The following is a 55,831-nucleotide window of genomic DNA, read 5'->3' as shown; positions in this document are numbered from 1 at the left end:
CAAGGTGTTGGCCGGCGCCAACTTTCCCTTCGTCTGCGCGAACCTGATCCGCGGCACCACGCTTGCCACGAACCCGCGCGACGACAAGCTCTACCTCAAGCCCTATGTCATCCTCGACAGGAAGATCAAGGATGGATCAGGGGCCGAGCAACCGATCAGGATCGGCGTCATCGGCTTCGTGCCGCCGCAGATCATGGTCTGGGACCTGAAGAACCTCGAAGGCAACGTCCAGACGCGCGACATCGTCGAGGCGGCCAAGGCCTGGGTACCGCAGATCAGGGAGGAAGGCGCCGATATCGTCATCGCGCTTTCGCATTCCGGCATCGATATCAAGCAGGGCGACAAGATGGAGAACGCCTCGTTCTTCGTCGCCGGCGTCGAGGGCATCGACGCGGTCTTCACCGGCCACCAGCATCTGGTCTTCCCCGGCAAGAAGGATTTCCAGGCGCTCGCAGGCGTCGACACCAAGAAGGGCACGCTGCAGGGCAAGCCGGCCGTCATGGGCGGCTTCTGGGGCTCGCATATGGGTCTGATCGACCTGCTTCTGGAGCGCGACGGCTCGAAATGGCGGGTCGTCTCGGCCACCTCCGAGGCGCGGCCGATCTATGAGCGCGTCGACAACAAGAACAAGGCGACCGTTGGCGACGACAGGCGCATCATCGCGGCGCTCGAGCAGGACCATCAGGCAACCCTTGCCTATGTCCGCCGCCCCGTCGGCAAGACGTCGGCGCCGCTCTATTCCTATTTCGCTCTGGTGGCCGACGATCCGTCCGTGCAGATCGTCAACCAGGCGCAGACCTGGTATCTCAAGGACATATTGAAGAGCACTGAGTGGAAGGACGTGCCGCTCCTGTCGGCGGCGGCGCCCTTCAAGGCCGGCGGCCGCAACGGCGCCGACTACTATACCGACGTTCCCGCGGGCGATATCGCCATCAAGAATGTAGCCGACCTCTATCTTTACCCGAACACGGTGCGCGCCGTCGAAATCACCGGCGCAGAGGTGAAGGAATGGCTGGAGATGTCCGCCGGCATCTTCAACCATATCGAGAAGGGTAAAGCGGATCAGCCGCTGGTCAACACGGACTTCCCATCCTATAATTTCGACGTCATCGACGGCGTCACCTACCGGATCGACCTGTCGCAGCCGCCGAAATACGATGCCAAGGGCGGCGTCGCGAACGCCGGTTCCAATCGCATCGCCGACCTGAAATTCAACGGGAAACCGATTGATCCGGCAGCGAAATTCATCGTTGCCACCAACAATTACCGCGCTGGCGGCGGCGGCAATTTCCCCGACATCAACGCCTCGAAGATCATCTACGAAGCGCCGGACACCAACCGCGACGTGATCGTGCGCTACGTCGTCAGCGAGGGCACGATCAACCCTTCGGCGGACGACAACTGGTCCTTCGCGCCGCTGCCCGGCGCCAGCGTCGTCTTCGAGACCGGACCGGGCGCCAAGGATTTCATCGCCGAGGTGAAATCCTTGAAGATAGAGCCGGCCGGCGAGGGCGAGGCAGGCTTCGCCAAATACCGCATCACGCTTTGAAGCCGTGCCGCGTCGACGCGGCTGCCTGCGCGGCAGCCCGCGGCAAAAAGCAGTGCACTGCCAAAATCGCTGCCCCGGCTGCTCTGGTTCCAGCCGTCCACATGCGGTAGCTTTAGCCATGCGTTATGTGATCGTCATCGCTGCCATCGCCTTTTTCCTGATCTGGGACGGCGTTTACAATCATGGCCACTATCTCGACGTGACCGTAAAGGAGGCGTCGCGCATCGTGCGCTACGTCACCGGGTAAGGTCTCGCCGCTTTCGCATCGCGGCGCGACATCGTTGCCGATTGACGCCTGGGCGTTGCTCCCACAAAACACCGCTGAACCGAAGACCAGGGAGGCTGGCTTGATCCGGCACATCGTTTTCTTCAGCGTGCGACGCAGGGAAGATGTCGAGGCCGTGCGCTCAGGCCTGCTGGCGCTCGGCACGATTCCGCACTCGAAGCATTTCGAGGTAACGCTCAACACCAAGGTCGATCTGTTCTCCAACGCGATCGATGTCGTCGTCTATGCCGAGTTCGAGGACGAGGCGGCGCTTGCCGCTTACAAGGCGCATCCGATTTATGCGGATACGACCAGCAAGGTGAAGCCGCTGCGCGAGCTGCGCTATTCGGCGGATGTCGTGGCCGCCGCCTGAACCGGCAGAGCGCGCCCCATCGGGCCGGCGCTCTTGAACAGCCGGCCGGAATGGGGCACACCGCGCCGGCATGACCAGAAACTCCGCCCATCCGCTCGACCATCTCGTGCTGCCAACCGGAAGCCTCGATGCCGCGCGGTCGCGCCTGGCCTCGCTCGGCTTCGTCGTCGCCCCCACGGGCATTCACCCGTTCGGCACGGAGAATGCCTGCATCTTTTTCTCCGACGGCACCTATCTGGAGCCGCTGGCTGTGGGAAATGAACAGGCGGCAGGACAAGTGATCACGGCCGGCAATGTCTTCGTAGCGCGCGACCGCCTCTATCGCCAGCGGCTGGGCGAGGAGGGTTTTTCGGCCGTCGTGCTTGGAACCGGCAATGCCGACGCCGACCATGCGCGCTTTGTCGAAGCCGGCCTGTCGGCCGGCGACATGCTTAGTTTCTCACGCGCGTTCACCGACGCGAACGGAAAGAGCGATACGGCGTCTTTCAAGCTGGCCTTCGCGGCCGCCAAGGAGGCGTCGGACGCCTTCCTCTTCGCCTGCGAGCGCGTCAACCCGCCGAAGATCGATCGCACGGCGCTTCAGGCGCATGCCAATGGCGTGACCGGCATCGTCGAGGTGGTTGCGGTCAGCGACGCGCCTTCCGCGCAGATCGGGCTGATCTCTATCGCCGCCGGCGCGAGTGCCGACGACCTTGGGGCGGACGGCGACATGGTGCGGCTGCCGAACGCAATCCTGAGCGTCGTCACGCCTGAAACCTACGCGCGGCGCTTCGGCCTGGCGGCCAAGCCGTCGTCGCATTTCCGGTTTGAGGCGATTGTTTTCGAGGTCCGCGACAAAGCTGTCGTCATGCGCCTGCTTGCGGCCGGCGCGATCGATCACAACATGAGCGGCAATGATGTCGTCGTTCCGCCGGCGCCCGGGCAGGGCGCCACCTTTATCTTCCGGGAGATCCCATGAGCAAGCCCCTGGCGCCCAATTCATCGGTAACCGTCGGCAAGGTCGTCTTTGCCAACAATGCGCCGCTGTCGCTGATTGCCGGCCCGTGCCAGCTTGAATCGCGCCAGCACGCTTTCGACATGGCCGGCGCGCTGAAGGAACTGACGGAGCGTCTGGGCATCGGCCTCGTCTACAAGACCAGCTACGACAAGGCCAACCGCACCTCGCTGTCGGCGACACGCGGCGCCGGGCTCGATGCGGCGATGCCGATCTTCGATGATCTGCGCAAGGAGTTCGGGCTTCCGGTGCTGACCGACGTCCATAACGAGGAGCAGTGCGCGATCGTAGCCCCCCATGTCGATGTCCTTCAGATACCGGCTTTCCTGTCGCGACAGACCGACATGCTGGTCGCCGCCGCCAGGACCGGCAAGGTCATCAACGTGAAGAAGGGCCAGTTCCTCGCGCCTTGGGACATGAAGAACGTCGTCGCCAAGATCACCGGTTCCGGCAATCCGAACGTGCTGACCACCGAGCGCGGCGTCTCGTTCGGCTACAACACGCTGGTCTCGGACATGCGCGCGCTGCCGGTCATGGCCGAGATCGGCGCCCCGGTGATCTTCGACGCGACCCATTCGGTGCAGCAGCCGGGCGGGCAGGGCGGCTCCTCGGGCGGTGAACGGCGCTTCGTCGCAACGCTCGCGCGCGCGGCCGTTGCCGTCGGCGTCGCCGGCGTCTTCATCGAAACCCATCAAGACCCGGACAACTCGACGTCTTCGGACGGCCCCAACATGGTGCCGCTCAAGGACATGCCGGCGCTGCTGGAAAAGCTGATGGCCTTCGACCGGATCGCCAAGTGGCACTGATCCGGGCCATTCCTGCGCCGGCTTGTGGTTGCATTGGGCCGGGACTACGCTCATTTTCGTAACTGAGCGTCTTGGCAGGAGGAAGCCATGTCCGTTGCCCGCGTCACCGAAATCACGTCGTCGTCCAAGAAGAGCTTTCAGGATGCCATCGAGAAGGGCATCGCGCGCGCCGCAAAGACCCTGAAGAACGTCGAGGGCGCCTGGATCCAGGACCAGAAGATCGTCGTCGAGGACGGCAAGATCGCGGCCTACCGCGTCAACATGAAGGTCACCTTCATTCTCACCGACAGCTAAGCAAGTCGTCGGGAACCTTAGCGCGCTCCTCTCATTGTCAAAGCAGGCATTCAACCGAGAGGAGCATCACCATGACCACCCCGTCCGGGCATACCGAAGCCATTGCGGCCTCGCGCGTCATCGGCACGTCCGTCTACAACACCGAAGGCAAAAGCATCGGCAGCATCGAGGACGTCATGCTGGACAAGATGTCGAACGGCATCATGTTCGCCGTCATCGGTTTCGGCGGCTTCCTCGGCATGGGCGAGAAGTACCACGCCGTTCCGTGGGCGACGCTCGATTATGACGAGGATCAAGGCGGCTATGTCGTGCCGTTCACCAAGGAGCAGCTCCAGGCCGCACCGGCCTATTCGATCGAGGAATTGACCGGCGCCGACGGCGAAGCCGCGCGCGATGCCTCATTCCAGTATTACCATGTGAAGCCCTATTGGCATTGACCGCTTGATCGGCGCACCGAAAGCCAAAGGCCCCCGGGCAAAACCCGAGGGCCTTTGGCGTTTTGAACTACTGCGCCGCTTGGAGGGTCGATAGCTCTACCGAGTTCTGCTGGGACTTCCGGTCGTCGCATGACGTCAGGAACGCCGCCGCGATCAGGAACAAACTCACGATACCGCTCAACTGGGACATGGCGAAACTCCTCCTGTTTCGCCCCGCGCGGATGCGACCATAGATGAGAAGGCCGTGCAGCCCGCATGACTTATGATGACAGAAATTTGCGCTTCGTGAATCCTGCCTCCGGCAATAATTGCGGCCCCGCCGATTGCCTTTTGCTCCGCTTTGGCTAAGAGGGGCGCGACGCTTCAATCGATCAATCGGGGACATCGCAAATGACCGCCATCATCGACATTGTCGGGCGTGAAATCCTGGACAGCCGTGGCAATCCGACCGTCGAGGTCGACGTGGTGCTGGAGGACGGCTCGATGGGCCGCGCCGCGGTGCCGTCGGGCGCATCGACCGGCGCGCATGAGGCGGTTGAGGTGCGGGACGGCGGGCCGCGCTATCTCGGCAAGGGCGTTCAGCGCGCCGTCGAAGCGGTGAACGGCGAGCTGTTCGAGGCGATCGGCGGCATGGAAGCCGAGAACCAGATCCATATCGACCAGACGATGATCGAGCTCGACGGCACGCCGAACAAGAGCCGCCTCGGCGCCAACGCCATCCTTGGCGTATCGCTCGCGGTCGCCAAGGCCGCTGCGGAAGCCGCCGGCCTGCCGCTTTATCGCTATGTCGGCGGTACCAAGGCGCACATCCTGCCGGTGCCGATGATGAACATCATCAACGGCGGCGCGCATGCCGACAACCCGATCGATTTCCAGGAATTCATGATCCTGCCGATCGGCGCGCCGACGCTGCGCGACGGCGTGCGCTGGGGCTCGGAGATTTTCCACACGCTGCGCAAGAAGCTCAAGGATGCCGGCCACAACACCAATGTCGGCGACGAGGGCGGCTTCGCTCCCAACCTGAAGAGCGCGCCTTCGGCGCTCGATTTCATCATGGAATCGATCGAGAAGGCCGGCTTCAAGCCAGGCGAGGACGTGGCCCTCGGTCTCGACTGCGCGGCGACCGAGTTCTTCAAGGACGGCAATTACGTTTATGAAGGCGAGAAGAAGACCCGCGATCCGAAGGCGCAGGCCAAGTACCTTGCCAAGCTCGCCGCCGACTATCCGATCATCACCATCGAGGACGGCCTTGCCGAGGACGATTGGGAAGGCTGGAAGATACTGACCGACCTGATTGGCAAGAAGACCCAGCTCGTCGGCGACGATCTCTTCGTCACCAACACGGCGCGGCTGCGCGACGGTATCCGCATGGGCGTCGCCAACTCGATCCTGGTCAAGGTCAACCAGATCGGCTCGCTGACCGAGACGCTCGACGCGGTCGAGACCGCGCACAAGGCCGGCTACACCGCCGTCATGTCGCATCGCTCAGGCGAGACCGAGGATTCGACCATCGCCGACCTCGCGGTCGCCACTAATTGCGGGCAGATCAAGACCGGCTCCCTGTCGCGCTCGGACCGTATGGCCAAATACAACCAGCTCATCCGCATCGAGGAAGAGCTTGGCAAGCAGGCGCGCTACGCCGGCAAGTCCGTGGTCAAGGGCTGATCCGGTCTGTTCGAACAATCTGACAAGGGCGGGTCATTCCCGCCCTTTTTTGTTCCGGCGATCCTCGATAAGGCCGCCCGTAACCGTCCATTAAGCACAATCGGGCGAAATACGATTCATGGTCGCTTGCGTTCGCGGCCGCGAGGGTTCGGGTCATGTGGACACGTCAGCACAAGCAGAGAAACACCGGCAGGCTGATCATCCCCTCGCTTTGCGTGCTCTTCCTGGCCTATTTCGGCTTCCATGCCTATCACGGCGAATTCGGCATCTATTCCAAATATCGGCTCGAGGCCCGCAAGGTCGAATTGCAGGCTCAACTCGATGCCGTCAAAGCACGCCGTGTCGACTTCGAGCGCCGCGTCCAGCTGCTGCATGAAGGCACGCTGGAGAAGGATATGCTTGACGAGCAGGCCCGAAAGGCGCTCAATCTGTCCCATCCCGACGAAATCACCATCATGCTGCCTGCTCCGGCGAAATAACCGAATTACGGTTAATCGTCTTTATTTTCAATGATTCTAATCGCTTAGATGCATGCCAGCCATGCATTTTTCAGCATGGCGCAATGCATCCTTGCATGTTAGCTTTCCGCAAATCGGTGGGGAGACGATCGCTCTCCCTGAATGTCCGCGAAGAGACGCCAACAGGGAGTGACGCATGGCCACCGCCGCCAAAAAAGCGCCCGCAAAATCCAGATCCGACAAACAGCCCAATCTGTCAGCGCCCAAGCCGGCCGATTTCACCAAAAAAGAAGAGCTTTCCGCCTACCGGCACATGCTTTTGATCCGCCGCTTCGAGGAGAAGGCCGGCCAGCTCTACGGCATGGGCTTCATCGGCGGCTTCTGCCACCTCTATATCGGCCAGGAGGCCGTCGTCACCGGCATGAAGATGGCGCTGGTCGAAGGCGACCAGATGATCACCGCCTATCGCGACCATGGCCACATGCTGGCGATGGAGCTGTCGCCGCGCGGCGTCATGGCCGAGCTCACCGGGCGCCGCGGCGGCCTGTCGAAGGGCAAGGGCGGCTCCATGCATATGTTCTCCAAGGAGAAGCATTTCTATGGCGGCCATGGCATCGTCGGCGCGCAGGTGTCGCTCGGCACCGGTCTCGCCTTCGCCAACCGCTACCGCGAAAACAAGAACGTCTCGCTGACCTATTTCGGCGACGGCGCCGCCAACCAGGGCCAGGTCTATGAAAGCTTCAACATGGCCTCGCTATGGAAGCTGCCGGTGATCTACATCATCGAGAACAACCGCTACGCCATGGGCACGTCCGTGTCGCGCTCGTCGGCCGAGACCGACTTCTCGCATCGCGGCGCTTCCTTCAAGATCCCGGGCATCCAGGTCGACGGCATGGACGTCCGCGCCGTGAAGTCGGCGGCCGATCTCGCCACCGAATGGTGCCGTGCCGGCAACGGTCCACTCATCCTCGAGATGCAGACCTACCGCTATCGCGGCCATTCGATGTCGGACCCGGCGAAATACCGCTCCAAGGAGGAAGTGCAGAAGATGCGCTCCGAGCATGACCCGATCGAGCAGGTCAAGGCGCGGCTGCTCGACAAGAAGTGGGCGAGCGAGGACGAGCTCAAGACCGTCGACAAGGAGGTTCGTGACGTCGTCGCCGATGCCGCCGAATTCGCCCAGCACGACGCCGAGCCGGATCCGTCCGAGCTCTGGACCGACATCGTACACTAGGGAGGCAAGGACATGCCGATCGAAATTCTCATGCCCGCGCTCTCCCCGACGATGGAAGAGGGCAATCTTTCCAAATGGCTGAAGAACGAAGGCGACAAGATCGTCGCCGGTGACGTGATCGCCGAGATCGAGACCGACAAGGCGACGATGGAAGTCGAAGCCGTCGACGAAGGCACGCTGGCCAAGATCGTGGTTCCCGCCGGCAGTGAAGGCGTCAAGGTCAATGCGGTCATCGCCGTGCTTGCCGTCGACGGCGAAGACGTCGACAAGGCTGGCGAAGGCATCGGCGAAGAAGAGACCGCCAAGGCTGAAAAAGCCGCACCGGCGCCGGCCCCCGCCGCGGCCAAGAGCGACGCTGCCACGCCGGTCGCCGCCGCGCCGAAGGCGGAGATCGCCGCCGATCCGGATATTCCCGCCGGCACCGAGATGGTTTCCACCACGGTGCGCGAAGCGCTCCGTGACGCCATGGCCGAGGAAATGCGCCGCGACGGCGATGTCTTCGTCATGGGCGAGGAGGTCGCCGAGTACCAGGGCGCCTACAAGATCACGCAGGGCCTGCTGCAGGAATTCGGGCCGCGACGGGTCGTCGACACGCCGATCACCGAGCATGGCTTTGCCGGCGTCGGCGTCGGCGCCGCGATGGCCGGGTTGAAACCGATCGTCGAGTTCATGACCTTCAACTTCGCCATGCAGGCGATCGACCAGATCATCAACTCGGCCGCCAAGACGCTCTATATGTCCGGCGGCCAGATGGGCGCGCCGATCGTGTTCCGTGGTCCCAACGGTGCGGCTGCCCGCGTCGCCGCGCAGCACTCGCAATGCTATGCCGCCTGGTACAGCCATATTCCCGGCCTAAAGGTGGTGATGCCCTATACGGCTGCCGACGCCAAGGGCTTGCTCAAGGCGGCCATTCGCGATCCGAACCCGGTCATCTTCCTGGAGAACGAGATCCTCTACGGCCATTCCTTCGACGTGCCGAAGCTCGACGACTTCGTGCTGCCGATCGGCAAGGCGCGTGTCCACAAGCAGGGCAAGGACGTCACACTCGTCTCCTTCGGCATCGGCATGACCTATGCGGTCAAGGCGGAAGCCGAGCTGCGCGGCATGGGCATCGATGCCGAGATCATCGATCTCAGGACCATTCGGCCGCTCGACTTCGACACGATCATCGCTTCGGTGAAGAAGACCAACCGTCTGGTGGTGGTGGAAGAAGGTTATCCGCAGAACTCGGTCGGCGACCACATCGCCAGCCAGGTCTCGCAGCGCGCCTTCGACTTCCTCGATGCGCCGGTGATCACCATCGCCGGCAAGGACGTGCCGATGCCTTACGCGGCGAACCTCGAGAAGCTGGCATTGCCAAACGTCGGCGAAGTCGTCGAGGCCGTCAAAGCCGTCACTTATCGCTGAGCCGGTCGGGAGGACATCATGCCAATCAACATCACCATGCCGGCGCTCTCGCCCACGATGGAAGAGGGCAATCTTTCCAAGTGGCTGGTCAAGGAAGGCGATAAGGTCTCGCCCGGCGACGTGATCGCCGAGATCGAGACCGACAAGGCGACGATGGAAGTCGAGGCCGTCGATGAAGGCACGGTCGCCAAGCTGGTGGTTCCGGCTGGCACCGAGGGCGTCAAGGTCAACGCGCTGATTGCCATCCTGGCTGGTGAAGGCGAGGATGCCGCTGCCGCTGCCAAGAGCGGCGGCGCCGCCGCGCCCAAGGCCGAAGCGCCGAAAGCGGATGCCCCGAAGGCCGAAACGCCCAAGGAAGCCCCCAAGCCGGCAGCAGCCGCGGCGGCGAAGGCCGAGCCTGCACCCGCCGCCAACGGGCACGCTGCCGGCGATCGCGTCTTCGCATCGCCGCTGGCTCGCCGCATCGCCAAGGATGCCGGCGTCGACGTGACCGCGCTGACCGGTTCCGGCCCTCATGGCCGCGTGGTGAAGGTCGATGTCGAGGCGGCGATCGCTTCCGGCGGCGCTCCGGCTGCGAAGGCGCCTGCCGGTGCTCCATCCGCTCCGGCGGCCGCGCCAAGGCCGATGTCGGACGATCAGGTGCTGAAGCTGTTCGCCGAAGGCTCCTATGAGCTGGTGCCGCATGACAATATGCGCAAGACCATCGCGCGCCGCCTGGTCGAGGCGAAGTCGACCATTCCGCATTTCTATTTGACGCTGGATTGCGAACTCGATGCGCTCTTGGCGCTGCGCACGCAATTGAATGCCGCAGCACCCATGAGGAAGACCGACAAGGGCGAAGCCCCGGCCTACAAGCTCTCGGTCAACGACATGGTGATCAAGGCGATGGCCATGGCGCTGATGGCGGTGCCGGACGCCAATGCCTCCTGGACCGAGAGCGCCATGGTCAAGCACAAGCACGCCGATGTCGGCGTCGCCGTGTCGATCCCCGGCGGCCTGATCACCCCGATCATCCGCCATGCGGACGAAAAGACGCTGTCGGTCATCTCCAACGAGATGAAGGACCTGGCGAGCCGCGCCAGAAGCCGCAAGTTGAAGCCGGAAGAGTATCAGGGCGGCACGACGGCGGTGTCGAATCTGGGCATGTTCGGCATCAAGGACTTTGCCGCGGTCATCAACCCGCCGCATGCGACGATTTTGGCGGTCGGCGCCGGCGAGGAGCGGGCGGTGGTAAAGAAGGGCGAGATTAGAATAGCCACCGTGATGTCGGTGACCTTGTCGACCGATCACCGTGCCGTCGACGGCGCGCTCGGCGCCGAACTGCTCGGCGCCTTCAAGCGCTTGATCGAAAACCCGATGGGCATGCTGGTGTAAAAGGGAAAAGGCGGTGCGGAAATTCTTCACCAGCCTTTTCGCCTTGGTCATTTTCGATCCCGCTGGCGAGCTCTTCGCACGCCGGCGTGTCAGGCGCTCACAGTCAGATTTCGGCAAGGGTGGGGCAACCGCATGAAGACAATTCTCTGCTATGGCGACTCGCTGACCTGGGGCTATGACGCCGGCAGCCTCGGCCGCCACGCGCTGGAAGATCGCTGGCCGAGTGTGCTGAAGGCGGCACTGGGCGACGACGTCGAGGTCATCGCCGAAGGCCTCAACGGCCGCACCACCGCCTTCGACGACCATCTGGCCGGCGCCGATCGCAATGGCGCCCGCGTCCTGCCGACGATCCTGACCAGCCATGCGCCGCTCGATCTCGTCATCGTCATGCTGGGCTCCAACGACATGAAGCCCTGGATTCACGGCAATCCGGTCGCGGCCAAGCAAGGCGTGCAGCGGCTGATCGATATCGTGCGCGGCCATGACTTCCCATTCGAATGGCCGGCGCCGCAGATGCTCATCGTCGCGCCGCCGGCGGTGACGCGCACCGACAACGCCGAATTCAAGGAAATGTTCGCCGGCGGCGACGACGCGTCCAAGCGGCTGGCGCCGCAATATTCGGCACTTGCCGACGAGGCTGGCTGCGGCTTCTTCGACGCCGGCAACGTCGCCACCACCACGCCGCTCGACGGCGTCCATCTCGATGCCGAGAACACGCGAAACATCGGCAAGGCTCTGGCGCCGCTCGTGCGCATCATGCTCTCGCTCTAACCCTCAGAAAGATCAGGGAGAAAACCCGTGGCTGAATCCTACGACGTCATCATCATCGGCTCAGGCCCCGGCGGCTATGTCACGGCGGTGCGTTCCGCCCAGCTCGGCTTCAAGACGGCAATCGTCGAGCGCGAGCATCTTGGCGGCATCTGCCTCAACTGGGGCTGCATCCCCACCAAGGCGCTGCTGCGCTCGGCCGAGATTATGCATTATTCGGATCATCTGAAGGATTACGGGCTGAAGCTTGAAGGCGGTAAAATTATCCCCGACACCGCCGCCGTGGTCGACCGCTCGCGAAAAGTGTCGCTCAGGCTCAACACCGGCGTCGGCTTCCTGATGAAGAAGAACAAGGTCGACGTCATCTGGGGCGAGGCGAAGCTCTCGAAGCCCGGTGAGGTCGTCGTTTCGAAGACCGCGAAGAAGGCGATGGAGCCGCAGCCGCCGGTGCCGAAAGGCGTCAAGGGCGAGGGCACCTACACTGCCAAGCACATCATCCTGGCGACCGGCGCAAGGCCGCGCGCGTTGCCCGGCATCGAGCCGGACGGCAAGCTGATCTGGACCTATTTCGAGGCCATGGTACCGAAGGAAATGCCGAAGTCGCTGCTTGTGATGGGCTCGGGCGCCATCGGCATCGAGTTCGCTTCCTTCTACCGCACCATGGGCGCCGATGTGACGGTGGTCGAGCTGCTGCCGGCGGTGATGCCGGTCGAGGACGCCGAGGTCTCGAAATTCGCGCAGAAGCAGTTCGAGAAGCAGGGGATGAAGATCCTCCTCGAGGCCAAGGTGACCAAGGTTGAAAAGGGCGCCAATTCGGTCACCGCGCATGTCGAGATGAAGAACGGCAAGGTCGAGAAGATCACCGCCGACCGCATGATCTCGGCCGTCGGCGTGCAGGGCAACATCGAAAATCTTGGCCTGGAAGCGCTTGGCGTGAAGACGGATCGCGGCTGCGTGGTCGTCGACGGCTACGGCAAGACCAATGTGCCCGGCGTCTACGCCATCGGCGACGTCGCCGGCCCACCGATGCTCGCCCACAAGGCCGAGCATGAAGGCGTCGTCTGCATCGAGAAGATAGCCAATTTCCCGGGCGTGCATGCCATCGACAAGTTGAAGATCCCCGGCTGCACCTATTGCAGCCCGCAGGTTGCGTCCGTTGGCTTGACGGAAGCGAAGGCCAAGGCTGAAGGCAAGGACATCCGCGTCGGCCGCTTCCCCTTCAGCGCCAACGGCAAGGCCATCGCGCTCGGCGAGGACCAGGGCTTCGTCAAGACCATCTTCGACAAGAAGACCGGACAGCTTCTCGGCGCGCACATGGTCGGCGCCGAGGTGACCGAGCTCATCCAAGGGTTTGTCGTGGCGATGAACCTGGAGACGACCGAGGAAGAGCTGATGCACACGATCTTCCCGCATCCGACGCTCTCGGAGATGATGAAGGAGAGCGTGCTCGACGCCTATGGCCGCGCTTTGAACGCATGATAAGTCACCGATCGGTGATAAATCGCCAACCCGTGCTAACTTGGTTGGGCGAGACTCACGCGCGGCAGCCGGAGAAATCTGACGGCAAGGCAGTTCGTATCCGGATGCATCTTCACCTGATCGAGGAGGAATTGGCACATGCATATGAATGGCGTCGGCTGGATCGCAGCCATCATCGTCGGCGGCTTGGCGGGCTGGCTGGCCGAGATGGTCATGAAGAGCAACACCGGCATCTTCATGAACATCATCATGGGGGTCGTCGGCGCGGTGGTGCTCAACGCGATCCTGCAGGCTCTCAACATCCAGTCGTTCGGCGTCGGCTGGGTCGCCTATCTGATCACCGGCTTCATCGGCGCCTGTCTGCTGATCTTCGTGGGACGGCTTGTTCGCCGCTGAATGAAGACGCTATGCGAAAATGGCCGTGGCGGCATGCGCCGCCGCGACCTTTTTCTTTGTCTCGAAAAGTCCTAGATGTCGAAGGACAGGCGGCTAGCGAAATCGCGGCCGCGAAGGGTTTGAGATGGTCACAGTCGTAGACACGATCGCCAACCGGCCGCGCCCGCGGCATCCCGAGAAGGCGCACCGGCCCGACCAGGAGGTGCTGCGCAAGCCCGACTGGATCCGCGTCAAGGCGCCGGTTTCCAAGGGCTATGCCGAAACGCGCGAGATCGTGAAGTCGCACAAGCTGGTGACGGTGTGCGAGGAGGCCGGCTGCCCGAATATCGGCGAGTGCTGGGACAAGAAGCACGCCACCTTCATGATCATGGGCGAGATTTGCACGCGCGCCTGCGCCTTCTGCAATGTCACGACCGGTATCCCGACCGCCCTCGATGCGGATGAGCCGGCGCGCGTGGCGCACGCCGTCAAGCAGATGGGGCTGAGCCACGTCGTCATCACCTCCGTCGACCGCGACGACCTGGCCGACGGCGGCGCGCAGCATTTCGCCGAAGTCATCCGCGCCATCCGCGCGGCAACGCCTTCGACGACGATCGAGATCCTGACGCCCGACTTCCTGCGCAAGGACGGCGCGCTGGAGATCGTCGTCGCCGCCAAGCCCGATGTCTTCAACCACAATCTCGAAACCGTGCCGTCGAACTACCTGACGGTCCGTCCCGGCGCGCGTTATTTCCACTCGATCCGGCTTTTGCAGCGGGTCAAGGAACTCGACCCGTCGATCTTCACCAAATCCGGCATCATGGTCGGCCTCGGCGAAGAGCGGAACGAGGTGCTGCAATTGATGGACGATCTGCGTTCGGCCAATGTCGACTTCATGACCATCGGCCAGTACCTGCAGCCCTCGAAGAAGCACCATCCGGTGATCCGCTTCATCCCGCCGGACGAGTTCAAGTCCTATGAGACGATAGGCAAGACCAAGGGTTTCCTGTTGATGGCGTCGAGCCCGCTGACCCGCTCCTCGCATCACGCCGGCGAGGATTTCGCCAGGTTGCGCGCGGCGCGCGAGGCGCAGCTCGCGAAGGCCAGCTGACCTTCAATGCCGAAATTCGAGGCGACACGCCGCGTCGCGCATACACCGCAAGAGATGTTCGCGCTGGTTGCGAACATCGAGGCTTACCCGCAATTCCTGCCGCTCTGTGAATCGCTCACCGTGCGCTCGCGCAAGGAGCGCGACGGCCGCACCATCCTGGTTGCCGACATGAGCATCGGCTACAAAGCGATCCGCGAGACCTTCACGACCCAGGTGTTGCTGAAGCCCGACGAGAAAGCGATCGACGTCAAATACATCGACGGTCCGTTCAAATATCTCAGCAATATCTGGCGTTTCGATCCCGCCGGAGGCGGCTGCGAGGTGCATTTCTTCATCGATTACGAATTCAAAAGCCGCATCCTGGGCGCGGTGATGGGCACGATGTTCGATCGAGCCTTCCGCATGTTCTCGGAAGCTTTCGAGAAACGCGCCGACGTTATCTACGGTGTAAAGCCCGCCTGATTTTCACCCGGCTCGATCCTGCCCAGCGCGCGCAAGCCGAGTTGCAGCGCGTGCCTTACCGTCTCGTGCCGGATGAATTCGCGGCCCTTGTGGCCGAACAACTGCCGCTCGGCGATAACGGGTTGTCCGGCAAGCGCTATCCCGAACCAGACAAGGCCGATCGGCTTGTCCGTCGAGCCGCCGCCCGGACCGGCAATGCCGGTGACGGCGAGCGCGATCTTCGCCTGCGAATGCGTCAGCGCACCGGCGGCCATCTCCAGCACCGTCTGGCGCGAGACCGCGCCATGGGCCTCGATCGTGGCGGCGGAAACGCCGAGCATCTCCATCTTGGCTTCGTTGGAATAGGTGACGAAGCCACGATCGACCACGGCGGAGGACCCGGCGATGTCGGTCAGCGCCGCGATGATCAGGCCGCCGGTGCAGCTTTCGGCCGTCGCCAGCATGATGCCGCGCTGCTGACAGGCCTGGAGCAAAGCTATAGCGAGTTCGGCGTTGCTCATGCCGGCACCTCTCCCGGATAGACGACGCTGGCGGTAGCGATCGCGGCGATGCCTTCGCCACGCCCGACAAAGCCGAGCTTCTCGTTGGTCGTCGCCTTGATCGAAATACGCTCGCGCGCGATGCCGAGCATGGCCGAAAGCGCCTCCGTCATCGCGGCGCGATGCGGCCCGACGCGCGGCGCCTCGCAGATCAGCGTGATGTCGGCATTGGCGATGCGGCCGCCGCGCTCGCGCACCAGCCTTGCCGCATGCTCGACGAAGATCTTCGAAACGGCACCCTTCCATTGCGGGTCCGATGGCGGGAAGTGCGTGCCGATATCGCCGGCGCCGCAGGTGGCGAGCAACGCATCGGTCAGCGCATGCAGCCCGACGTCGGCGTCGGAGTGACCGGAAAGTTTGCGATCATACGGGATGGCGACGCCGCAGAGCGTGACATGGTCGCCGGGCTCGAACGCGTGCACGTCGTAGCCGTTGCCGGTGCGAATATCCGGGAAGCGCTGCGCGCTCAAGAGCCGCTGGTCGGCCAATGCAATGTCCCTTGCCCAGGTGAGTTTGACGTTGTCCGGCGATCCGGGAACGATCTTGACCGGTATCTGCGCCCATTCGGCGATCGCCGCGTCGTCGGTGAATTCCGTCTTGCCCAGATGATGCGCCTTTTCGTGCGCAGCGAGCAACGGCCAGAACGGAAAACCTTGCGGCGTCTGCGCGGCATGAAGGCCGGCTCTCGACACCGTCTCGTCGATCATGCCGGCGGCCGATTCCCGCTTCAGCGTGTCGGCGACGGGCAGTGCCGGCAGCGCGCCCTGGCGCTCGCCGATCGCTTCGATGGTGCGGTCGATCAGCCCGGCATCGACAAACGGGCGTACGGCATCGTGCACCAGAACTTTTGCGGGTGCCTGGTTCCTCAATGCCAGAAGCCCGAGCCGGACGGACGCCTGGCGCGAAGGGCCGCCGATCACGGCGACAAGGCGATCGCCATGCGCCTCGGCCGCGCGTTGGAAGAGTTCGGCATCGTCGGCGTGGATGGCCACGACCACGCGGCCGATCATCGGATGGGAGAGAAAGATATCCAGCGTATGCGCGATGACGGCGCGGCCGCCGATGCGCTGATATTGCTTCGGACCGTCGACCTGTCCGGCGCGCGCGCCACGGCCGGCGGCAACGATCACCACCCCGATCCCGCCACTCAGGCCCGCCGCTTGCTTTTCGCTTGCCTCGCTCATTCCGATCGGTCCTAGAGCCGGATGATTTCAGGTCGATTCGACCTGAAATCTGAATCCGTCTCTAAATCAAAGAAGTAGAGCATGATGTCGGCCGAAAACCGCTCACACTTTTCGGCATCATGCTCTAGTCGCGCTCTCGGCCGAAGGCCAGCATTTTCCAAAATGCGCCTTAATGTGACGTCATTGCGCGTTGCACAATGCCACACTTCTGGCTAGAGAATGTGCAACGACCGAACATGCTTGGTTTTTGTGCATGACTGAATTGACCACATTGGCATCGCCGCTCGATGTCGGCGGCGTGAAAATCCGTAATCGCGTTTTCTTGGCGCCGATGTCGGGCATCACCGACGAGCCGTTCCGGCAGCGCGCCCACGCGCATGGCGCGGGATTGGTCGTTTCGGAAATGGTTGCGAGCGGTGAACTGGCCAAGGGCAGGGCAGGCTGCGATCTTCGCATCCGTCATTCCGGCCTGCCTGTGCATATGGTGCAGCTTGCCGGCCGCGAGGCAGTGCACATGGCCGAAGGCGCGCGCATAGCGGCGGGCGAGGGCGCCGATATCATCGACATCAACATGGGCTGCCCGGCGAAGAAAGTGACCGGCGGCTATGCCGGTTCGGCGCTGATGCGCGACCTCGACCATGCGCTGTCGCTGATCGAGGCGGTGGTCGGCGCAGTCTCGGTACCGGTGACGGTCAAGATGCGGCTCGGCTGGGACGAAAGCGCGCTCAACGCGCCGATGCTGGCGCGCCGCGCCGAACAGGCCGGCGTCAGGATGGTCACCGTGCATGGCCGCACCCGCTGCCAGTTCTACCAGGGCAAGGCCGATTGGCGCGCCATCGCGCGCGTCAAGGAAGCTGTATCGATACCCGTGGTGGCCAATGGCGATGTCGGGTCGCCGGAAGAGGCGGCGACCATCCTCGAACAGTCCGGCGCCGACGCGGTGATGATCGGCCGCGCGCATTACGGCGCACCATGGATCGCCGGCGACATTGCCACAGCCGCCGCCGGTGCAAGCGCGCAAGCAATTCCGCGCATGCCGCGGGCACTCGCCGACTACGTCGTGTCCCACTACGAGGATATGCTCTCGCTCTACGGTATCGAAAGTGGCCTGCGCCAGGCGCGCAAGCATGTCGGCTGGTATCTTGACCGCCATACGGCCGATGTTTCAGCCGAGCTGCGCAAACGCATTCTGACTTCCTTCGACCCGCGGGAAGTCGTCGCCGAGCTGCGCCGCGCGTTCACTGACAGCTTGTGCTCGATCAGCCTGCGGAGCGCGGCATGAAGGCCAACGTTCCCCAGCAGGCCGACATGGCGGACGCCGCCAACATCGTGCTCAACACCATCCGCCGCCCGGTGATCATGGTCGATCCCGACGGCTTCATCATTTTTGCCAACGCCGATGCCGAGGACTTCTTCCGCTCCAGCGCGACCATGCTGGCCCGCAACACGCTGTCCAAGCTGGTGCCCTTCGGCAGCCCGTTGCTGACGCTGGTCGATCAAGTGCGCGAACGCCGCGCGCCGGTCAACGAATACCGCGTCGACGTCTCGTCGCCGCGCCTCGGCATCGAGAAGATGGTCGATCTCTATGTCGCGCCGGTGCCGGAGTTTCCCGGCTCGGTCGTCGTCATGTTTCAGGAACGGTCGATGGCCGACAAGATCGACCGCCAGATGACGCATCGCGGTGCGGCGCGCTCCGTCACCGGTCTTGCCGCGATGCTCGCGCATGAGATCAAGAACCCGCTCTCCGGCATCCGCGGCGCCGCCCAGTTGCTCGAGCTTTCCGCCTCCGATGAAGACCGCGCGCTGACCCGCCTGATCACCGACGAGACCGACCGCATCGTCTCGCTGGTCGACCGCATGGAAGTGTTCTCCGACGAGCGGCCGATTGAGCGCTATCCGGTCAATATCCATGTCGTGCTCGACCATGTGAAGGCGATTGCCAAGAATGGTTTTGCAAGACGGATCAAGATCTTGGAGGAATATGATCCATCATTGCCTCCGGTCTTCGCCAACCGCGACCAACTGATCCAGGTCTTCCTCAATCTGGTGAAGAACGCCGCCGAGGCTATCGGCGCCGACCCGCAGGGCGAGATCATGCTTTCGACGGCTTTTCGCCCTGGCATCCGTGTTTCCGTGCCGGGGACGCAGGACCGGGTCTCGTTGCCGCTGGAGTTCTGCGTGCATGACAACGGGCCCGGCGTCTCCGAGGACATCCTGCCGATCCTGTTCGATCCGTTCATCACCACCAAACCCAATGGCTCAGGACTTGGGCTGGCGCTGGTAGCCAAGATCGTCGGCGAGCATGGCGGCATCATCGAATGCGATTCGACGCCGCGCGGGACGACGTTCCGCATCCTGCTTCCGGCCTGGAAGGAGACCGCGCCCGGCGCCGGCGAGGAAGCTGAAGGAGACCGCACATGACCGCTCGCGGCAATATTCTCGTCGCCGACGACGATGCGGCCATCCGCACCGTGCTCAACCAGGCGCTGTCGCGGGTCGGCCACGAGGTGCGCGTCACCTCGAATGCCTCGACGCTGTGGCGCTGGGTGGCGGCGGGCGAGGGCGATCTCGTCATCACCGACGTGGTGATGCCGGACGAAAACGCCTTCGACATGCTGCCGCGCATCAAGAAGGCGCGGCCCGAGCTGCCGGTCATCGTCATGAGCGCGCAGAACACCTTCATGACCGCTATCCGCGCCTCCGAGACCGGCGCCTACGAATATCTGCCGAAGCCGTTCGACCTGACGGAGCTGCTCAACATCGTCAACCGGGCGCTGGCCGAGCCGAAGCGGCCGAAGCTCGATGCCCGCGCGGAAGATCAGCCGGAGACGATGCCGCTGGTCGGCCGCTCCGCCGCCATGCAGGATATCTACCGCATGCTGGCGCGCATGATGCAGACCGACCTCACGGTCATGATCAGCGGCGAGTCCGGCACCGGCAAGGAGCTGGTGGCGCGCGCGCTGCACGAGTACGGCCGCCGCCGCGGCGGCCCGTTCGTGGCCATCAACATGGCGGCGATTCCGCGCGACCTGATCGAATCGGAACTGTTCGGCCACGAGAAGGGCGCCTTCACCGGCGCCCAGAACCGCTCCAGCGGCCGCTTTGAGCAGGCCGAGGGCGGCACGCTGTTCCTCGATGAGATCGGCGACATGCCGATGGAAGCGCAGACCCGGCTGCTGCGCGTGCTGCAGCAGGGCGAATACACCACGGTCGGCGGCCGCACGCCGATCAAGACCGACGTGCGCATCGTCGCGGCCACAAACAAGGACCTGCGCACGCTCATCAACCAGGGCCTGTTCCGCGAGGACCTGTTCTATCGCCTCAATGTCGTGCCGCTGAGGCTGCCGGCGCTGCGCGAGCGTTCCGAGGACATTCCCGATCTGGTGCGGCATTTCTTCAAGCAGGGCGCCAGCGAGGGCTTGCAGACCAAGCGCATATCGTCCGGCGGCATCGAGCTCATGAAACGCTATCCCTGGCCGGGTAATGTGCGCGAGCTTGAAAACCTGGTGCGCCGGCTGGCCGCCCTCTACTCGCAGGACGAGATTTCGTCGGAAATCATCGAGTCCGAACTCAAGACCGGCGAAAGGCCGGTCGTGCCCGACGGCGGCGCGCTCATCCCCGACGATCTGTCGATCGGCCAGGCGGTCGAGCATTTCCTGCAGCGCTATTTCGCCTCCTTCGCCGGCGAATTGCCGCCGGCCGGGCTTTACCAGCGCATTCTTGCCGAGGTCGAGTATCCGCTGGTGCTGGCTTCGATGACGGCGACGCGCGGCAATCAGATCAAGGCGGCGGAACTTTTGGGGCTCAACCGCAACACGCTGCGCAAGAAGATCCGCGAGCTCGGCGTCAACGTCTACAAATCGGCCAGGCAGCCGTAGCGTCACCTCGTCCCCTCGGTGAATTTTGTCTGGGAAAGATTATCTTCCCGGCCACACTTGTTGCATAATCGCCACAATGCGTTGCATACATCCGACGCGATGACCGACTCTGTACCGCGACATGGCAGCTGAGGCTCCGACCCTGAACCAACGGCTTTTCAACCAGACCGGCACGCGTGACGGGCGACGGTTGCTGGCGTTGCCCGGCGTCGTCGCCATAGCCGGCGCGATGATCACGGCCGCCATCTCGTTTGCGATCCTGGTCGGCGCAACGCCGATCGCGCCGACCGCCGACGCGACCTGGGCCCTGATCGCGGCCAATGCCGTCTTTGTCCTGTTCCTCATCGCCTTGATCGCCCGCGAGGTGCGACGCATCGTCCTGGCGCGGCGCCACGGCAGGGCTGCCTCGCGGCTGCATGTGCGCATCGTCGCCATGTTCGCGCTGGTTGCCGCCATTCCGGCCATCATGGTGGCGATCATCGCTTCGATCACGCTCGACATCGGCCTCGACCGCTGGTTCGAAATCCGCACCAAGACGATCGTCAACTCATCGCTGTCGATTGCCGACGCCTATGTGCAGGAGAACGCGCGCAACCTGCAGGGCACGACATTGTCCATGGCATACGATCTCGATGCCTCGCGCACGCTCTACGGCCTCGACCGGGGCGGTTTCCTCGACCTGTTGAACAAGGAAGCCGTCGGGCGCGGACTGGCGCATGCGGCCCTGATCAAGCCGGATGGCTCGTTCGTCATGAACGCCAAGACCGATGCCGATTTCCCCATGCCAGAGCCGCCTTCGGGCGCTGTCGACACCGCGTCCGACGGCAAGCCGGTGCTGATCGAGCCGCGCACCCGCAACATCATGGGCGCCATCATCAAGCTGCGGGAGATCGAAGGGCTTTACCTGTATACGATTCGGCTCGTCGATCCCGACGTGATCAAGGCGCGCCAGATCGTCAGGTCCAACACCGACGAATACCGCAATCTCGAGGACAACCGCCGGACCTCGCAGGTCGCCTTCGCGCTGCCCTATCTGTCGCTGACGCTGATCATCACGCTCTCGGCTATCTGGACCGGCATCGCGGTCGCCGACCGGATCGTGCGGCCGATCCGCCAGCTGATCGGCGCTGCCGACGAGGTGGCGACCGGCAATCTCGACGCTGCCGTTCCAGTACGCCAGTCCGATGGCGACGTCGCCTCGCTCGGCGAGACCTTCAACAACATGATCCTCGAGCTCAAATCGCAGCGCAACGAGCTGCTCTCGGCCAAGGATCTGATCGACGAGCGCCGGCGTTTCTCCGAGGCGGTGCTCGCCGGCGTCACCGCCGGCGTCATCGGTGTCGACCCTTACGGCATCATCACCATCGTCAACCGCTCGGCCGAGACCATGCTGACGATTTCGGCAAATGCGACGCTCGGCCAGAACCTGTCGACGGTCCTGCCGCTTGTCGGCCGCGTCTTCGAGATCGGGCGGCAGTCCGGCAAGCCGGTCTATCGCGAGCAGGTGACCTTCTTCCGCACCGGTCTGGAGCGCACCTTCAATGTCCAGGTGACGGTCGAATCCGGCGACGACGGCGAGGAAGAGAAATCCTATGTGGTCACGGTCGACGACATCACCGATCTCGTCCAGGCACAGCGCTCGTCGGCCTGGGCCGACGTCGCGCGGCGCATCGCGCATGAGATCAAGAACCCGCTGACACCGATCCAGCTTTCGGCCGAGCGCATAAAGCGCCGCTACGGCAAGGTCATCACCGAGGACCGCGAGGTCTTCGACCAGTGCACCGATACCATCATCCGCCAGGTCGAGGACATCGGCCGCATGGTCGACGAATTCTCGGCCTTTGCCCGCATGCCGAAGCCCGAGATGAAGGCTATCGACCTGCGTGAATCGCTGCGCGAGGCGTCCTTCCTGGTCGAGGTCAGCCGCTCCGACATCGCCTTCGAACGTGATTTCGGCAGCGAGCCCTTGAAAGGCACTTTCGACAGCCGCCTGATGGCGCAGGCCTTCGGCAACGTTATCAAGAACGCGGCCGAGGCGATCGACGGACTTGATGCGCAAGACCGTTCGGGCGGCACAATCCGGATTCAGGCCGGGCGCCAAGATGGCGCCATACGAATCGACGTTATCGATAACGGCAAGGGGCTACCGCGCGAGAATCGCCAAAGGCTTCTCGAGCCCTATATGACGACACGCGAGAAGGGCACCGGGCTTGGTCTCGCTATCGTCAAGAAGATCGTGGAAGACCATGGCGGCCGTCTCGAATTGCACGACGCGCCAGCGGATTTCCATGGCGGCCGGGGCGCGATGATCTCGATCATCCTGCCCCCGGCGACGATCGTAGCCGCGCCGCCACGCGGTGAAGGTCGAAGCGAACACGAAAGAGAAACTGAAAAGGTCGGTAATGGCGTCTGACATTCTCATCGTCGATGACGAGGAAGACATCCGCGAACTTGTCGCCGGTATCCTGAGCGACGAGGGTCATGAAACACGCACGGCGCATGATGCCGACAGCGCGCTCGCGGCGATCGCCGATCGCGCGCCGCGGCTGATTTTCCTCGACATCTGGCTGCAGGGTTCGCGCCTCGACGGCCTGGCGTTGCTCGACGAGATCAAGACCATGCACCCGAACATGCCGGTGGTGATGATTTCCGGCCACGGCAACATCGAGACGGCGGTGTCGGCCATCCGGCGCGGCGCGTACGACTTCATCGAGAAGCCGTTCAAGGCCGATCGCCTCATCCTGGTCGCAGAGCGCGCGCTGGAGACGTCCAAGCTGCGGCGCGAGGTTTCCGACCTCAAGCTGCGCAGCGGCGAGACCTTCGACCTGATCGGCATGTCGTCGGCGATGAGCCAGCTGCGGCAGACCATCGAGCGAGTCGCGCCCACCAACAGCCGCGTCATGATCGTCGGTCCCTCGGGCTCCGGCAAGGAACTGACGGCGCGCGCCATCCACACGCTTTCGTCGCGCAAGACCGGTCCGTTCGTGACGCTGAGCGCGGCCACCATCACGCCCGAACGCATGGAGATCGAGCTGTTCGGCACAGAATCGAACGGCACCGAGCGCAAGGTCGGCGCGCTGGAAGAGGCGCATCGCGGCATCCTCTACATCGATGAAGTCGCCGATATGCCGCGCGAAACGCAAAACAAGATCCTGCGCGTGCTGGTCGAGCAGCAATTCGAGCGGGTAGGCGGCACCAAGCGCGTCAAGGTCGATGTCCGCATCATCTCTTCGACCTCGCAGAATCTCGAAGCGATGATCGCCGACGGCCGCTTCCGCGAAGACCTTTACCATCGCCTGGCGGTGGTTCCGGTCATGGTGCCGGGGCTCGCCGAGCGGCGCGAGGACATTCCCTATCTCGTCGACAATTTCATGAAGCAGATCGCGCGCCAGGCCGGCATCAAGCCGCGCCGCATCGGCGACGATGCGCTGGCCGTGCTGCAGGCGCATAACTGGCCGGGCAACGTTCGCCAGCTGCGCAACAATGTCGAGCGATTGATGATTCTGGCGCGCGGCGAAGAGGCCGATGCGCCGATCACGGCTGATCTTCTGCCCTCCGAGATCGGCGACGTGATGCCACGCACGCCCAACCAGTCGGACCAGCACATCATGGCGCTGCCGTTGCGCGAGGCCCGCGAGCAATTCGAGAAGGACTATCTGATCGCCCAGATCAACCGCTTCGGCGGCAACATCTCGAAGACGGCCGAGTTCATCGGCATGGAACGCTCGGCGCTCCACCGCAAGCTGAAGTCGCTGGGTGTGTAGGACCGGCGTGGCTCAGCCGATTGTCTGGTACGGCAGCGGCGGAATCGCCTAAGAAAGCCGGACATTTCCCTGAGGATGCCGATGCCGCGCATTGCCTATGTCAACGGGCGCTATGTCGTCCATGCCCAAGCCAGTGTCCATATCGAGGACCGCGGCTACCAGTTCGCGGATGGCGTCTATGAGGTCTGCGAGGTGGCGCGCGGCCATATCGTCGACATGCCGCGCCATCTTGCCCGGCTCAAGCGCTCGCTGAAGGAACTGTCGATCGCCTGGCCGGTCTCCGAAAGCGTCCTGCCGGTGCTGCTGCGCGAGGTGGTCAATCGCAACGGCGTGGTCGACGGCCTCGTCTATCTCCAGGTGACGCGCGGCGTCGCCAGCCGCGAGTTCGTGTTTCCGCCCGCGGGCACAAGGCCTTCCCTGGTCATAACCGCCAGGAAAGCCGATCCGGCCGCGGGCGCGAAGCGGGTGGAGACCGGCATCAAGGTCATCACCGTGCCTGAGAATCGCTGGGACCGCGTCGACATCAAGAGCACGGGCCTCTTGCCCAATGTGCTCGCCAAGCAGAAGGCCAAGGAAGCCGGCGCCCAGGAAGCCTGGTTCGTCGACACCGACGGCAACGTCAAGGAAGGCGGCTCGTCCAACGCCTGGATCGTCACCCGCGACGGCGTGCTGGTGACCCGGCCGGCCGAGCACGGCATCCTGCGCGGCATCACCCGCACGACGCTTTTCGATGTCGCCGCAAAGCTCGGCCTCAAGATCGAGGAACGCGGGTTTTCGGTCGCCGAAGCCAAGGCGGCCAGGGAGGCTTTCATCAGTTCGGCGACGACGATCGCCATGCCGGTGGTGGAAATCGACGGCGCGCCGATCGCGAATGGCCATCCTGGTTCCGTGACACTTTCGTTGCGGCAGGCCTTTTTTGACGTTGCGGAAAAAAGTCCAGCCTGATAACCGCACAACTGGAAGTAACCTCAACTATCTCATTCTGCTTGCCATTGTGTCGGCAAGAGGGGGTTTGCGCGCTTGACAGGTGCCGCGTAATTTGGCGCATTGGCCCGTAAACCGAAGGGGATCGGCGAAAGACAAGAAAAATGGCGGAACGATCGCAAAACCTTCAGGACCTGTTCCTGAATTCAGTTCGCAAGAGCAAAAATCCACTTACCATCTTCCTCATCAACGGCGTGAAGCTGACCGGCGTCGTCACTTCGTTCGACAATTTTTGTGTGTTGTTGCGGCGCGACGGGCACTCCCAGCTCGTCTACAAGCACGCCATTTCCACGATCATGCCGAGCCAGCCGGTTCAGATGTTCGATGGCGAGGAAAGCCAGGGCGCCTGATTGGCACGTGATAAGGACGCGGACCGCAGCGTTCGCGGAAAACAAGGACATCAACTCGGGCCGGAATCCAAGGATCCGACCCGGGCCGTCGTCATTGTGCCGGTGCTTACCCGCCAGCCGCGCGGCGACGACGAGTCGAGCCGTCCGCGTCTGAGCCGTTCGGCGGATGCACGCCACGACGAAGCAGTCGGCCTTGCCAGCGCCATCGATCTCAACCCGGTTCACACCGCGGTGGTGACGGTTGCCGATCCGCGGCCGGCCACGCTGCTCGGCAGCGGCAAGGTGGCCGAGTTCGCGGATATCGTGAAGGAACGCAAGGCGGAGCTGGTCATTGTCGACCATCCGCTGACCCCGGTGCAGCAGCGCAATCTCGAAAAGGAACTGAACGCCAAGGTGCTCGATCGCACCGGGCTCATCCTCGAGATCTTCGGCGAGCGGGCGCGCACCAAGGAAGGCACGCTGCAGGTCGAGCTCGCCCATCTCAACTATCAGAAGGGCCGCCTGGTACGGAGCTGGACCCACCTCGAGCGGCAGCGTGGCGGCGCCGGGTTCCTCGGCGGCCCGGGCGAAACCCAGATCGAATCCGACCGCCGCATCCTGCAGGACAAGATCACCAAGCTGAAACACGAGCTGGAGACGGTGCGCCGTACCCGCGACCTGCACCGCGCCAAGCGCAAGAAGGTGCCTTTCCCGGTGGTGGCGATCGTCGGCTACACCAATGCTGGCAAGTCGACGCTGTTCAACCGGCTGACCGGGGCAGGGGTGCTGGCCGAGGACATGCTGTTCGCGACGCTCGATCCGACGTTGCGGCGCGTGCGGCTGCCGCACGGCACGCCGGTCATCCTATCGGACACGGTGGGCTTCATCTCCGATTTGCCGACGCATCTGGTCGCCGCCTTCCGGGCGACGCTGGAAGAGGTGGTCGAGGCGGACCTCGTGCTGCATCTGCGCGACATCTCCGACCCTGACACGGCCGCCCAGGCTGAGGACGTCGAACGCATCCTTGGCGATCTCGGCGTCGACGCCGCCGACGCGAGCCGCGTGATCGAGGTCTGGAACAAGATCGATCTGCTCGACGAAGGCAATCGCGAGCGGCTGCTTGACGAAGGGGCAAGCGGCAAGTCTCCGCCGATAGCCATTTCAGCGGTGACCGGCGAAGGACTGGACACGCTGAAAGCGCTCATCGAGACGCGGGTGTCGGGCGAGCTGGAAACGATGACGGTGACGTTGAGCCCTGCCCAGCTCGGGCAGGTCGACTGGCTCTACCGCAACGGCGACGTCGTTTCGCGCACCGACAATGAAGACGGAAGCGTCACCCTCTCGCTGACCGCCACGCACAACGCCAGGCAGGAAATCGAGAGCCGCCTGCATCGCAAGAACGGCAGCTAAACCGCTGTTTATTTGGCGCTTTTGGCCTGCTGCCAGAGCGCTTCCATCTCGTCGAGCGTCGCCTTCTCCAGAGAACCGCCGGAAGCGTCCAGAGCCTGCTCGACATAGTGGAATCGCGAACGGAACTTTTCGTTGGTGCCGCTGAGCGCCGCTTCCGAATCGAGCTTGAGGTGGCGGCCGAGATTGACGACGGCAAACAGCATGTCGCCGAACTCGTCCTTGATGGGTGCGGCGTCGCCCCCGGCGAGTGCCTCGCGCAGTTCGCCAATCTCTTCCTCGATCTTGTCCAGGATGGGAGCCGCCTCGCTCCAGTCGAAGCCGACGCGCGCGGCCTTCTCCTGCAGTTTCAGGGCACGCGTCAGGGCAGGGAGCGCGACCGGCACGCTGTCGAGAAAACCCTTGCCGTGATCTTCCGGGTCGAGCCCGCGCGCGATGCGGGCGTCGCGCTTCTCGGCCTTTTCGGCGGTCTTGATCTTCTCCCACATGCCCTTGGCCATGCCGGCACTGCGCGCCTCCTCGTCGCCGAAGACGTGCGGATGGCGGCGGATCATCTTGGTGGTGATGGCCTCGACGACATCCCCGAAAGCGAACTCGCCGATCTCCTCGGCCATCTGCGCATGGTAGACGACTTGCAGCAGCAGATCGCCCAGCTCCTCGCGCAGATCGTCGAGATCGCCGCGCGCGATCGCGTCGGCCACTTCATAGGCCTCCTCGATCGTGTAGGGCGCGATGGTCGAGAAATTCTGCTCGATATCCCAGGGGCAGCCGGTCTTCGGCGCCCTGAGCGCCGCCATGATCTCGATCAACCGGGAAATGTCCTTGGAGGGCTTCATGAATTAAGCCTATCCCGCGGCCGGCGTCCGACCAATCCTGGCCGGACGCTGAACCGAGTTGTCCACAGACCAGAGCATGATGCCGAAAAGTGTGAAGCGGCTTTCGGGCGACATAATGCTCTATCTCTTTGATTTAGAGCCGGATTCAGATTTCCGGTCGTTTCGACCTGAAATCATCCGGCCCTAGTCGAGCACCGAGACGATCGCCTTGGCGAGATCGTCCATGCCGTCCTCCGGCAGGCCAGCCACGTTGATGCGGCTGTCGCCGACCATATAGACGGCGTGTTCGGCGCGCAGGCGTTCGACTTGCGCCTCGGTCAGCCCGAGTCGCGAAAACATGCCGCGATGGCTGGCGACGAAATCGAAGCGGTCGGAGTTGGACTGCCGGCGCAACGCCTCGGCGAAAGCGACGCGCAGCCTGAGCATGCGCAGCCGCATCTCCTCAAGCTCGGTTTCCCAATCCTTCTTCAGGGCAGCGTCTTCGAGCACCATGCGCACGGCCGTCGCGCCATGGTCCGGCGGCATCGAATAGAGCGCGCGCGCCGCCGCCAGCATCTGGCTCATCGCCACATCCGCCTGGGCGCCGTCCTTGGCCATGATCATCGCGGCGCCGACACGGTCGCGATAGACGGCGAAATTCTTCGAGCAGCTCGAGGCGACAACCATTTCCGGCACCTTGTCGGCCAGCAGCCGCAGGCCGGCGGCATCGGCGTCGAGGCCCTCGCCAAAGCCCTGATAGGCGATGTCGACGAAAGGCAGCAAGCCGCGCTCCAGCAGCACGTCGGCGACCTTGGCCCACTGCGCAGTATCCAGATTGGCGCCGGTCGGGTTGTGGCAGCAGCCATGCAGCAGCACGACATCGCCGCTGTTGGCCGTCCTGAGCGTCGCCAGCATCTCGTCGAAGCGGACAGCGCCGGAAGCGGCATCGAAATAGGGATAGTCGCGGACTTGCAGACCGGCGGCGCGCATCACCGGCGGATGGTTCGGCCAGGTCGGATCGGACAGCCACACGGTCGCGCCGGGACGCGTGCGCTGCAGAAGCTCCGCCACCAGCCTGAGCGCGCCGGATCCGCCCGGCGCCTGTGCCGCGCGGATGCGCGAATGGTCGGCATTCTCGCCAAAGGCGAGGTTGATCATGGCGGCGTTGAAGCCGGTGTCGCCGGCAAGGCCGAGATAGGTCTTGGTATCCTGGCTGGCCAGCAGCCGCTTTTCGGCCTCGCGCACGGCGCGCATCACCGGCGTCCTGCCGTCGATGTCCTTGTAGACGCCGACACCGAGATCGACTTTGCCGGGCCGTGGATCGTTGCGATAAAGGCCGATCAGGGCAAGGATCTTGTCGGCGGGCGCGGGCTGCAGGGTCTCGAACATCGAAAAGGACTCCTATGGCGGCGGAGTGATACGCAAATCGACACCGCCGCGCCAGCGGTTTCCTTAGAGCCGGCGGCACGAAAAGAAATGCCGGGCAGGGGATTAAAATCCCTACATGCTCCGTAAACAGGGCATGAAACGGTCGATGGCACGCTTCGATATCGTCGGTCAGTTGGGGTCGCTGCGGCGCTACGCGCGCTCGCTGACGCGCGATAGCGCCGACGCCGAGGATCTCGTCCATGACGCGCTGGTGCGCGCCTATGAGCGGCGCGCGACCTTTCGCTCAAGCGGCAATCTGCGCGCTTGGCTCCTGGCGATCGTGCACAACATCTTCATCGACCGCATGCGCTCGCGCCGCTCCGAGGCGGCGCGCGTCGAGCAGGCCGGCCTTGTCGCCGACCAAAGCATGCCGGCGTCGCAGGACCATGCGGTGCGCCTGTCCCAGGTCCGGGAAGCGTTTCTTTCGCTCCCGGAGGAGCAGCGCTCCGCCCTGCACCTCGTCGCCATCGAGGGGCTTTCCTACCAGCAGGCCGCCGATGTCATCGGCGTGCCGCTCGGAACCTTGATGTCGCGCATCGGCCGCGCGCGTGCCGCGCTTCGCGAGATGGAGGAGGGCGCGGCGTCGAAAGCCAGGCCTCATCTCAGGATCGTGGGAGACGATCAATGACCGCCATTGTCGACCCCGTAACCGATGCCGATCTCGACGCCTATGTCGACGATCAACTGGATGTCGCCCGCCGCATCGAGGTCGAGGCGTTCCTCGCCGCGCGCCCGGAAGCGGCGGCGCGCGTGATGTCCGATTTGAGGACGCGCGATGAACTGCGAGTAGCACTTGCAGGCCCCATCGGTAGGGCGCGTCCAGCCGCGACAGAAGCGGCGCGACGGCTGGAAAGGGCGCTTGCCAGGGGCCGTATCCTTGCCGTGCTGCAGCGCGCCGCGGCCGCGGCCGTGCTGGTCGCGGCGGGCTGGCTTGCCAACGGCATTTTCGGGCCGATCGCGGTCACCAAGGTGGTCGCCTCGACGCAGCCGCCGGCCTATGTCGAGGATGCGGTCCGGGCGCACCGCACGACGTTGGTGCGCGAGACGATGCCGTCGCAGCAAGAGGCGCCGGGCTACGACGCCGATGATATCCGCGCCGCCACCGCGATCGTGATGCCGTCGCTGCCCGACGACTGGAAGGTCCGCGACGTCCAGGTCTATCCCTCGCAATTCGGCCCGAGCGTCGAGGTGGCGGTGGAGACCAAGGATCTCGGCCTTGTCTCGCTGTTCGCCATCAGGCCCGGCACGTTCGATGTGGTGAAGCCGACGATCGCGCCCTCCGATGACATTTCAACCGCGTATTTCCAGATCGGCGAGGTCGCCTATGCCGTGGTCGGACGCAGCGGCGCCGGCAATCTCGACCGTGCCGCCGAGAAACTCGCTAGAACCCTCTACTGAGAACAGACCCTCTACTGAGAACCAAGGAGAACCAAATGAACAGCCCCAATCTGGGATACCGAACGGGCGCCGGCGTCCAGGCCGGAGCCGTCTATGACGAGGGCCTGCGCAAGCACATGCTGCGCGTCTACAACTATATGGGCCTCGGCCTCGTCGTCACCGGCCTCGTCGCGTTCTTCGTGGCCTCGACGCCGGCGCTCTATGTGCCGATCTTCTCCAGCCCGCTGAAATGGGTGGTGATGCTGGCGCCGCTCGCCTTCGTCATGCTGTTCTCGTTCAGGATGCAGACCATGTCGGCCTCGGGCGCGCAGGCGATGTTCTGGGCCTTCTGCGCCGTCATGGGCCTTTCGCTTGCCTCGGTGTTCCTGGTGTTCACCTCGACCAGCATCGCGCGCACCTTCTTCATCGCCGCCACGATGTTCGGCGCCACCAGCCTCTACGGCTACACGACCAGGCGCGACCTGACGCAGTTCTCGTCCTTCCTGATCATGGGCCTGATCGGCGTGGTCATCGCCAGCCTGGTCAACCTGTTCCTCGGCTCGACTGCGCTGCAGTTCGCCATCTCGGTGATCGGCATTGCCGTCTTCGTCGGCCTGACCGCCTGGGACACGCAGACGATCAAGGAGCAGTATGCGGAGAACTTCGATGCGGAATCGCAGCAGAAGCTCGCCGTCTTCGGCGCCTTCTCGCTCTATCTGAACTTCATCAACATCTTCCAGCTGCTCCTGAATTTCACCGGCGAGCGCGAATAGGCCCGGACCGTGGCAGGCAACGCTGCCGATCTCGGCATGGCCGGAGGGAAACCTCCGGCCATTTTTTCGACGCTGCATCGAGGGCATCCACGGCCAAGGTGAGGCGCCCCCCCCCGCGCTTGAGTTCACGCGCGGCCTTTTGCTAGCCTGCCGGCCAGACCAGCCAGCCGCGAGGACGCAATGGAACAACTGACGCTTCACGCTGACGGCATTTCGGCGACCATCGTCGGGCAGGGGGCCGAGCTGGTCTCGCTGCGCGATGCCGACGGCACCGAGCTTCTGTGGCAGGCGGGCCCAGCCTGGCGCCGTCATTCGCCGGTCCTGTTCCCGATCGTCGGCCGGCTCAAGGGCGACCAGCTGCGGCATCGCAGCCAAACCTATCCGATGACGCAGCACGGCTTTGCCCGCGACAGGGGCTTTGCCTGGGCGGAGCAGGGGCCGACCGCCTGCACATTGGTGCTGACCGATGACGCCGAGACCCGGAAGCACTATCCCTTCGCCTTTCGCCTGGCCATCGGCTACGAGCTGAAACCCCGGCAGCTCGGCGTGACCTTCGAGATCGCCAACACGGGCGACGGGACGCTGCCCGCCTCGATCGGCGCGCATCCGGCGTTCAACTGGCCGCTGCTGCCGGAACTGCCCAAGGAGGCCTACAGGTTGACCTTCGCCGAGGATGAACCGGCGCCGGTCCGACGTCTGAAGGACGGCCTGCTGCTGCCGGCCCCGCAACCGACGCCCATCGAGGGAAAGACGCTGTCGCTTTCCGAAAGACTGTTCGACGACGACGCCGTCATCCTCGACAGACCGGCCAGCACCAGCGTGCGCTATGCCGCCGGGCGCGGACCGGCGATCGAGATGTCGTGGCAGGGCTTCGACGAGCTCGGCATCTGGTCCAAGCCCGGCGGCGCGCCGTTCCTGTGCATCGAGCCCTGGCACGGCATCGCCAGTCCCATCGATTTCGACGGCGAGCTCGCCGACAAGCCGGGTGTCATGCTGATCGAGCCGGGCGCCCGGCGCGTGCTGAGCTACCGGATCGGCCTCAACCGGGACCCGTGAGGCATGGCATATGCCATCAAGGCCGAGATCGAAAATCCGCAGGCGGAAGCATTCGTCTTCACCGCCCAGAAAACCATGTATGGTGGCAAGGCCATTGCCGAAAGCGACGTCGTCTTCCTGTTCGCCAGCGAGAACGAAGGCGGGCAGGGGCTGGTCGCTCGTGGCGTCGTGACGTCATCCCAGGCAATCCCAAAACGACCCGACCTCGAACGGCAGACGCCCCGTGTCAGCGTCTCTATCCGCCGCACGGCGTCGGCGGCCAAGCGATTGGGGCGTGATGAGCTCAAGCGCTTCAAGGACTGGCAGGACGGAAGGCCGCAGACCGAGCTCAATTTCAAGTTCTACCGCCAGGCGACCAACAAGATCGTGGGCATTTCGGACGAGGCGGCGGCGTTTCTCGACGGGTTTTTCTAACAGGAAAGCCCGGCGCGAGGGCCGGGCCAATCCAAATCAGGTTTGTTGATCGGCTCAGTTGGAGAACTTGTAGCTCAGCCGCGCCATGACCGCATCGGCCCGGGCCTTGATCTTGAAAGTCTCCGGGTTTGCGCCGTGCTCACCGTTGTCATCATAGACATTCGGTCCCGTGCCGGTCTTGGATCCAAGATCGATATGCGTATAGTCGATCCCGAGGATCAACTTGTCGGTAAGAGCGTAGTCGATACCCGCGCCTACAGCATAGCCGTTTTGCCATCCGCTTTGGTCGTAGCTCACACCCCGGTTCGCATAACAACAGTCGTGGGCATTGAAGCTGACTTCGCCGCCAGCATAACCGCCCTTGGCATAGACCATGAAGCGATCGAAAGCATAGCCAACCCGACCAACCACAGTTGCGTAGTGCTTCAGCTTAGCGGTCTCGGTATCGCTGTCAGGGAAGTAGGGGCTGGTGATGGTCTTGTTGATTCCAGTGGCGGTCCAGGTCGCCTCGCCGCCGAAGCGGCGGTCGCGCTGAGTCCGGCCAGCGCGGCAATTGCAACAAGTCTCTTCACTGATTCCTCCGATCCACCCAAATCCCATCGGTGATGTAACCATAGTCGAATATTCGAAAATAAAGTGTGACGATTTAGCCGCACTGCGATGAAAATCAGAGACTTACGTAGTAGTAAGTAAAAAAATGGTGTAACAGGATGATCCAATGCTTGTGGCGGCGATAAAGGTCGATCAGTCGCCTTCAACCCGACAATACAGCAAAGCAACTTGAAGAAACACCGCCGCCGTAGGTTGGAAATCCGATGGTCGCAGGGCAGAAGTCTTTTCAATTTTCTGCGAAACAGGTCCCGGCTTTCTGCAACTAGAAGGCGGTCGAGGAGCCGAATTCGTTTCTGGGCTTGGGCGAGGGCACGCCAAGCGGGCCATCAGCCGGCTTGCCGAGTGATGGCGCCTATCACATTGACGAGAAGCCGCGCCGCGGTCAGCGCCGTCAAATTGTCGATGTCGGCGGGAGGATAGAATTCGACGAGGTCGAACCCTGCGATCCTGGCCCGCTTGCCGAGGCCCGCGATCAGATCGATCGCCTGCGTGTAGGCGAGGCCGCCAGGCGTGCGCGCCGCCACGCCCGGCATGATCGAGGGATCGAGACTGTCGCAGTCGAGGGTGACGACAACGTTTGCGCCTTCCGGAATGTGCTGCAAAGCGGCTTCGGCGCCCTGGGCGTGAACCTCGCGGGCCGTGACGAAACGGCTGCCGTAGCGCCGCGCCGCTTCGATGTCCTCTAGACGCGCGCTGCCGACGCTGCGCAGGCCGACCTGCACCATGCCGGCGATATGCGGCATCTCGCTCGCCCGGCGCATCGGGCTCGAATAGCCGTAGCGTTCGCCGTGCACTTCGTCGCGCCAGTCGATATGGGCGTCGATCTGCAGAATCCAGATTGGCCCATGATCCGCAAAGCCGGCGAGGAAAGGGATGGTGGCGGAACAGTCGCTGCCAAGCAGGATCGGTACGGCCGGCAAGGACAGAACTTCGCGCGTCTTTGCCTCGATCCGGGCCCGATTACCGGCATTGTCATGCATGATGGTCAAGACATCGCCGGCATCGACGCAGCAGACCGGTCCGCCATTGAACAGGGGACCGCCGAGATCGAAATCCCAGTGTTCGACCAGCGGGATGTCGTCCTGGCTCGCAATTCGGATGGCATCGGCGGCCTTGACATAACCGCTGCTGTCCTCGCCGGGATAGGTGCTGCCATGGCCCGCGCCGAAGATCACCGCTCGCGGCACGCGCCTATCGGCGAGGCGATCGGGAAAGCCAAGAAAGCAAGGCGGAGCGGTCATTTTCTGCATGCCTTTGTTGTTGCGTCCCAGCGTGGCAGCAGTCTGGGGCAGGGTAGTTGCTTCAGCCCGTAGTTTTGCGACAATTCGCGTCTCGGGCAACAAGATGGGGCGACGGCGATGAAGAGTGTTCCAATGCTTGCAGGTTGCTGGTTCCTTGCCACCCTTATCGCCCGCAGTGGCCGAAGAGAAACTACGCGCTTCGGACAAGGCGGCGCTCGCCGAATGCCTGAAACAGATGCGGAAGGCCACATCGTTTATGGAGGTATGATGCCAAGGTTCTCATGGCGGGCAGGGCTCGTTTTCGGCATGTGCGCCACGCCTATCGCCCTGCTTCTGGCACTCTTTTCCGCCGGATCCGGGCATGGCGACTGGGTGTTGGCGCGCGCTCTCTATCCGATACCCATGCTGGCGACACTGTTGACCAACAACACCGTCACCAGCCTGTCGGTGGGGCTGGCTCTGGCACAGTTTCCTGCCTACGGGGCATTCGTTGCCCCGGGCGGCAGCATCAGATGGCTGGCGCTCGGTCTCGTCCATCTCGTTGCAATCGCCGCCGCCTTCAGCGGGGTTCTCGGCTATTTCGAGGGGGCGTAGCGGCAACGCGCCGATGCTGCCACGCGATGAAGTAAGGCACATCTCCGTCGATAAGACGCCCCTGACTGGCTTGCGGTGATCGCATTGGCGCGGTCCCTGAAGCGGTTGATCCAAGGAGCGCGCGGGAACCAATCGGCCAGGAAGATCCGTTGCAGATGCGAGGTTCACGTGCGAATGCGGATGACCGTCTTCCCAGCCCGTCGCTCAGTCGAATTGAAGGTAGCGATCGCATCTTCGAGGGACGAGACCTTGCCGATGTTCGTCCGCAGTCTTCCGTCCCTGACCCGCTGAACTATCTCAAAAAGCTGGGCGCGATCAGCCTCGACGACGAAGTCAACCGTCAGGCCATCTGCAGGTCGAATATCCGTCGGTCCGACGGCTGTCACAAGCGTTCCACCGGCCCGGATCAGCGCTGCGGACCGCTTCTGGATGTCGCCGCCGATGACGTCGAACACCAGATCGACGCCACCGACGTCTTCCAGGGTGTCGCTCCCGAGGTCGACGAATTCATTTGCGCCGAAGTCGAGCGCCTTCTGGCGGTCGGCGGCGCGGCCGGTGCCGATGACATAGGCTCCGGCCTCTCGTGCAAGCTGCGTCACGACCGAACCGACGGCGCCGGCTGCGCCATGCGCGAGGACGCTCTGCCCAGCCTGCAGACGGCCATGCTGGAACAGACCCTGCCACGCGGTCAGACCCGAGATTGGCAGGCTCGCGCCCACCGTGAAGTCGACGTCGCCCGGCAGCGGCGCGAGATTGCGTGCTTCCATGGCGACATACTCAGCGAGCGTGCCGTCGCGATGCCAGTCGGCGAGGCCAAACACCCGCTGTCCCACAGACAGCCCCGTCGTGCCGTAGCCGAGGGCTGTGACCACGCCGGCCAGCTCATGACCTGGGATCGATGGAGTCCTGTCCTGGTCGCGCCGGTCGGCCCAGGTCGAGGGCCAACCCAGTTCGGTGTTGACGAATCCTGCCGCATGAACCTGAACGACGACGTCGTTTATCGCGGCTTGCGGCTCGGGGCGCTCCACCAGCTTCATCCCGGCCGTTCCCGAAGCCTGATCCGTGACAATGATTGCTTTCATCGGAATTGCCTTTCTGTCGTTTGTCTCTTCGGTGGAAATGCTGCCTGCTGGCCGGTATGAGTGGCAAGCGGGTTGCGTTCATTGATGATTTCGACTGTCGCAGCGCCGGATAAAAATTGCCAATAGCCGGCATGTATAGTTTCCGTGCCGGTCGGCAATTGTTGCGCGCGATGGCGCTTCCTCGCTCATAAAGCGGCACAGGGAGAGCGGTGAGGGCAGAGCAATGGAACTCAACCAGATTCGATATTTCCTGAACCTGGCGGACACCTCAACTTCACCGAGGCGCGCCATGCACAGCGGGGTGTCCCAGCCCAGCTGGAATTCGTCATGGCGCTGATCCTGATGGCGGCGCTCTGCTGCTACGGCTATGCATTGGGAGGCGGCATCATGGCCTCGCTACTTTCCAGCCCGCGCCAACCTGCGCGTCTTTGATTTCCTTTCCGGCCTCATCCTCACAATCTTCGCGCTGACGATGGCCATGGAGCTAGTCAGTCAATGAGCAGCGGCTAGTGGCCGCTGTACGCGCTGCCTGGTGGAGTTGTGGTCGTGAGAAAGTCGCATAAGATATATTATGGAACTAGCGGGTCGGGCGCATACCCGGGAATTGCTGCGGCTTTCGCTGCTGGCGACGAACTCCGCGGATTACTCCCTGCAACGCTTCGCGACTTCGATATCTCGACCGAACGTTCGACAGACGAACTGCAACACAAACTGAGCAGCTGACGCTATCGTTCTGACTCGTAAGGAATTTCGACCACCATGCCATCATAGGCGGGCACCACGTGATCCGGCGTTTCGGCCATCACGGCGGCGTAGTCGAGCGGCACATGCATATGCGTCAGCACGGCGTTCTTCGGCGCCAGCTTTTCGATCCACTCCAGCGCCTGGCCGAGCGACAGATGGCTGGGATGGGTGTTGTACTGCAGCGCATCGATGACCAGCATGTCGAGGTCGCGCAAACGCTCTGCCGTGGCGGTCGGAAAGTCGCTGATATCAGGGCAATAAGCGAGCCCGCCGACGCGGAAGCCCAGCGAGATGATGTCGCCATGGATCTGCGGCAGCGGCTCAAGGGCGAGGGGGCCCCCCTCGCCTTCGATCACCACCGGGCTCGCGTGGTCGATAAGATGCGACTTGACGATCGGCGGATAAGAGCTGCCGGGTGGCGTCTCGAAGCAATAGCCGAACGCCTGGCGCAGCCGCAGCATGGTCGGCTCGTCGGCATGGACATCGATGCGATGGCGTTGCTCGAGCACGTAGCCGCGCAGATCGTCGATGCCGTGGATGTGGTCGGCATGCGGATGCGTGTAGACGACCGCGTCGATGCGCTTGACCGAGGCCAGCAGCATCTGCTCGCGGAAATCCGGCCCGGTGTCGATGACGACTGTAGTACGCGCGCCGTTGGCGGCAACACGCTCGACCAGCGCGGCCGTGCGCATGCGCCGGTTCTTCGGGTTGTTGGGGTCGCAATTGCCCCAATCGCCGGTGATGCGCGGCGTGCCGGGCGATGAGCCACAGCCAAGAACGGTAAAGCGCAGCCGGTCGCCCATGCCTCAGCCCGCCGCCATGTCCGGACGCGGCATCTTGGCGAACAGCCGGAAGAAGTTTCCGGTGGTGATATCGGCGATCTCGGCCTCGCTGACGCCGATGGTCTCGGCAAGCACTTTTGCCGTGTTCGCCACATAGGCCGGTTCGTTGCGTTTTCCGCGATGCGGCACCGGCGCAAGGTAGGGTGCGTCGGTTTCGACCAGCAGCCGGTCGCGTGGGACGTCGGCGGCGATGGCGCGCAGTTCGGTCGAGTTCTTGAAGGTCAGGATGCCGGAAAAAGAGACATAGCCGCCCAGCGCCACGCCGACTTCGGCCAGCCTGCGTCCGGACGAAAAACAGTGCAGGATGAAGGGGAAGGCGCCCTTCCCTGTTTCGTCCTCGAGGATCGACGCCATGTCGTCGTCGGCATCGCGTGCATGGATGACCAGCGGCAAGCCGGTCCGCCGCGCGGCGGCGATATGGGTGCGAAAACCTTGCGCCTGGGCATCGCGCGGCGCCTTGTCATAATAGTAGTCCAACCCGGCTTCGCCGATCGCCACCACCTTGGGATGGCCGGAAAGCCGCACCAGCTCGTCGGCGGTGACGTCCAGCTCTTCCGCGGCATTGTGCGGATGGGTGCCGACCGAGCAATAGACCTCATTGAAAGTTTCAGCGATTTCAAGGGTTTGCTGAAAGCGCTTCACGCGCGTCGAGATCGTCACCATGCGACCGATTCCGGCGGCGAGGGCGCGGGCGACGATAGCCGCCCGCTCCTCGGCGAAGTCCGGAAAGTCGAGATGGCAATGGCTGTCGACCAGCATCAGCTATTGCCGTCTTGCTCGTAGCGCGGAAACACACCCACTGGCGCCGGCAATGCCGCGCCGGGCACCAGCGCGTGGTCGGCGTGGACGTGCTCGAAAGCGCGTTTGTCCGCGGGCACGGCCAACAGGTCGAGCAGTTTCGCGGCCGATCCGGGAACGAAAGGCTGGCAAAGCAGCGCCACACGCCGCACCAGTTCGGCCGTTGTCCACAAGACTGTTTCCATGCGCTCCGGGTCGGTCTTCTTGAGCGCCCAGGGCTCCTGCGAAGCGAAATAGCGATCGGCTTCGGCAACAACGCCGAAGATCGCCGCCAGCGCCAGGTGGATGCCCTGCTCCGCCATTGCCCTGCGCGCGACGGCCAACGCTTCGATCGCCTGGTCGAGGATCGCCGTGTCGGCCTCGGCAAGGTCGCCGCGCGACGGCACCTTGCCGCCACAGTTCTTGGCGATCATCGACAGGGAGCGCTGCGCCAGATTGCCGAGGCCGTTGGCGAGATCGGCATTGGTGCGGTTGACGATCGCTTCATGGCTGTAACTGCCGTCCTGGCCGAACGGCACCTCGCGCAGGAAGAAGTAGCGCACGCGGTCGAGACCGTAATGCTCGACCATGGCGAACGGGTCGACGACATTGCCGACCGACTTCGACATCTTCTCGCCGCGGTTGAACAGGAAGCCGTGGGCAAAGACCCGTTTCGGCAGCTCGATCCCGGCCGACATCAGGAAAGCCGGCCAGTAAACGGCATGGAAGCGCACGATATCCTTGCCGATGATATGCGTGGCCTGCCAAAAGCTCCATTTCTGGGACTTGGTATCGGGATAGCCGGCGGCGGTGATGTAGTTGGTCAATGCATCGACCCAAACATACATCACATGCTTGTCGTCGCCGGGCACCGGAACGCCCCACTTGAAGGTGGTTCGTGAGATCGACAGATCCTTCAGGCCGGACTTGACGAAGCTGAGCACCTCGTTGCGGCGTTCCGCCGGACCGACGAAATCCGGCTGGCTTTCATACAGCGCCAGCAACTTGTCCTGATAGGCGGACAGCCGGAAGAAATAGCTTTCCTCCTCGTTCCATTCGACTGGCGACCCAAGCGGTTCGCGGCGCACGCCATCCTCGCCGAGCGTGGTTTCGCTCTCGTCGAAATAGGCCTCCTGCCGCACCGAATACCAGCCGCTGTAGCGGTCCAGGTAGATGTCGCCATTCGCGGCCATCGCCTTCCAGATCGCCTGGCAGGATGCGTAATGGCGTGGTTCGGTCGTGCGGATGAATTCGTCATTTGAAGCGCCGAGGGTCTCGGTCATCGAGCGGAAGATCGCTGAATTGCGGTCGGCAAGCTCTAAGGGCGCGATGCCTTCCTTCTCGGCCGTCTGCTGCATCTTGAGACCATGCTCGTCAGTGCCCGTGAGAAAGAACACGTCCTTGCCGTCCAGCCGCTGGAAGCGGGCCAGTGCGTCGCTGGCAATGACCGTATAGGCATGGCCGATATGCGGCTTGCCATTCGGATAAAAGATCGGGGTGGTCAGATAGAATTTTTCGCGTGCCATGGATGAAATCGCCATGAATGTCTGAATGGGAAGTGTCGCGGTGGATATCTCATCGAGACGGCGATTGCCATCCCGAGGACAAGGGCGCATTCACATTCGCATCGCAGAATTCAGGCGGTCGATCATGGTCAGGGCGTGCTGCTTCTTGTCGAGGTTGTAGGTCTCGGCCTCAGATATCGTGTTCAGCGCTTCGTGCCAAGCCTCGGACAGCGATTTGGCCCTGGCGAGGTCGCCGGCCAGCGCTGCTTCGCTGGCGGCGGCCGAAAGCAGGTCGAGCGCGCGGCGGTTGAAGATGTCGAACTGGATCGCCTGATCGCGTCCCGCCACGGCCTCGGCAAGGCGGTGGGCGCCGGCAATGTCGGGCTTCCTTGCCGCCACCAGCGTGTCGAGCGCGCCGGCGATCTCCAGCCCGCCATATTGGGTGAGCAGGATCGCGTTGCGGGCGCTGCCCCCTGCCCGCTCGGCAAGCGCGGCGCGCGCGGCCGGATCGTCCGGCGGCGGCGGCTCGACATTGTCCAGCACCGCCATCAGCTCGTCGGCGGCCAGAGGCGCGAGCCGCACCATCTGGCAGCGCGAGCGGATCGTCGGCAACAGGCTGCCCGGTGCGTGCACCACCAGAATGAACAGGGTGCGCGCTGGCGGCTCTTCGAGATTCTTGAGCAAGGCATTGGCGGCGTTGGTGTTCATGTCGTCGGCCGGATCGACGATGACGACGCGGTAGCTGCCGTCATGCGAGGTCATCGACAGGAAACGGCTGACCTTGCGGATCTCGTCGACGGTGAGCACCGTCTTGAAGCTCTTGGTCTTGTCATTGGCCGGACGGGTGAGATGCAGCACCGAAGGATGCGCGCCGGTGGCGATCTGGCGAAACAGCGAGGAAGCCGGGTCGGGAACGGCGAGCGTTTCGGGTGCCGTCTTGAAATCCGGATATCTCAGAAGATGGTGCGCCATGTGGAACGCCAGCGTCGCCTTGCCGATACCTTGCGGCCCGGCAAAAATCAGCGCATGCGGCAGCTTGCCGGCGCGGTAGGCGCTCGCAAGCATCCCTGCCGCCGTCGCGTGGCCGATCAGCCGCGGCGTTTCAGCCGGCTCGGGCACGCCGTCCAGTGTGTCGTGCTGTTCGGGGGCGATGCGTTCGAAGATCATGCCGGCGCCGTCTCAATCCTTTGCGCCGGCATCCGGTCTTCCAGCGCCGCGAAGACGGCGGCGGTGACGACATTTTCCACCGTATCGGGATCGGCGGAAGCGTCGACGACGATGCAGCGCTCCGGCTCCGCCTCAGCGATGGCAAGGAAAGCCTCGCGCCGTCGCCGGTGGATGGCCAAGGTCTCCTTCTCGAAGCGGTCGGCGGCGTCACCGGCGCCGCGCCGCGCGGCGGCCCGCTTCAGGCCTTCAGCGGGATCGATGTCGAAGATCAGCGTCATGTCCGGCATCATGCCGTTGATGGCCACTGCCTCCAGCGCCTTCATGAAATCGGCATCGAGGCCGCCGGTGACCCCTTGGTAGACGCGCGAGGAATCGATGAAACGGTCGCACAGCACGATCGAGCCGCGCTCGACCGCCGGCCGGATGACCTGCTCGACATGGTCGGAGCGCGCGGCGGCGAACAGGATCGCCTCCATCTTCGGGCCGAACGGCTCGGCCGCCCCGGACAGGAGCACATGCCTTACGGCCTCGGCGCCGGGCGATCCGCCCGGTTCGCGGCTGACCAGCACCTCGTATTTCTTGGCGCGCATGCGCCGCGCCAGCCGCTCGATCTGCGTCGACTTGCCTGCTCCTTCGCCGCCCTCGAAGGTGATGAAAAATCCGCTCGCCAATCGAGACTGCCTTTGCCCATGCTGGCCGCTGTCATAGCTCCCGTCCGACAAAAGGTCCACGAACTTGCCCGATCACAAATGTTTCTGACGCAGCCAGCCGACAGCGAGTTCCTTGGCCGCGTCGAGCGCGCGCTGCGGCAGCGTGCCCACCTTCACCGATTCTGCGGCATAGAGCGGCGTCTGCTGGCTCAGCGTCTCGCCTATCCAAACGCGCAATTCCCCGACCGGTTGCCCCTCCTCGACCGGCGCCGACACCGGGCCCTGGTAGACAATCCTGGCGGTCAGCTTGTCGCGGTTGGCGATCGGCAGAAAGATGTCCACTGGCCCCTTGGCTTTCAAGGCCAGACCGGACTTGGCGCCGCCGAAAACCTGCGCTTCGCCGACCACCTCGTCCTTGGCGAATATCTCGGTCTTCTGGAATGACCGCGAGCCCCAGTCGAGCAGCTTGCGCGCCTCTTCGGAGCGTTCGCGGTCATTTGCCAGCCCGCTGAGGGCGACGATCACGCGCGTGCCGTTATGGCTGACGGTGCCGACAAGGCCGAAGCCCGCCTGCTCGCTGGCGCCGGCCACGAAGCCGTCGGCCTCGATGCCCATGGCGATCAGCGGATTGCGGTTCCTCTGCGAGATCTTGTTCCAGGTGAACTCCGGCTGGCTGTAATAGTGGAAGAACTCCGGATAGTCGCGCCACAGATGCAGCGCCAGCATCGTCAGCTCCCGCACCGTCGTCTGCTGGCCGTCTGCCGGCAGGCCGGTCGAATTGACGAAGGTCGATTTCGAGAGGCCGAGCTGGCGGGCGCGATCGGTCATCTGCGCGGCGAAATTCGCTTCCGAGCCCGCCATGCCCTCGGCCAGCACGATACAGCCGTCATTGGCCGCCTGCACGGTGACGCCCTGGATCAAATCCTCGACGCGGACCTCGGATTTGAGCTTGGCGAACATGGTCGAGGTCCCGGACGGCGCGCCACCGGTGCGCCAGGCGTTTTCGCTGACGACGAAAGTGTCGTCGAGCGTGATCCGCTTCGACTTGATGGCGTTGAAGACCATTTCCATCGTCATCAGCTTGGCCATCGAGGCCGGCGGGATCGGCTTGTCGGGGTCCTTGGCGAAGAGCACGGTGCCGGTGTCGGCATCGATCATGAACGCCTGCGTCGCCTTGGTCTCGAAAAGCTGCGCGCTGGCCGGGGCGGAGCAAAGCAACACCAGCACCAATCCCAGAAGGCTGGCGAAAGGCGGAAAAAGGCGCAATTGCATGAAATGCCGACCCAATCTGAGCAACACCGGAAGCGTAGAGCCACCCGGAATTGCGCAAAACTACCCCGCGGCCAAGCTATCAGGGTTTTTTCGGCCGGATCAACGGGCCGCGCGAATTTGATCAGTTACGCACAGCCAGTGCATCCGGCGCGCCATGCGACCAGGCTGCCTGAAGCAGGTCGTCGATGCTGCCATGGCCGTCCGGATAGACATTGACCGCATACCAGTCATTGCCGTCGAGCTCGGTGCGCTGGATCTCGGTCCGGCCGAACGGCTCGAGCGCCGTGGCCACACGCTTTGCCGCCGCGGCCTCGTCGAAAGATCCGGCGGCGACGTAGTCGGATGCGGGCGCCTGTTGCTCTCGGTTCGATTTCCGCCACGACTGCAGGACATCGGCGGGCGACATGCCGCCGGCATCGAGCGCGGCAAAGACGTCGGCGCGCTGTACCCGCTCATCAGCGTAAGACAGCGAAGCCATGGCGAAGGGCGAGTTCGGCGGAAGGGCGAAGTCCGGCCGTTCCGGCACGATTGGCCCGAAATCGGGCAACACGACATCGCTGGCGCCTTGCACCGAGAACGCCGCCGGTTGCACGACCGGCTGATCCGAAAGCCCCGGCTGCGCTGCAAAGGCCTGCCTGGAATTGGTCAACTCGCCCGGGAACGGCGCGGCGGCCGGAGACGCCGCCACCGGCACGCTCGGCGACGGGCCGTTCATGGCCACCATCACGCCGGTCGGCAGGCCGTCCGAAGGATCCGGCCGGTTGTTGCCGGGATGGTACGAGGCTACCAGATACCGGTCGTCATCGCCGTCGAGCGGCGCGCGGCCGACATATTCGACTTTGACCCTGGCGGTGCCGACCTTGGCATAGTCGAGCATCTGCGCCGCGCGTTCGGAGACGTCGATGATGCGGCCTTCGTGATAGGGGCCGCGGTCGTTGACGCGCACGATGACCGAGCTGCCGGTCTCCAGATTGGTGACGCGGGCATAGCTCGGCAGCGGCATCGTCGGATGCGCCGCCGTCAGATGCGTCATGTCATAGACTTCGCCATTGGCGGTCAGGCGGCCGTGGAACGCATCGCCGTACCAGGAAGCAAGGCCGACCTTGGCGTAGCCCTTCTTATCTTCCTTCGGGTAATACCACTTGCCGCGCACCTGGTAGGGCTTGCCGAGCTGGTCGCGGCCGCCGCCGCGCCGCATGAACTGGACACGCGGGCTCGCCTTCACGCCGTATTCGGATTCGGCGAAATATTCCTTGGAGCGGGCCTTCTTGTAGACCATGCCCTTCGGTTCGGGCTGGGAGGCGCAGGCAGCCAAAATAAGGCCCGAAAGGGCGCACAGGGCGAAAGCAGAAGCGCGACGAAGACGCGGGCGCGCCGAAATCTGCATGTCTTCGATTGTCCCCTACCGTGCCATCCGACGGGGCCAGAAGTCGCCCGCCAGGCCAACACCTTGATCCCCAATCCCTTTTGCACAGGAATTGCTTATCACGATGTTAATCGATTATGGCCGCAACAGGGCTAGATTATGGCGAGGCATGGAACTGGGCGATGATCGGACGGCGACATGACAGCCAAAGCCAATTTCCCAGCAGCGACCACGCCCACGGGCGTCAAAGCGCCAGCGCCGATTCGATCAAGTTGCCGGTATGTATGTTATTGCGGTACCGGCGATGCGGTGGCCACAACGTTCGAAAGCTTCTGACGCTTCGTCAAAACCGGCTTCTCGTAGATCTTTTTCATCAATTCCCCCGTTAGAACATTAGCAGGTAGAGATTGGCAGGGTCTTGGCGGCATTGTCAATTGCATCTGACCGGCTTCCTGCAATTGCCCCCGGCTCCCGAGAACATTGACAGATCTTTGCACGGCGCACTAGAGCATGGGGCGCTTGCGTTCGTGTCGGTACCGCTTTTGCGGTCGGCAAGGACGAAGCGCCTCGTGAAGATCACGATGGAGGGATGGCCGAGCGGTTTAAGGCACCGGTCTTGAAAACCGGCGTGGGCGCAAGTTCACCGTGGGTTCGAATCCCACTCCCTCCGCCAGAGGCTCATCGATTTAGTTTAGCATCGATATTCTAAGCAACTGAAAATCAAACGATTTCCGGCGACACAGCAGGGAATCTCGTCGATATCGTTGGATTTCAATCGGCGTTGTGGCCGGGTGGAAAACCGGGTAGCGTCTTCCCATGTGCCGGGTATTCCCGGATACGGAGAAATCGGCGGTCCTTGACAGTGTCGACAGTGGCCTTGGACGCGTCCCCACCAAGCCGGCGCCGTCCAGGTCCGACGACATCGAGCGGGAGCTTGCCAAGGCCCCTATCGAGTTGACACCGGAGACAGTGCCCAAGGCGCGCATTCTGCCGCCGCCGGAGCGAAGGAAGGCAAGCCGACTAGGCTGCCCGTCGGCCTCCGGGTTCAGGCGAAATGGTGGAGCTTGGTCAGCGGTCAGGCGCGATCGACATGGATACGAAGATCCCGTTCGGTCGCGATGAGGATGGCAACGTTACCATGCAGTCGATCCGCGACGTCCTCGCCGATCTGAAAAGTCACGACGATCTTGTCCAGGCGATGAACGAATGCTTCCTAACGAATGCTTCCTGTAGACAGCGGCTCGCTCGGCTTTTTAGGGTCGGGCGAAGCCCGTCATAACCCCAATAGAAATAATGTTTTAGTCGACCGGACAGCCCGTTGACGGACAAGCAATAGCCGTAACCGCGCTCAGCCGATCCTTCTTGGTGAGCGTTGGCTTTTCGTACGTCTTTTTCATATCGTCCCCTTCCCAAACTACAACCCCAGCGGGTCTTGTATCTCGAATTGCGTTGCATCGTCTAGAGGCAAAGCCCCGACGCCACAAGCGTCCCTCAACGCTGCCGGCCAGCACGGGCCTATTGGGGGGCCAGGCGAAACGATGCCCGACCGCGTGCCGGACTTGGGTGCCGCTGTTCGGCGGCTCCCTCCGCCAAACACCGCCGATTGCCTTCTATAGCGCGATAATGTCGCCCGCCGTCGCGCGGCATCGGATAAGCTGCGTGTATGTTCGTCTTGCTCAATGGTTCCTTCGGGATTGGGAAGACCACTGTAGCGAACCTGCTGGCACGCAGTGTCCCCGCAGCCGTCATCTACGACCCTGAGAAAGTTGGATTTGTTCTGCGCAGGCTCCCCGCTTGGATGCTCGGCTTGGCCCGACAGCAGCCGGACTATCAAGATCTTGCGATCTGACGGCGATTGATAGCCCAGGGGGCACTGCGCAAGCATAAGCGCGCGCCCTTAGTGATTGTGCCGATGGCTTTCACCAATCCCGCCTATTTCGATGGCTTCGTGCAAGCTCTCAGCACAGCCGCCCCAGTGCAGCGGCTATGTCTCGTTGCGCCCCTCGAGGTCGTGCGCGGGCGTCCTTCGCTTTGGAGTTCCGATAGATGCAACCAATGAGCCAGCCGAGATTGTTGCAGACATCCGGAAGGAATTGTGTCTTTAGGGCCGCGCCCATTTGGGACGATCATGGGCCGGCTCCGGGCATGGTTTGGGATAGCTAAGGTTCGCGTTTGAGACGGCTATAGCGTAGGCGTAGTTCTCCGTTTAGTCGTTCTCGGCACGTATTGGTTGACGGACTGAAGCGTTCCGGCATGCCCTCCGGGCGTTCCGGCACGCCCTCCGGCATGATGTCAACGGTTGGTGAAGCAGCGTTTATTTGATTTACCGGACAAAATATGCTGCTTCTCGCGCCCATGAAAAAGCTCTGCCTGATGGTTCTGGCGTCGCTGATGCCGGTCTTGCCGGCCAAGGCGATGGACAATGCGTTGCGCGCCGGCCTGATGAAACTCGATCCCCAAACTCGCCTCGAGCAGCGCTGTGACGCCGAGGTGCTCGACCGGATCAGCCACGACGATCGCAACTACAAGGCCGACCGTGTCGTGGCCTACGCCTTCGCCACGCCGCAGATGAGCGCCGATGCCATCAAGAGCTCGGGCGCCGCCTTCCGCAGCAAGGGTCAATGGTACCGGCTGAAGTTCAAATGCCAGACCGCGCCGGACCATATGGAAGTGCTGCAATTCCGCTACAAGATCGGCGACGAAATCCCGGAATCCGACTGGGCCAAATATAATCTCTACGACTAGAGCAATTCCAGGGAAAGTGCGTAGCGGTTTCCCGTCCGGAATTGCGTCAAAACAAAGAGATAGAGCGGTTCGCCGTTTCCGTGAAACGGTGAAACGCTCTAGTTTTCGGCCTCTCCAGCTTGCCGGCGGCCACCCTAATCCCTGAGTGCTTGCGCCATCGGCGCTGTTTTCCAGCGATGTCCAACCCCGTGTCTTGACGCCGATGGACCGGGCCTTTAGGCCCGTCCGGGTAAAGGGCTACGCTCATTTCAGGCAAGGATTTCTAGTCGATGGAAATATTCACTGCCGCAGGCCTTTCGGCTCTCCTCCAGGTCGTCGCAATCGATCTCGCGCTTGCCGGCGACAACGCGATTGTGATCGGCCTCGCGGCAGCCGGCCTTCCCGCGGATCAGCGCAAGCGCGCCATCCTGGTCGGGATCGCGGCGGCCACGGTTCTGCGGATCGTCTTTGCCCTGATCACGCAATGGCTGCTGAGCATCGGCCCGATGTTGCTCATCGCCGGCGGGTTGTTGCTCTTGTGGGTGTGCTGGAAGATGTGGCGCGAGCTGCGCGTCAGCCATGAGGATGAGCGCGACGCGACCGAGGCGCTGTCGAACGGCGACTACAACAAGGACGGCAAGATCGCCGGCAAGTCGCCGCGCAAGACCTTCTCGCAGGCCGCCTGGCAGATCGTTATCGCCGACGTCTCGATGTCGCTCGACAATGTGCTCGCCGTCGCCGGCGCAGCCATGAAGCATCCCACAGTGCTGATCATCGGACTGGTCCTTTCGATCGCGCTGATGGGCTTTGCCGCATCCTTCGTCGCGCGCTTGCTGCACAAATACCGCTGGATCGCCTATGTCGGCCTGCTGATCATCCTCTATGTCGCGGTGAACATGCTTCTGGGAGGCGCCGTGCAGCAGTTTCCCGACCATTTTGCTTTTCTGGCGCCCTGGTTCGGATCGGATGGCCACTGACGCTCTTTCAAGGCGAGCGTCTGCCACATCGCCCCTTGTCATGGCCCGCCGGCAGGTTTGCTTCTGAGCCGAAGCGTGTTATTGCGCGCGAAACGGCTCAAAGCCGCGCGCCGTAGATCGATCTTCGGAGCCTGAGGCTCCTCGATCTCGCCCTCATCTCTTGGAAAACAAGTTCATGTCCGCTCCACGCGTCAGTTTCGTCAGTCTTGGATGCCCAAAGGCGCTCGTCGATTCCGAGCGCATTCTCACGCGGCTGCGCGCCGAGGGCTACGAGATCGCACGCAAGCATGACGGCGCCGACCTCGTCGTCGTCAACACCTGCGGCTTCCTCGATTCCGCCCGCGACGAGTCGCTCAACGCCATCGGCTCGGCGCTGTCGGAGAACGGCCGCGTCATCGTCACCGGCTGCCTCGGCGCCGAGCCGGAGGTCATCCGTGAAAAGCATCCCAATGTGCTGGCGATCACCGGCCCTCAGGCCTATGAGAGCGTGATGGCGGCGGTCCACGAGGCGGCCCCGCCCAGCCACGATCCCTATGTCGACCTGCTGCCGCCACAAGGCGTGAAGCTCACGCCGCGCCACTACGCCTATCTGAAGATTTCCGAGGGCTGCAACAACCGCTGCACCTTCTGCATCATCCCGGCGCTGCGCGGCGATCTCGTCTCGCGTCCGGCCGCGGATGTGCTGCGCGAAGCCGAAAAGCTCGCCAAGGCCGGCGTCAAGGAGATCCTCGTCATCTCGCAGGACACCAGCGCCTACGGCATCGACATCAAGTACCAGACGTCGATGTTCGGCGATCGCGAGGTGCGGGCGAAATTCCTCGACCTCGCCGAGGAGCTCGGCAAGCTCGGCATCTGGATACGCATGCATTATGTATACCCCTACCCGCATGTCGCCGACGTCATTCCGCTGATGGCGGAGGGAAAGATCCTCCCCTATCTCGACATCCCCTTCCAGCACGCCTCGCCGCAGGTGCTGAAGAACATGCGGCGTCCCGCGCATGGCGAGAAGACGCTGGACCGCATCCGCGGCTGGCGCGAGGTCTGCCCGGACCTCGCCATCCGCTCGACCTTCATCGTCGGTTTCCCCGGCGAGACCGAGGACGATTTTCAGATGCTGCTCGACTGGCTGGACGAAGCCAGGATCGACCGCGCCGGCTGTTTCAAATACGAACCGGTCAAGGGTGCGCGCTCCAATGACCTCGGGCTGGAGCAGGTGCCGCAGGAGATCAAGGAAGCGCGTTGGCACCGTTTCATGCAGCGCCAGCAGAAGATCTCGGCAGCGCAGTTGGCCAAGAAAGTCGGAAAGCGCCTCCCGGTGCTGATCGACGAGGCGCATGGTACATCCGGCAAAGGCCGTACCAAATACGACGCGCCGGAGATCGACGGCTCGGTGCACATCCAGTCGCGGCGGCCGCTGCGCGCCGGCGAGATCGTCACGGTAAAGGTAGAGCGCGCCGACGCTTACGACCTTTACGGCTCGGCGGTCTGACAGCACACGCGAACCCAAGCAGTTTCAAAGAAAAAGGGCGCCCGGGGGCGCCCTTTTTCGTTCCGGTTCAGCGACTTGCCGCTTACTGCGGCAGCTTGTCGTCGATGCCCTTGACGTAGAAATTCATGCCGAGCAGCGTGCCGTCGTCGGCGACCTCGCCGTCCTTAAGCCAGGGCGAACCATCCTGCTTGGAGACAGGTCCGGTGAAGGGGTTCCAGCCGCCGGCGATCTTCTTCTCGGTCGCCTCGGCCATCGCCTTCACGTCGTCCGGCATGTTGGTGTAGGGCGCGAGCTTGACGGCGCCGTCCTTGATGCCGAGCCAGACATTGTCCGGCTTCCAGGTGCCGTCGAGCGCGGCCTGGACGCGGCTGATATAGTACGGGCCCCATTCGTCGGTCAGCGAGGTCAGCTGCGCGTTCGGCGCGAACTTGATCATGTCGGACGACTGGCCGAAACCATGCAGCTTGCGCTCCTCGGCGACCTGCAGCGCGGCGGTCGAGTCGGTGTGCTGGACGATGATGTCGGCGCCCTGGTCGAACAGCGCCTTGGCGGCGTCGGCTTCCTTGCCCGGATCGAACCAGGAGTTCACCCACACGATCTTCACCTTGAAGTCGGGATTGACCGACTGAGCGCCGAGGATGAAGGAATTGATGCCCATCACCACTTCCGGGATCGGGAAGGAAACGATGTAGCCGGCGAGGCCCTTCTTCGATTCCTTTGCCGCGATCTGGCCGAGCACATAGCGGCCTTCATAGAAGCGCGCATTGTAGATGCCGAGATTGTCGCCGGTCTTGAAGCCGGTGGCATGCTCGAACATCACCTTGGGAAACTTCTTGGCGACCTTCACCTCGGCATCCATGAAGCCGAAGGAAGTGCCGAAGATGATCTTGCACTTCTCGCGCGCCAGGCGCTCGAAAGCGCGGTCGGCGTCCGGGCCTTCCGAGACGTTTTCGAGATAGGCGGTCTCGACCTTGTCGCCGAGCACCTTCTCGACCTCGAGGCGGCCTTGGTCGTGCTGGTAGGAATAGCCGAAGTCGCCGATCGGACCCGTATAGACCCAGCACGCCTTGAGCTTGTCGGCGGCCTCGGCGGTTGCCGCCAGCGACAGGGCCGCGGTCGTGGTCATCAACGCAATAAGCAGTTTTTTCATTGTGTTACCTCTCTGAGTTAAGCCTTGGAGCTTCCCGTCTTTTTGTTGTTGTCAACGATCCGGAACAAATGGCTGCCCCAACGAAGCCGGCGTGTTCATCATCGTCAGCCGCTTGTTGCGGGAGATTAGAACGAGAACCACGACGGTTGCCAGATAGGGCAGCGAAGAAAGAAACTGCGAAGGCACCGGAATGCCAAAAGCCTGTGCATGAAGCTGGCCGATCCACACCGCGCCGAAGATGTAAGCGCCGGCCAGCACCCGCCACGGGCGCCAGGATGCGAACACCACCAGCGCCAGCGCTATCCAGCCGCGACCCGCGCTCATGTTCTCCACCCATTGCGGCGTGTAGACCAGCGACAGGTGGCCGCCGGCAAGCCCGGCGCAGGCGCCGCCGAAGATCACCGACAGATAACGATAGCGGATGACCTTGATGCCGAGCGCGTGCGCCGACGTATGGCTGTCGCCGATCGAACGCAGCGTAAGCCCTGTGCGCGTCTTGAACAGGAACCACATCACCGCCGCGGTCAGCGCGATCGAGATGTAGAAGACCGGATCCTGGCCGAAGATCAGCCTGCCGACGACCGGGATCGAGCTGATCCCCGGGATGTCGAGATTTGGCAATCTCACGCCCGGCTGGCCGACAAAGCTGGTGCCGATCATACCCGAAAGGCCGAGGCCGAGCAGGGTCAGCGACAGGCCGGTCGCCACCTGGTTGGTCGCGAGCGACAGCGTCATGACGGCGAACAGCAGCGAGAACAGCGCGCCGGCGATGATAGCGGCAAGCAGGCCGATCCACGGCGACCCGGTGAGGTAGCCGGCGCCGAAGCCGCCGACGGCGCCCATGATCATCATGCCCTCGACGCCGAGATTGAGCACACCGGAGCGCTCGACCACCAGCTCGCCGATCGCAGCGATCAAAAGCGGCGTCGCCGCGGTCGCGATGGTCAAAAGGATGTTGACGGCGATGTCCATCAGCGGGCCTCCTCGAGCTTGGGCGCCGCTTCGAGCTGCGCCGCGCCGTTCGGCTTCGTCAGCGCTATGCCGATCAGGCGAATGCGGTAATGGATGAGCGTGTCGCAGCCGAGCACGAAGAACAAAAGCATGCCCTGGAAGACACGCGCCACCTTGTCGGAGATACCGAGCGCGCTCTGAACCGCCTCGCCGCCGAGATAGGTCAGCGCCAGCACCAGGCCCGCGGCCACGATACCCAGCGGATTGAGCCGGCCGAGGAAGGCGACGATGATGGCGGTGAAGCCGTATCCGGGCGATATCACCGGCTGCAACTGGCCGATGGCGCCGGAGACTTCCGAGATGCCTGCAAGGCCGGCCAGCGCTCCGGACAGAAGGAAGGTGAAGAACACCATCCGGTTGAAGCCGAAGCCGGCGAAGCGCCCTGCCCTTGGGCTGGAGCCCAGGACGCGCACCTCGAAACCCTTGAGCATGCGGCTCATCATCAGCCAGACCAGCACGGCGGCAACCAACGCGAAGACGAAGCCCCAATTGGCCCGGCCGGCGTCGGGCATCAGCTCGGGCAGCACAGCGGAATCGCCGAACTGGATCGTCTGCGGGAAGCCATGGCCTTGCGGATCGCGCCATGGACCGCGCACCAGCCAGTCGAGGAAAAGCTGCGCGACATAGACCAGCATCAGGCTGGTCAGGATCTCGTTGGTGCTGAAGCGGGTCTTCAACAACGCCGGGATGGAAGCGTAGAACGCGCCGCCGACCATGCCGAGCAGAAGCATCAGCGGAATCACCAGCGGACCTTCGAATTGCGGGAACAGCACCGGGATGATCGAGCCGAAGATTGCGCCGAAAATGAACTGGCCTTCGGCGCCGATGTTCCAGATATTGGCCTTGTAGCAGACCGACAAGCCGACCGCGATCAGGATCAGCGGCGCTGCCTTGATCGCCAGCTCATGCAACTGCCAGACCTGGCTGATCGGCTCGACGAAATAGATCTCGAAGGCGTTGAGCGGGTTGACGCCGAGCAAGGCGAACATGATGGCGCCGGCGATGATCGTCAGCGCGAAGGCGATGAAGGGCGACAGCATCGAGAACAGCGCCGAGCGCTGCGGGCGTTTGACGAGTTCGATGCGCATCATGCCACCTCCAGGCTGTGTTCGGCGTGGCCGGGCTCGGCGCCGCCCATCAACAGGCCGATCTTCTCGAAAGTCGCCTCGGCGATCGGCAGCGGCACCGACAGTTCGCCGTTGTGCATGACGGCGATCGCGTCCGACAGCTCGAACAATTCGTCGAGGTCCTGGCTGATGACGAGGACCGCCGATCCGCTGCGGGCAAGCTCGATCAGCGCCTGGCGGATGTGCGCGGCGGCACCCGCGTCGACACCCCAGGTCGGCTGGTTGACGACCATCACGCTCGGCTTGCGGTCGAGCTCGCGGCCGACGATGAATTTCTGCAGATTGCCGCCCGACAGCGCAGCCGCCTCGGGATCGGGCGCGCTCTTGCGCACGTCCATGGCTGTGATGATGCGCTGGGCGGCGCTGTACACCGCGCCGTTCTTGACCATGCCGCCTGAGCCGACGAAAGCCTTGCCGTCGGTGGCGTGACGCGAGAGCAGCAGGTTCTCCGAAAGCTTCATGCGCGGTGCCGCGCCATGGCCGAGGCGTTCTTCCGGCACGAAGGCGGCCCCCATCAGCCGCCGGCCGGTGATCGAAAGGCCCCCGGCGTCCTTGCCGCGAATGCGCACGGAACCGGCGTCTTGCTGCAGCACTTCGCCGGAGACGGATTCGAAGAACTCGCCCTGGCCGTTGCCGGCGACGCCGGCGATGCCGATCACTTCGCCGGCGCGCACGGTGAGGTTGATGTTCTTGAGCGGGATGGCGAAGGGCGTCGCCGGCTTACGGCTGAGGCTGCGGATTTGCAGCAGCGCCGGCGCCGTCTCGATGCCTTCCGCCGGCGCGCGCACCACCGCCTTCACCTCGCTGCCCACCATCATGCGGGCGAGCGAGGCGGCGGTCTCCTGGCGCGGGTTGCAATGGCCGACAACCTTGCCGTGGCGCAGCACCGTGGCGCGGTCGCAGATGCGTTTGACCTCTTCCAGCCGATGCGAAATGTAGAGGATCGATTTGCCCTCCGAACGCAGCCGCTCCAGCGTCTCGAACAGCTTGTCGGCTTCCTGCGGCGTCAGCACCGAGGTCGGCTCGTCGAGGATGATGAGCTGCGGCGTCTGCAAGAGGCAGCGGATGATCTCGATGCGCTGGCGTTCGCCGACCGAGAGGTCTCCGACCAGCGAATCCGGATCAAGCGGCAGGCCGTAGCTGTAGGACAGCGCCCTCGCCTTCGCCGCGATGCTGCCGATTGGCGAACCGTCATTGAGCGAAAGCGCGATGTTCTCGGCCGCAGTAAGCGCTTCGAATAGCGAGAAATGCTGGAACACCATGCCGATGCCGAGCTTCTTCGCCACGCCCGGGCTGGTGATCTTGACCGGCTTGCCGTCCCAGAAGATCTCGCCCGAGTTCGGCTCGAGCGATCCGAACAGCATCTTGACCAGCGTCGACTTGCCGGCGCCGTTCTCGCCGAGCAACGCGTGGATTTCGCCCTTCGCGATATTGAGATCGATGTGATCGCACGCCGTCAGCGTGCCGAAAATCTTGGTTAGGCCACGAACCTCGAGCAGGTTCGCCCTGTCATGATTTGCACTCACAGTGCCTCCCATCCGGTTTCCCAGACATGTTCTGTGTTCCCGAAAGCATGGTATGCGCGGCCGGCTCCAGTCGGAAAGCAGCACCCGACTTGAAAGAGCTTCAAGAATTTCAGCGGAAACTCAAGGGCTAAGATAGACCTCTTGAGAACGACGGCAAATCCGCAGCGCTTTTCAGGCAAGCCGTGCCTTCGGGCACGGCAAGTCGCTGAAAAACAGGGCAGCCGGCTAAGGCATGATGCCGAGTGTAAGGCGGTGAAAGCTCTAGGGAATGAGGACGGTCGTTCCCGTCGTCTTGCGGGCCTCGAGATCCGCTTGCGCTTGTGCAGCATCCTTCAGCGCATAGCGCTGGTTGATCTTGATCGCGACGGCGCCGCTCTTGACCACGTCGAAAAGCGCTTCGGCCGACTTCACCAGATCCTCGCGCCTGGCGTTGTAGACGAACAGGGTCGGCCGGGTTGCGTAGATCGAGCCCTTCTGCGCCAGGAGCGACATAGAGAAAGGCGGGATCGGCCCGGACGACTGGCCGAAACTCACGAACATGCCGAGCGGCCTCAGGCAATCGAGCGATGCCGGAAAGGTGTCGGCGCCGACGGAATCATAGACGACGTCGCATTTCTTCCCGCCCGTAAGCGCCGCGACGCCGGCGACGAAATCCTGCTCCTTGTAGTTGATGACGTGGTCGAAGCCATGCGCCCGGGCGAGCTCGATCTTGTCGGCGGAACTCGCGGTGCCGATCACGGTCGCGCCTAGATGCTTTGCCCATTGGCCGAGGATGAGGCCAACGCCGCCGGCGGCCGCGTGATAGAGGATCGTGTCGCCGGCCTTGACCGGAAAGGTGCGGCGCAAGAGGTATTCGGCCGTCATGCCTTTCAGCATCATCGCCGCCGCCTTCTCGTCGCTGATGCCGTCCGGCACCTTGACCACACGGTCGGCGGCGATCACCCGTTTCTCGCAATAGGCGCCGACATTGACGGCA

General features: G+C 63.4%; 54 protein-coding genes and 1 tRNA gene (2 of these 55 cut by a window edge). 35 read left to right on the top strand and 20 right to left on the bottom strand.

The genetic code is table 11. The features are described from left to right. From FJ956_RS06935 to FJ956_RS06910, 7 genes are all read left to right on the top strand, one after another. Nucleotides 1-1,549 carry the 3' portion of a bifunctional 2',3'-cyclic-nucleotide 2'-phosphodiesterase/3'-nucleotidase gene (locus FJ956_RS06935; RefSeq protein ID WP_140672996.1) on the top strand. The gene continues 440 nt to the left of window position 1, outside the view, so 1,549 of the gene's 1,989 nt are visible here — the last part of the coding sequence; its start codon lies beyond the left edge, outside the window; it ends in the stop codon at nt 1,547-1,549. Nucleotides 1,550-1,667: 118 nt separating this feature from the next. After that, complete coding sequence (locus FJ956_RS30980; protein ID WP_281405611.1) at nt 1,668-1,796, top strand: hypothetical protein; 129 nt, start codon at nt 1,668-1,670, stop codon at nt 1,794-1,796. 100 nt (nt 1,797-1,896) lie between these two features. Beyond that, the gene (locus FJ956_RS06930) at nt 1,897-2,187 is read left to right on the top strand and encodes a Dabb family protein (RefSeq protein ID WP_140672995.1); all 291 of its coding nucleotides are present in this window, start codon (nt 1,897-1,899) and stop codon (nt 2,185-2,187) included. Nucleotides 2,188-2,257: 70 nt separating this feature from the next. Further along, entirely contained in the window at nt 2,258-3,145 is an 888-nt protein-coding gene (locus FJ956_RS06925) for a VOC family protein (protein ID WP_140672994.1), read from the top strand. Continuing rightward, nucleotides 3,142-3,987, top strand: coding sequence for a 3-deoxy-8-phosphooctulonate synthase (gene kdsA / locus FJ956_RS06920; RefSeq protein WP_140672993.1), 846 nt, complete (start codon nt 3,142-3,144; stop codon nt 3,985-3,987). Before FJ956_RS06925 ends, kdsA begins: the two co-directional genes overlap by 4 nt. An 87-nt stretch (nt 3,988-4,074) precedes the next feature. After that, nucleotides 4,075-4,281, top strand: coding sequence for a dodecin family protein (locus tag FJ956_RS06915; RefSeq protein ID WP_073986887.1), 207 nt, complete (start codon nt 4,075-4,077; stop codon nt 4,279-4,281). 71 nt (nt 4,282-4,352) lie between these two features. Further along, on the top strand, nt 4,353-4,718 hold the full coding sequence (locus tag FJ956_RS06910; protein ID WP_140672992.1) for a PRC-barrel domain-containing protein: 366 nt from the start codon (nt 4,353-4,355) through the stop codon (nt 4,716-4,718). Nucleotides 4,719-4,785: 67 nt separating this feature from the next. Here FJ956_RS06910 and FJ956_RS30975 read toward each other — a convergent pair whose 3' ends face one another. Continuing rightward, entirely contained in the window at nt 4,786-4,908 is a 123-nt protein-coding gene (locus tag FJ956_RS30975; RefSeq protein WP_281405610.1) for a hypothetical protein, read from the bottom strand. 200 nt (nt 4,909-5,108) lie between these two features. On the opposite strand from FJ956_RS30975, the gene eno reads away from it, so the two are divergent. From eno to FJ956_RS06860, 10 genes are all read left to right on the top strand, one after another. Continuing rightward, nucleotides 5,109-6,383 (top strand): phosphopyruvate hydratase, encoded by a 1,275-nt coding sequence (eno, locus tag FJ956_RS06905; protein ID WP_140542896.1) that lies wholly within the window; start codon nt 5,109-5,111, stop codon nt 6,381-6,383. A 155-nt stretch (nt 6,384-6,538) separates the two neighbouring features. After that, on the top strand, nt 6,539-6,862 hold the full coding sequence (locus FJ956_RS06900; RefSeq protein WP_140672991.1) for a septum formation initiator family protein: 324 nt from the start codon (nt 6,539-6,541) through the stop codon (nt 6,860-6,862). Nucleotides 6,863-7,037: 175 nt separating this feature from the next. Next, nucleotides 7,038-8,075: a pyruvate dehydrogenase (acetyl-transferring) E1 component subunit alpha gene (pdhA, locus tag FJ956_RS06895; RefSeq protein WP_140672990.1), complete on the top strand. Its 1,038-nt coding sequence runs from the start codon at nt 7,038-7,040 to the stop codon at nt 8,073-8,075. Nucleotides 8,076-8,087: 12 nt separating this feature from the next. Next, entirely contained in the window at nt 8,088-9,482 is a 1,395-nt protein-coding gene (locus FJ956_RS06890) for a pyruvate dehydrogenase complex E1 component subunit beta (protein WP_140672989.1), read from the top strand. Between the two features lie 18 nt (nt 9,483-9,500). Continuing rightward, nucleotides 9,501-10,856 carry a pyruvate dehydrogenase complex dihydrolipoamide acetyltransferase gene (locus FJ956_RS06885; RefSeq protein WP_140672988.1) on the top strand — a complete coding sequence of 452 codons (1,356 nt, stop codon included), beginning with the start codon at nt 9,501-9,503 and terminating at the stop codon, nt 10,854-10,856. Nucleotides 10,857-10,988: 132 nt separating this feature from the next. Continuing rightward, nucleotides 10,989-11,627 (top strand): SGNH/GDSL hydrolase family protein, encoded by a 639-nt coding sequence (locus FJ956_RS06880; RefSeq protein WP_140672987.1) that lies wholly within the window; start codon nt 10,989-10,991, stop codon nt 11,625-11,627. 27 nt (nt 11,628-11,654) lie between these two features. Next, the gene (gene lpdA, locus FJ956_RS06875; RefSeq protein ID WP_140672986.1) at nt 11,655-13,103 is read left to right on the top strand and encodes a dihydrolipoyl dehydrogenase; all 1,449 of its coding nucleotides are present in this window, start codon (nt 11,655-11,657) and stop codon (nt 13,101-13,103) included. A gap of 138 nt (nt 13,104-13,241) precedes the next feature. Then, the gene (locus tag FJ956_RS06870) at nt 13,242-13,499 is read left to right on the top strand and encodes a GlsB/YeaQ/YmgE family stress response membrane protein (RefSeq protein ID WP_140672985.1); all 258 of its coding nucleotides are present in this window, start codon (nt 13,242-13,244) and stop codon (nt 13,497-13,499) included. Between the two features lie 124 nt (nt 13,500-13,623). Beyond that, complete coding sequence (gene lipA, locus FJ956_RS06865) at nt 13,624-14,589, top strand: lipoyl synthase (RefSeq protein WP_140672984.1); 966 nt, start codon at nt 13,624-13,626, stop codon at nt 14,587-14,589. A 6-nt stretch (nt 14,590-14,595) separates the two neighbouring features. Further along, nucleotides 14,596-15,051 (top strand): type II toxin-antitoxin system RatA family toxin, encoded by a 456-nt coding sequence (locus FJ956_RS06860; RefSeq protein ID WP_140672983.1) that lies wholly within the window; start codon nt 14,596-14,598, stop codon nt 15,049-15,051. On the opposite strand, the gene FJ956_RS06855 is transcribed toward FJ956_RS06860, so the two are convergent. Next, on the bottom strand, nt 15,030-15,551 hold the full coding sequence (locus FJ956_RS06855; RefSeq protein ID WP_140672982.1) for a CinA family protein: 522 nt from the start codon (nt 15,549-15,551) through the stop codon (nt 15,030-15,032). The two genes, FJ956_RS06860 and FJ956_RS06855, sit on opposite strands and share 22 nt — an antisense overlap. Next, entirely contained in the window at nt 15,548-16,774 is a 1,227-nt protein-coding gene (locus FJ956_RS06850; protein ID WP_140672981.1) for a bifunctional 2-C-methyl-D-erythritol 4-phosphate cytidylyltransferase/2-C-methyl-D-erythritol 2,4-cyclodiphosphate synthase, read from the bottom strand. Before FJ956_RS06850 ends, FJ956_RS06855 begins: the two co-directional genes overlap by 4 nt. Before the next feature lie 253 nt (nt 16,775-17,027). Here FJ956_RS06850 and dusB point away from each other — a divergent pair, with 253 nt between their 5' ends. From dusB to hflX, 8 genes are all read left to right on the top strand, one after another. After that, nucleotides 17,028-18,056 (top strand): tRNA dihydrouridine synthase DusB, encoded by a 1,029-nt coding sequence (gene dusB, locus FJ956_RS06845; protein WP_140672980.1) that lies wholly within the window; start codon nt 17,028-17,030, stop codon nt 18,054-18,056. Then, the gene (locus tag FJ956_RS06840) at nt 18,053-19,195 is read left to right on the top strand and encodes a nitrogen regulation protein NR(II) (protein ID WP_140672979.1); all 1,143 of its coding nucleotides are present in this window, start codon (nt 18,053-18,055) and stop codon (nt 19,193-19,195) included. Before dusB ends, FJ956_RS06840 begins: the two co-directional genes overlap by 4 nt. After that, a complete protein-coding gene (gene ntrC / locus FJ956_RS06835) occupies nt 19,192-20,652 on the top strand; it encodes a nitrogen regulation protein NR(I) (protein ID WP_140657239.1) in 1,461 nt (486 codons plus the stop codon). The genes FJ956_RS06840 and ntrC overlap by 4 nt, the downstream gene beginning before the upstream one ends. A 121-nt stretch (nt 20,653-20,773) precedes the next feature. Further along, entirely contained in the window at nt 20,774-23,065 is a 2,292-nt protein-coding gene (locus FJ956_RS06830; protein ID WP_140672978.1) for a PAS domain-containing sensor histidine kinase, read from the top strand. Further along, a complete protein-coding gene (locus FJ956_RS06825; protein WP_140672977.1) occupies nt 23,055-24,416 on the top strand; it encodes a sigma-54 dependent transcriptional regulator in 1,362 nt (453 codons plus the stop codon). The genes FJ956_RS06830 and FJ956_RS06825 overlap by 11 nt, the downstream gene beginning before the upstream one ends. 81 nt (nt 24,417-24,497) lie before the next feature. Then, nucleotides 24,498-25,361, top strand: a complete 864-nt coding sequence (locus FJ956_RS06820; protein WP_140672976.1) for a D-amino-acid transaminase — start codon at nt 24,498-24,500, stop codon at nt 25,359-25,361. 143 nt (nt 25,362-25,504) lie between these two features. Further along, on the top strand, nt 25,505-25,750 hold the full coding sequence (gene hfq, locus FJ956_RS06815) for an RNA chaperone Hfq (RefSeq protein WP_006202172.1): 246 nt from the start codon (nt 25,505-25,507) through the stop codon (nt 25,748-25,750). Then, nucleotides 25,751-27,139 (top strand): GTPase HflX, encoded by a 1,389-nt coding sequence (gene hflX, locus FJ956_RS06810; protein WP_140672975.1) that lies wholly within the window; start codon nt 25,751-25,753, stop codon nt 27,137-27,139. It abuts the gene before it with no gap. 8 nt (nt 27,140-27,147) lie between these two features. On the opposite strand, the gene mazG is transcribed toward hflX, so the two are convergent. Both mazG and FJ956_RS06800 read right to left on the bottom strand, forming a co-directional pair. Continuing rightward, nucleotides 27,148-27,972, bottom strand: coding sequence for a nucleoside triphosphate pyrophosphohydrolase (gene mazG, locus FJ956_RS06805; protein ID WP_140672974.1), 825 nt, complete (start codon nt 27,970-27,972; stop codon nt 27,148-27,150). 183 nt (nt 27,973-28,155) lie between these two features. Next, nucleotides 28,156-29,340, bottom strand: a complete 1,185-nt coding sequence (locus FJ956_RS06800) for an amino acid aminotransferase (protein WP_140672973.1) — start codon at nt 29,338-29,340, stop codon at nt 28,156-28,158. Between the two features lie 145 nt (nt 29,341-29,485). On the opposite strand from FJ956_RS06800, the gene FJ956_RS06795 reads away from it, so the two are divergent. The 5 genes from FJ956_RS06795 to FJ956_RS06775 all read left to right on the top strand — a co-directional run bounded on the left by FJ956_RS06795 (nt 29,486) and on the right by FJ956_RS06775 (nt 32,999). Continuing rightward, complete coding sequence (locus FJ956_RS06795) at nt 29,486-30,007, top strand: sigma-70 family RNA polymerase sigma factor (protein WP_246671967.1); 522 nt, start codon at nt 29,486-29,488, stop codon at nt 30,005-30,007. After that, complete coding sequence (locus FJ956_RS06790) at nt 30,004-30,777, top strand: anti-sigma factor (RefSeq protein WP_140672971.1); 774 nt, start codon at nt 30,004-30,006, stop codon at nt 30,775-30,777. Before FJ956_RS06795 ends, FJ956_RS06790 begins: the two co-directional genes overlap by 4 nt. 35 nt (nt 30,778-30,812) lie before the next feature. Further along, the gene (locus tag FJ956_RS06785; protein WP_140672970.1) at nt 30,813-31,529 is read left to right on the top strand and encodes a Bax inhibitor-1/YccA family protein; all 717 of its coding nucleotides are present in this window, start codon (nt 30,813-30,815) and stop codon (nt 31,527-31,529) included. A gap of 180 nt (nt 31,530-31,709) precedes the next feature. Further along, nucleotides 31,710-32,585, top strand: coding sequence for an aldose 1-epimerase family protein (locus tag FJ956_RS06780; RefSeq protein WP_140672969.1), 876 nt, complete (start codon nt 31,710-31,712; stop codon nt 32,583-32,585). 3 nt (nt 32,586-32,588) lie between these two features. Continuing rightward, nucleotides 32,589-32,999: a hypothetical protein gene (locus FJ956_RS06775; protein WP_140672968.1), complete on the top strand. Its 411-nt coding sequence runs from the start codon at nt 32,589-32,591 to the stop codon at nt 32,997-32,999. Nucleotides 33,000-33,053: 54 nt separating this feature from the next. On the opposite strand, the gene FJ956_RS06770 is transcribed toward FJ956_RS06775, so the two are convergent. Further along, complete coding sequence (locus tag FJ956_RS06770; RefSeq protein WP_140672967.1) at nt 33,054-33,614, bottom strand: outer membrane beta-barrel protein; 561 nt, start codon at nt 33,612-33,614, stop codon at nt 33,054-33,056. A gap of 323 nt (nt 33,615-33,937) precedes the next feature. Then, on the bottom strand, nt 33,938-34,852 hold the full coding sequence (locus FJ956_RS06765; RefSeq protein ID WP_140672966.1) for an agmatinase: 915 nt from the start codon (nt 34,850-34,852) through the stop codon (nt 33,938-33,940). Nucleotides 34,853-35,119: 267 nt separating this feature from the next. Between FJ956_RS06765 and FJ956_RS06760 the strand changes: the two genes are divergently transcribed. Next, nucleotides 35,120-35,446 carry a hypothetical protein gene (locus FJ956_RS06760; RefSeq protein WP_181170081.1) on the top strand — a complete coding sequence of 109 codons (327 nt, stop codon included), beginning with the start codon at nt 35,120-35,122 and terminating at the stop codon, nt 35,444-35,446. 164 nt (nt 35,447-35,610) lie between these two features. On the opposite strand, the gene FJ956_RS06755 is transcribed toward FJ956_RS06760, so the two are convergent. From FJ956_RS06755 to FJ956_RS06715, 8 genes are all read right to left on the bottom strand, one after another. Then, nucleotides 35,611-36,528, bottom strand: a complete 918-nt coding sequence (locus tag FJ956_RS06755; RefSeq protein ID WP_140672964.1) for an NADP-dependent oxidoreductase — start codon at nt 36,526-36,528, stop codon at nt 35,611-35,613. A gap of 725 nt (nt 36,529-37,253) precedes the next feature. Next, nucleotides 37,254-38,075 carry an MBL fold metallo-hydrolase gene (locus FJ956_RS06745; RefSeq protein ID WP_140672963.1) on the bottom strand — a complete coding sequence of 274 codons (822 nt, stop codon included), beginning with the start codon at nt 38,073-38,075 and terminating at the stop codon, nt 37,254-37,256. A gap of 3 nt (nt 38,076-38,078) precedes the next feature. Then, nucleotides 38,079-38,873: a TatD family hydrolase gene (locus FJ956_RS06740; RefSeq protein WP_140672962.1), complete on the bottom strand. Its 795-nt coding sequence runs from the start codon at nt 38,871-38,873 to the stop codon at nt 38,079-38,081. Next, a complete protein-coding gene (metG, locus tag FJ956_RS06735; protein ID WP_140672961.1) occupies nt 38,873-40,417 on the bottom strand; it encodes a methionine--tRNA ligase in 1,545 nt (514 codons plus the stop codon). The genes FJ956_RS06740 and metG overlap by 1 nt, the downstream gene beginning before the upstream one ends. A 90-nt stretch (nt 40,418-40,507) precedes the next feature. Further along, nucleotides 40,508-41,563, bottom strand: a complete 1,056-nt coding sequence (locus FJ956_RS06730) for a DNA polymerase III subunit delta' (protein WP_140672960.1) — start codon at nt 41,561-41,563, stop codon at nt 40,508-40,510. Continuing rightward, nucleotides 41,560-42,234 carry a dTMP kinase gene (gene tmk / locus FJ956_RS06725; RefSeq protein WP_140672959.1) on the bottom strand — a complete coding sequence of 225 codons (675 nt, stop codon included), beginning with the start codon at nt 42,232-42,234 and terminating at the stop codon, nt 41,560-41,562. Before tmk ends, FJ956_RS06730 begins: the two co-directional genes overlap by 4 nt. Nucleotides 42,235-42,306: 72 nt before the next feature. After that, entirely contained in the window at nt 42,307-43,485 is a 1,179-nt protein-coding gene (locus FJ956_RS06720) for a D-alanyl-D-alanine carboxypeptidase family protein (protein WP_140672958.1), read from the bottom strand. A gap of 121 nt (nt 43,486-43,606) precedes the next feature. Then, nucleotides 43,607-44,872, bottom strand: coding sequence for a septal ring lytic transglycosylase RlpA family protein (locus FJ956_RS06715; protein WP_140672957.1), 1,266 nt, complete (start codon nt 44,870-44,872; stop codon nt 43,607-43,609). Between the two features lie 562 nt (nt 44,873-45,434). Between FJ956_RS06715 and FJ956_RS06710 the strand changes: the two genes are divergently transcribed. From FJ956_RS06710 to rimO, 4 genes are all read left to right on the top strand, one after another. Continuing rightward, nucleotides 45,435-45,524: transfer RNA gene (locus tag FJ956_RS06710), tRNA-Ser, on the top strand. 1,664 nt (nt 45,525-47,188) lie between these two features. Further along, the gene (locus tag FJ956_RS06705) at nt 47,189-47,596 is read left to right on the top strand and encodes a DUF930 domain-containing protein (protein WP_181170080.1); all 408 of its coding nucleotides are present in this window, start codon (nt 47,189-47,191) and stop codon (nt 47,594-47,596) included. Nucleotides 47,597-47,865: 269 nt separating this feature from the next. Continuing rightward, the gene (locus tag FJ956_RS06695) at nt 47,866-48,552 is read left to right on the top strand and encodes a TerC family protein (protein ID WP_140672956.1); all 687 of its coding nucleotides are present in this window, start codon (nt 47,866-47,868) and stop codon (nt 48,550-48,552) included. 175 nt (nt 48,553-48,727) lie between these two features. Further along, nucleotides 48,728-50,041 carry a 30S ribosomal protein S12 methylthiotransferase RimO gene (gene rimO / locus FJ956_RS06690; protein ID WP_140672955.1) on the top strand — a complete coding sequence of 438 codons (1,314 nt, stop codon included), beginning with the start codon at nt 48,728-48,730 and terminating at the stop codon, nt 50,039-50,041. 82 nt (nt 50,042-50,123) lie between these two features. On the opposite strand, the gene FJ956_RS06685 is transcribed toward rimO, so the two are convergent. The 5 genes from FJ956_RS06685 to FJ956_RS06665 form a co-directional block, all read right to left on the bottom strand. Continuing rightward, on the bottom strand, nt 50,124-51,191 hold the full coding sequence (locus tag FJ956_RS06685; RefSeq protein ID WP_140672954.1) for a BMP family ABC transporter substrate-binding protein: 1,068 nt from the start codon (nt 51,189-51,191) through the stop codon (nt 50,124-50,126). 51 nt (nt 51,192-51,242) lie between these two features. Beyond that, a complete protein-coding gene (locus tag FJ956_RS06680) occupies nt 51,243-52,163 on the bottom strand; it encodes an ABC transporter permease (protein ID WP_140672953.1) in 921 nt (306 codons plus the stop codon). Continuing rightward, nucleotides 52,163-53,293, bottom strand: coding sequence for an ABC transporter permease (locus FJ956_RS06675; protein ID WP_140672952.1), 1,131 nt, complete (start codon nt 53,291-53,293; stop codon nt 52,163-52,165). Before FJ956_RS06675 ends, FJ956_RS06680 begins: the two co-directional genes overlap by 1 nt. Further along, on the bottom strand, nt 53,290-54,867 hold the full coding sequence (locus tag FJ956_RS06670) for an ABC transporter ATP-binding protein (RefSeq protein ID WP_181170079.1): 1,578 nt from the start codon (nt 54,865-54,867) through the stop codon (nt 53,290-53,292). The genes FJ956_RS06675 and FJ956_RS06670 overlap by 4 nt, the downstream gene beginning before the upstream one ends. A 249-nt stretch (nt 54,868-55,116) precedes the next feature. Next, nucleotides 55,117-55,831, bottom strand: partial view of a quinone oxidoreductase gene (locus FJ956_RS06665; protein WP_140672950.1) — the 3' portion only. The gene runs 263 nt beyond the window's last position; 715 of the gene's 978 nt are visible here — the last part of the coding sequence; the start codon falls outside the window, past its right edge; its stop codon occupies nt 55,117-55,119.

Origin of the sequence: Mesorhizobium sp. B2-4-3 (genome assembly GCF_006442815.1) — a bacterium.
Taxonomy (GTDB): domain Bacteria; phylum Pseudomonadota; class Alphaproteobacteria; order Rhizobiales; family Rhizobiaceae; genus Mesorhizobium.
Note: the sequence above shows the minus strand (reverse complement) of the source record. Positions and strands in the feature narration are given on the sequence as shown.

What these genes read in the sequence shown, in the direction of transcription:
- FJ956_RS30980 (WP_281405611.1), top strand. Translation starts at nt 1,668, where the DNA reads ATGCGTTATGTGATCGTCATCGCTGCCATCGCCTTTTTCCTGATCTGG.
- FJ956_RS06925 (WP_140672994.1), top strand. Translation starts at nt 2,258, where the DNA reads ATGACCAGAAACTCCGCCCATCCGCTCGACCATCTCGTGCTGCCAACC.
- kdsA (WP_140672993.1), top strand. Translation starts at nt 3,142, where the DNA reads ATGAGCAAGCCCCTGGCGCCCAATTCATCGGTAACCGTCGGCAAGGTC.
- FJ956_RS06915 (WP_073986887.1), top strand. Translation starts at nt 4,075, where the DNA reads ATGTCCGTTGCCCGCGTCACCGAAATCACGTCGTCGTCCAAGAAGAGC.
- FJ956_RS06910 (WP_140672992.1), top strand. Translation starts at nt 4,353, where the DNA reads ATGACCACCCCGTCCGGGCATACCGAAGCCATTGCGGCCTCGCGCGTC.
- FJ956_RS30975 (WP_281405610.1), bottom strand. Translation starts at nt 4,908, where the DNA reads ATGTCCCAGTTGAGCGGTATCGTGAGTTTGTTCCTGATCGCGGCGGCG.
- eno (WP_140542896.1), top strand. Translation starts at nt 5,109, where the DNA reads ATGACCGCCATCATCGACATTGTCGGGCGTGAAATCCTGGACAGCCGT.
- FJ956_RS06900 (WP_140672991.1), top strand. Translation starts at nt 6,539, where the DNA reads ATGTGGACACGTCAGCACAAGCAGAGAAACACCGGCAGGCTGATCATC.
- pdhA (WP_140672990.1), top strand. Translation starts at nt 7,038, where the DNA reads ATGGCCACCGCCGCCAAAAAAGCGCCCGCAAAATCCAGATCCGACAAA.
- FJ956_RS06890 (WP_140672989.1), top strand. Translation starts at nt 8,088, where the DNA reads ATGCCGATCGAAATTCTCATGCCCGCGCTCTCCCCGACGATGGAAGAG.
- FJ956_RS06885 (WP_140672988.1), top strand. Translation starts at nt 9,501, where the DNA reads ATGCCAATCAACATCACCATGCCGGCGCTCTCGCCCACGATGGAAGAG.
- FJ956_RS06880 (WP_140672987.1), top strand. Translation starts at nt 10,989, where the DNA reads ATGAAGACAATTCTCTGCTATGGCGACTCGCTGACCTGGGGCTATGAC.
- FJ956_RS06870 (WP_140672985.1), top strand. Translation starts at nt 13,242, where the DNA reads ATGCATATGAATGGCGTCGGCTGGATCGCAGCCATCATCGTCGGCGGC.
- lipA (WP_140672984.1), top strand. Translation starts at nt 13,624, where the DNA reads ATGGTCACAGTCGTAGACACGATCGCCAACCGGCCGCGCCCGCGGCAT.
- FJ956_RS06860 (WP_140672983.1), top strand. Translation starts at nt 14,596, where the DNA reads ATGCCGAAATTCGAGGCGACACGCCGCGTCGCGCATACACCGCAAGAG.
- FJ956_RS06855 (WP_140672982.1), bottom strand. Translation starts at nt 15,551, where the DNA reads ATGAGCAACGCCGAACTCGCTATAGCTTTGCTCCAGGCCTGTCAGCAG.
- FJ956_RS06850 (WP_140672981.1), bottom strand. Translation starts at nt 16,774, where the DNA reads ATGAGCGAGGCAAGCGAAAAGCAAGCGGCGGGCCTGAGTGGCGGGATC.
- dusB (WP_140672980.1), top strand. Translation starts at nt 17,028, where the DNA reads ATGACTGAATTGACCACATTGGCATCGCCGCTCGATGTCGGCGGCGTG.
- FJ956_RS06840 (WP_140672979.1), top strand. Translation starts at nt 18,053, where the DNA reads ATGAAGGCCAACGTTCCCCAGCAGGCCGACATGGCGGACGCCGCCAAC.
- ntrC (WP_140657239.1), top strand. Translation starts at nt 19,192, where the DNA reads ATGACCGCTCGCGGCAATATTCTCGTCGCCGACGACGATGCGGCCATC.
- FJ956_RS06830 (WP_140672978.1), top strand. Translation starts at nt 20,774, where the DNA reads ATGGCAGCTGAGGCTCCGACCCTGAACCAACGGCTTTTCAACCAGACC.
- FJ956_RS06825 (WP_140672977.1), top strand. Translation starts at nt 23,055, where the DNA reads ATGGCGTCTGACATTCTCATCGTCGATGACGAGGAAGACATCCGCGAA.
- FJ956_RS06820 (WP_140672976.1), top strand. Translation starts at nt 24,498, where the DNA reads ATGCCGCGCATTGCCTATGTCAACGGGCGCTATGTCGTCCATGCCCAA.
- hfq (WP_006202172.1), top strand. Translation starts at nt 25,505, where the DNA reads ATGGCGGAACGATCGCAAAACCTTCAGGACCTGTTCCTGAATTCAGTT.
- mazG (WP_140672974.1), bottom strand. Translation starts at nt 27,972, where the DNA reads ATGAAGCCCTCCAAGGACATTTCCCGGTTGATCGAGATCATGGCGGCG.
- FJ956_RS06800 (WP_140672973.1), bottom strand. Translation starts at nt 29,340, where the DNA reads ATGTTCGAGACCCTGCAGCCCGCGCCCGCCGACAAGATCCTTGCCCTG.
- FJ956_RS06795 (WP_246671967.1), top strand. Translation starts at nt 29,486, where the DNA reads ATGGCACGCTTCGATATCGTCGGTCAGTTGGGGTCGCTGCGGCGCTAC.
- FJ956_RS06790 (WP_140672971.1), top strand. Translation starts at nt 30,004, where the DNA reads ATGACCGCCATTGTCGACCCCGTAACCGATGCCGATCTCGACGCCTAT.
- FJ956_RS06785 (WP_140672970.1), top strand. Translation starts at nt 30,813, where the DNA reads ATGAACAGCCCCAATCTGGGATACCGAACGGGCGCCGGCGTCCAGGCC.
- FJ956_RS06780 (WP_140672969.1), top strand. Translation starts at nt 31,710, where the DNA reads ATGGAACAACTGACGCTTCACGCTGACGGCATTTCGGCGACCATCGTC.
- FJ956_RS06775 (WP_140672968.1), top strand. Translation starts at nt 32,589, where the DNA reads ATGGCATATGCCATCAAGGCCGAGATCGAAAATCCGCAGGCGGAAGCA.
- FJ956_RS06770 (WP_140672967.1), bottom strand. Translation starts at nt 33,614, where the DNA reads ATGGTTACATCACCGATGGGATTTGGGTGGATCGGAGGAATCAGTGAA.
- FJ956_RS06765 (WP_140672966.1), bottom strand. Translation starts at nt 34,852, where the DNA reads ATGACCGCTCCGCCTTGCTTTCTTGGCTTTCCCGATCGCCTCGCCGAT.
- FJ956_RS06760 (WP_181170081.1), top strand. Translation starts at nt 35,120, where the DNA reads ATGCCAAGGTTCTCATGGCGGGCAGGGCTCGTTTTCGGCATGTGCGCC.
- FJ956_RS06755 (WP_140672964.1), bottom strand. Translation starts at nt 36,528, where the DNA reads ATGAAAGCAATCATTGTCACGGATCAGGCTTCGGGAACGGCCGGGATG.
- FJ956_RS06745 (WP_140672963.1), bottom strand. Translation starts at nt 38,075, where the DNA reads ATGGGCGACCGGCTGCGCTTTACCGTTCTTGGCTGTGGCTCATCGCCC.
- FJ956_RS06740 (WP_140672962.1), bottom strand. Translation starts at nt 38,873, where the DNA reads ATGCTGGTCGACAGCCATTGCCATCTCGACTTTCCGGACTTCGCCGAG.
- metG (WP_140672961.1), bottom strand. Translation starts at nt 40,417, where the DNA reads ATGGCACGCGAAAAATTCTATCTGACCACCCCGATCTTTTATCCGAAT.
- FJ956_RS06730 (WP_140672960.1), bottom strand. Translation starts at nt 41,563, where the DNA reads ATGATCTTCGAACGCATCGCCCCCGAACAGCACGACACACTGGACGGC.
- FJ956_RS06720 (WP_140672958.1), bottom strand. Translation starts at nt 43,485, where the DNA reads ATGCAATTGCGCCTTTTTCCGCCTTTCGCCAGCCTTCTGGGATTGGTG.
- FJ956_RS06715 (WP_140672957.1), bottom strand. Translation starts at nt 44,872, where the DNA reads ATGCAGATTTCGGCGCGCCCGCGTCTTCGTCGCGCTTCTGCTTTCGCC.
- FJ956_RS06705 (WP_181170080.1), top strand. Translation starts at nt 47,189, where the DNA reads ATGCTGCTTCTCGCGCCCATGAAAAAGCTCTGCCTGATGGTTCTGGCG.
- FJ956_RS06695 (WP_140672956.1), top strand. Translation starts at nt 47,866, where the DNA reads ATGGAAATATTCACTGCCGCAGGCCTTTCGGCTCTCCTCCAGGTCGTC.
- rimO (WP_140672955.1), top strand. Translation starts at nt 48,728, where the DNA reads ATGTCCGCTCCACGCGTCAGTTTCGTCAGTCTTGGATGCCCAAAGGCG.
- FJ956_RS06685 (WP_140672954.1), bottom strand. Translation starts at nt 51,191, where the DNA reads ATGAAAAAACTGCTTATTGCGTTGATGACCACGACCGCGGCCCTGTCG.
- FJ956_RS06680 (WP_140672953.1), bottom strand. Translation starts at nt 52,163, where the DNA reads ATGGACATCGCCGTCAACATCCTTTTGACCATCGCGACCGCGGCGACG.
- FJ956_RS06675 (WP_140672952.1), bottom strand. Translation starts at nt 53,293, where the DNA reads ATGATGCGCATCGAACTCGTCAAACGCCCGCAGCGCTCGGCGCTGTTC.
- FJ956_RS06670 (WP_181170079.1), bottom strand. Translation starts at nt 54,867, where the DNA reads ATGGGAGGCACTGTGAGTGCAAATCATGACAGGGCGAACCTGCTCGAG.